Source organism: Cyclobacteriaceae bacterium, from assembly GCA_030584025.1.
Lineage (GTDB): Bacteria > Bacteroidota > Bacteroidia > Cytophagales > Cyclobacteriaceae > UBA2336.
This window is the reverse complement of the sequence record CP129487.1, coordinates 3,430,343-3,488,013: the sequence shown is the minus strand read 5'-3', so window position 1 is coordinate 3,488,013 and position 57,671 is coordinate 3,430,343. Positions and strand designations below refer to the sequence as shown.

58 protein-coding genes and 1 pseudogene (1 of these 59 cut by a window edge) are annotated in these 57,671 nt (G+C 43.7%); 24 read left to right on the top strand and 35 right to left on the bottom strand.

The window, feature by feature from the left end; translation table 11 throughout:
• Window positions 1–226, top strand: the 3' end of a protein-coding gene (locus QY309_15715; GenBank protein ID WKZ59299.1) for a hypothetical protein. 482 nt of this gene lie to the left of the window's left edge; the window shows 226 of its 708 coding nt (coding positions 483–708); the start codon falls outside the window, past its left edge; it ends in the stop codon at window positions 224–226.
• A gap of 141 nt (window positions 227–367) precedes the next feature.
• Here the strand turns inward: QY309_15715 and QY309_15710 are convergent, their stop codons facing one another.
• From QY309_15710 to QY309_15700, 3 genes are all read right to left on the bottom strand, one after another.
• Window positions 368–1,840 carry an aminopeptidase P family protein gene (locus QY309_15710; protein ID WKZ59298.1) on the bottom strand — a complete coding sequence of 491 codons (1,473 nt, stop codon included), beginning with the start codon at window positions 1,838–1,840 and terminating at the stop codon, window positions 368–370.
• 69 nt (window positions 1,841–1,909) lie between these two features.
• A complete protein-coding gene (locus QY309_15705; GenBank protein ID WKZ59297.1) occupies window positions 1,910–2,425 on the bottom strand; it encodes a GNAT family N-acetyltransferase in 516 nt (171 codons plus the stop codon).
• Between the two features lie 287 nt (window positions 2,426–2,712).
• A complete protein-coding gene (locus QY309_15700; protein WKZ59296.1) occupies window positions 2,713–3,123 on the bottom strand; it encodes a TerB family tellurite resistance protein in 411 nt (136 codons plus the stop codon).
• Window positions 3,124–4,032: 909 nt separating this feature from the next.
• Here QY309_15700 and QY309_15695 point away from each other — a divergent pair.
• From QY309_15695 to QY309_15645, 11 genes and pseudogenes are all read left to right on the top strand, one after another.
• Window positions 4,033–5,181 (top strand): acyltransferase family protein, encoded by a 1,149-nt coding sequence (locus QY309_15695; protein WKZ59295.1) that lies wholly within the window; start codon window positions 4,033–4,035, stop codon window positions 5,179–5,181.
• A 183-nt stretch (window positions 5,182–5,364) separates the two neighbouring features.
• Window positions 5,365–6,615, top strand: a complete 1,251-nt coding sequence (locus QY309_15690; protein ID WKZ59294.1) for a parallel beta-helix domain-containing protein — start codon at window positions 5,365–5,367, stop codon at window positions 6,613–6,615.
• Window positions 6,612–7,679: an SO2930 family diheme c-type cytochrome gene (locus QY309_15685; GenBank protein WKZ59293.1), complete on the top strand. Its 1,068-nt coding sequence runs from the start codon at window positions 6,612–6,614 to the stop codon at window positions 7,677–7,679. The genes QY309_15690 and QY309_15685 overlap by 4 nt, the downstream gene beginning before the upstream one ends.
• Window positions 7,680–7,775: 96 nt before the next feature.
• Window positions 7,776–9,230 (top strand): TlpA disulfide reductase family protein, encoded by a 1,455-nt coding sequence (locus QY309_15680; GenBank protein WKZ59292.1) that lies wholly within the window; start codon window positions 7,776–7,778, stop codon window positions 9,228–9,230.
• Between the two features lie 44 nt (window positions 9,231–9,274).
• Window positions 9,275–9,868 carry a hypothetical protein gene (locus QY309_15675; GenBank protein ID WKZ59291.1) on the top strand — a complete coding sequence of 198 codons (594 nt, stop codon included), beginning with the start codon at window positions 9,275–9,277 and terminating at the stop codon, window positions 9,866–9,868.
• An 89-nt stretch (window positions 9,869–9,957) separates the two neighbouring features.
• Window positions 9,958–10,377, top strand: a pseudogene (locus QY309_15670) (SRPBCC family protein).
• A gap of 505 nt (window positions 10,378–10,882) precedes the next feature.
• A complete protein-coding gene (locus QY309_15665; GenBank protein ID WKZ59290.1) occupies window positions 10,883–11,323 on the top strand; it encodes a VOC family protein in 441 nt (146 codons plus the stop codon).
• The gene (locus QY309_15660; protein ID WKZ59289.1) at window positions 11,307–11,876 is read left to right on the top strand and encodes a DUF1801 domain-containing protein; all 570 of its coding nucleotides are present in this window, start codon (window positions 11,307–11,309) and stop codon (window positions 11,874–11,876) included. The genes QY309_15665 and QY309_15660 overlap by 17 nt, the downstream gene beginning before the upstream one ends.
• A gap of 21 nt (window positions 11,877–11,897) precedes the next feature.
• Window positions 11,898–12,761 carry a VOC family protein gene (locus QY309_15655; protein WKZ59288.1) on the top strand — a complete coding sequence of 288 codons (864 nt, stop codon included), beginning with the start codon at window positions 11,898–11,900 and terminating at the stop codon, window positions 12,759–12,761.
• 48 nt (window positions 12,762–12,809) lie between these two features.
• Window positions 12,810–14,237 (top strand): MATE family efflux transporter, encoded by a 1,428-nt coding sequence (locus QY309_15650; protein ID WKZ59287.1) that lies wholly within the window; start codon window positions 12,810–12,812, stop codon window positions 14,235–14,237.
• Window positions 14,238–14,261: 24 nt separating this feature from the next.
• Window positions 14,262–16,712: an ABC transporter permease gene (locus QY309_15645; protein WKZ59286.1), complete on the top strand. Its 2,451-nt coding sequence runs from the start codon at window positions 14,262–14,264 to the stop codon at window positions 16,710–16,712.
• Here the strand turns inward: QY309_15645 and QY309_15640 are convergent.
• The gene (locus QY309_15640; protein WKZ59285.1) at window positions 16,709–17,662 is read right to left on the bottom strand and encodes an AraC family transcriptional regulator; all 954 of its coding nucleotides are present in this window, start codon (window positions 17,660–17,662) and stop codon (window positions 16,709–16,711) included. The genes QY309_15645 and QY309_15640 overlap by 4 nt on opposite strands.
• A gap of 91 nt (window positions 17,663–17,753) precedes the next feature.
• Here QY309_15640 and QY309_15635 point away from each other — a divergent pair, with 91 nt between their 5' ends.
• On the top strand, window positions 17,754–18,629 hold the full coding sequence (locus QY309_15635) for a c-type cytochrome (GenBank protein ID WKZ59284.1): 876 nt from the start codon (window positions 17,754–17,756) through the stop codon (window positions 18,627–18,629).
• Window positions 18,630–18,640: 11 nt separating this feature from the next.
• A complete protein-coding gene (locus QY309_15630) occupies window positions 18,641–19,330 on the top strand; it encodes a hypothetical protein (GenBank protein WKZ59283.1) in 690 nt (229 codons plus the stop codon).
• Between the two features lies 1 nt (window position 19,331).
• On the opposite strand, the gene QY309_15625 is transcribed toward QY309_15630, so the two are convergent.
• The 9 genes from QY309_15625 to QY309_15585 all read right to left on the bottom strand — a co-directional run bounded on the left by QY309_15625 (window position 19,332) and on the right by QY309_15585 (window position 25,886).
• Window positions 19,332–19,538 (bottom strand): hypothetical protein, encoded by a 207-nt coding sequence (locus QY309_15625; protein WKZ59282.1) that lies wholly within the window; start codon window positions 19,536–19,538, stop codon window positions 19,332–19,334.
• On the bottom strand, window positions 19,538–20,116 hold the full coding sequence (locus QY309_15620) for a Uma2 family endonuclease (protein WKZ59281.1): 579 nt from the start codon (window positions 20,114–20,116) through the stop codon (window positions 19,538–19,540). Before QY309_15620 ends, QY309_15625 begins: the two co-directional genes overlap by 1 nt.
• A 23-nt stretch (window positions 20,117–20,139) precedes the next feature.
• A complete protein-coding gene (locus QY309_15615; protein WKZ59280.1) occupies window positions 20,140–20,514 on the bottom strand; it encodes a co-chaperone GroES family protein in 375 nt (124 codons plus the stop codon).
• 261 nt (window positions 20,515–20,775) lie between these two features.
• Entirely contained in the window at window positions 20,776–21,036 is a 261-nt protein-coding gene (locus QY309_15610) for a hypothetical protein (GenBank protein ID WKZ59279.1), read from the bottom strand.
• 114 nt (window positions 21,037–21,150) lie between these two features.
• A complete protein-coding gene (locus QY309_15605; GenBank protein WKZ59278.1) occupies window positions 21,151–22,242 on the bottom strand; it encodes a TlpA disulfide reductase family protein in 1,092 nt (363 codons plus the stop codon).
• 32 nt (window positions 22,243–22,274) lie between these two features.
• Window positions 22,275–22,658: a hypothetical protein gene (locus QY309_15600; GenBank protein WKZ59277.1), complete on the bottom strand. Its 384-nt coding sequence runs from the start codon at window positions 22,656–22,658 to the stop codon at window positions 22,275–22,277.
• 77 nt (window positions 22,659–22,735) lie between these two features.
• A complete protein-coding gene (locus QY309_15595) occupies window positions 22,736–24,925 on the bottom strand; it encodes a two-component regulator propeller domain-containing protein (protein ID WKZ59276.1) in 2,190 nt (729 codons plus the stop codon).
• Window positions 24,918–25,523: a thymidine kinase gene (locus QY309_15590; protein WKZ59275.1), complete on the bottom strand. Its 606-nt coding sequence runs from the start codon at window positions 25,521–25,523 to the stop codon at window positions 24,918–24,920. Before QY309_15590 ends, QY309_15595 begins: the two co-directional genes overlap by 8 nt.
• A gap of 42 nt (window positions 25,524–25,565) precedes the next feature.
• On the bottom strand, window positions 25,566–25,886 hold the full coding sequence (locus QY309_15585; GenBank protein ID WKZ59274.1) for a 2Fe-2S iron-sulfur cluster-binding protein: 321 nt from the start codon (window positions 25,884–25,886) through the stop codon (window positions 25,566–25,568).
• 74 nt (window positions 25,887–25,960) lie between these two features.
• Between QY309_15585 and QY309_15580 the strand changes: the two genes are divergently transcribed.
• A complete protein-coding gene (locus tag QY309_15580) occupies window positions 25,961–26,923 on the top strand; it encodes a hypothetical protein (protein WKZ59273.1) in 963 nt (320 codons plus the stop codon).
• A 2-nt stretch (window positions 26,924–26,925) separates the two neighbouring features.
• On the opposite strand, the gene rodA is transcribed toward QY309_15580, so the two are convergent.
• From rodA to dusB, 8 genes are all read right to left on the bottom strand, one after another.
• Entirely contained in the window at window positions 26,926–28,200 is a 1,275-nt protein-coding gene (gene rodA, locus QY309_15575; protein WKZ59272.1) for a rod shape-determining protein RodA, read from the bottom strand.
• 1 nt (window position 28,201) lies between these two features.
• Window positions 28,202–30,070: a penicillin-binding protein 2 gene (gene mrdA / locus QY309_15570; protein WKZ59271.1), complete on the bottom strand. Its 1,869-nt coding sequence runs from the start codon at window positions 30,068–30,070 to the stop codon at window positions 28,202–28,204.
• On the bottom strand, window positions 30,067–30,579 hold the full coding sequence (locus tag QY309_15565; protein WKZ59270.1) for a Rod shape-determining protein MreD: 513 nt from the start codon (window positions 30,577–30,579) through the stop codon (window positions 30,067–30,069). Before QY309_15565 ends, mrdA begins: the two co-directional genes overlap by 4 nt.
• Entirely contained in the window at window positions 30,576–31,415 is an 840-nt protein-coding gene (mreC, locus tag QY309_15560; protein WKZ59269.1) for a rod shape-determining protein MreC, read from the bottom strand. Before mreC ends, QY309_15565 begins: the two co-directional genes overlap by 4 nt.
• Window positions 31,416–31,419: 4 nt before the next feature.
• Window positions 31,420–32,445 (bottom strand): rod shape-determining protein, encoded by a 1,026-nt coding sequence (locus QY309_15555; GenBank protein WKZ59268.1) that lies wholly within the window; start codon window positions 32,443–32,445, stop codon window positions 31,420–31,422.
• A gap of 103 nt (window positions 32,446–32,548) precedes the next feature.
• Window positions 32,549–34,072 carry a bifunctional phosphoribosylaminoimidazolecarboxamide formyltransferase/IMP cyclohydrolase gene (purH, locus tag QY309_15550; GenBank protein ID WKZ59267.1) on the bottom strand — a complete coding sequence of 508 codons (1,524 nt, stop codon included), beginning with the start codon at window positions 34,070–34,072 and terminating at the stop codon, window positions 32,549–32,551.
• A 69-nt stretch (window positions 34,073–34,141) separates the two neighbouring features.
• Entirely contained in the window at window positions 34,142–35,026 is an 885-nt protein-coding gene (locus tag QY309_15545) for a DMT family transporter (protein WKZ59266.1), read from the bottom strand.
• 66 nt (window positions 35,027–35,092) lie between these two features.
• Window positions 35,093–36,088, bottom strand: coding sequence for a tRNA dihydrouridine synthase DusB (dusB, locus tag QY309_15540; GenBank protein ID WKZ59265.1), 996 nt, complete (start codon window positions 36,086–36,088; stop codon window positions 35,093–35,095).
• A 90-nt stretch (window positions 36,089–36,178) separates the two neighbouring features.
• Here dusB and QY309_15535 point away from each other — a divergent pair, with 90 nt between their 5' ends.
• The 5 genes from QY309_15535 (at window position 36,179) to QY309_15515 (ending at window position 41,392) form a co-directional block, all read left to right on the top strand.
• Window positions 36,179–37,108 (top strand): type II CAAX endopeptidase family protein, encoded by a 930-nt coding sequence (locus tag QY309_15535; protein ID WKZ59264.1) that lies wholly within the window; start codon window positions 36,179–36,181, stop codon window positions 37,106–37,108.
• Window positions 37,101–37,931, top strand: coding sequence for a phosphatidate cytidylyltransferase (locus tag QY309_15530; protein WKZ59263.1), 831 nt, complete (start codon window positions 37,101–37,103; stop codon window positions 37,929–37,931). The genes QY309_15535 and QY309_15530 overlap by 8 nt, the downstream gene beginning before the upstream one ends.
• A 150-nt stretch (window positions 37,932–38,081) precedes the next feature.
• Window positions 38,082–39,356, top strand: a complete 1,275-nt coding sequence (locus QY309_15525; protein WKZ59262.1) for a Glu/Leu/Phe/Val dehydrogenase — start codon at window positions 38,082–38,084, stop codon at window positions 39,354–39,356.
• Between the two features lie 111 nt (window positions 39,357–39,467).
• A complete protein-coding gene (locus QY309_15520) occupies window positions 39,468–40,124 on the top strand; it encodes a phosphatidylserine decarboxylase family protein (protein ID WKZ59261.1) in 657 nt (218 codons plus the stop codon).
• 125 nt (window positions 40,125–40,249) lie between these two features.
• The gene (locus tag QY309_15515; protein ID WKZ59260.1) at window positions 40,250–41,392 is read left to right on the top strand and encodes an acyl-CoA desaturase; all 1,143 of its coding nucleotides are present in this window, start codon (window positions 40,250–40,252) and stop codon (window positions 41,390–41,392) included.
• Here the strand turns inward: QY309_15515 and QY309_15510 are convergent.
• The 7 genes from QY309_15510 to ribD all read right to left on the bottom strand — a co-directional run bounded on the left by QY309_15510 (window position 41,359) and on the right by ribD (window position 46,675).
• On the bottom strand, window positions 41,359–42,039 hold the full coding sequence (locus tag QY309_15510) for a hypothetical protein (protein WKZ59259.1): 681 nt from the start codon (window positions 42,037–42,039) through the stop codon (window positions 41,359–41,361). The genes QY309_15515 and QY309_15510 overlap by 34 nt on opposite strands.
• A gap of 17 nt (window positions 42,040–42,056) precedes the next feature.
• Window positions 42,057–43,196, bottom strand: a complete 1,140-nt coding sequence (locus QY309_15505; GenBank protein ID WKZ59258.1) for a histidinol-phosphate transaminase — start codon at window positions 43,194–43,196, stop codon at window positions 42,057–42,059.
• A 13-nt stretch (window positions 43,197–43,209) separates the two neighbouring features.
• The gene (locus QY309_15500) at window positions 43,210–44,250 is read right to left on the bottom strand and encodes a hypothetical protein (protein WKZ59257.1); all 1,041 of its coding nucleotides are present in this window, start codon (window positions 44,248–44,250) and stop codon (window positions 43,210–43,212) included.
• Between the two features lie 107 nt (window positions 44,251–44,357).
• Window positions 44,358–44,861, bottom strand: a complete 504-nt coding sequence (locus QY309_15495) for a GAF domain-containing protein (GenBank protein ID WKZ59256.1) — start codon at window positions 44,859–44,861, stop codon at window positions 44,358–44,360.
• A gap of 184 nt (window positions 44,862–45,045) precedes the next feature.
• The gene (locus QY309_15490) at window positions 45,046–45,264 is read right to left on the bottom strand and encodes a type II toxin-antitoxin system HicB family antitoxin (protein WKZ59255.1); all 219 of its coding nucleotides are present in this window, start codon (window positions 45,262–45,264) and stop codon (window positions 45,046–45,048) included.
• Window positions 45,265–45,275: 11 nt separating this feature from the next.
• Window positions 45,276–45,635 carry a cupin domain-containing protein gene (locus QY309_15485; GenBank protein WKZ61711.1) on the bottom strand — a complete coding sequence of 120 codons (360 nt, stop codon included), beginning with the start codon at window positions 45,633–45,635 and terminating at the stop codon, window positions 45,276–45,278.
• A complete protein-coding gene (ribD, locus tag QY309_15480) occupies window positions 45,635–46,675 on the bottom strand; it encodes a bifunctional diaminohydroxyphosphoribosylaminopyrimidine deaminase/5-amino-6-(5-phosphoribosylamino)uracil reductase RibD (protein ID WKZ59254.1) in 1,041 nt (346 codons plus the stop codon). The genes QY309_15485 and ribD overlap by 1 nt, the downstream gene beginning before the upstream one ends.
• Before the next feature lie 65 nt (window positions 46,676–46,740).
• Between ribD and prmC the strand changes: the two genes are divergently transcribed.
• Both prmC and QY309_15470 read left to right on the top strand, forming a co-directional pair.
• A complete protein-coding gene (gene prmC / locus QY309_15475) occupies window positions 46,741–47,601 on the top strand; it encodes a peptide chain release factor N(5)-glutamine methyltransferase (GenBank protein WKZ59253.1) in 861 nt (286 codons plus the stop codon).
• On the top strand, window positions 47,598–48,275 hold the full coding sequence (locus QY309_15470; protein ID WKZ59252.1) for an alpha/beta hydrolase: 678 nt from the start codon (window positions 47,598–47,600) through the stop codon (window positions 48,273–48,275). Before prmC ends, QY309_15470 begins: the two co-directional genes overlap by 4 nt.
• Window positions 48,276–48,329: 54 nt before the next feature.
• On the opposite strand, the gene QY309_15465 is transcribed toward QY309_15470, so the two are convergent.
• Entirely contained in the window at window positions 48,330–48,902 is a 573-nt protein-coding gene (locus tag QY309_15465; protein WKZ59251.1) for a hypothetical protein, read from the bottom strand.
• Between the two features lie 219 nt (window positions 48,903–49,121).
• Here QY309_15465 and QY309_15460 point away from each other — a divergent pair, with 219 nt between their 5' ends.
• Complete coding sequence (locus QY309_15460; GenBank protein ID WKZ59250.1) at window positions 49,122–51,482, top strand: ABC transporter permease; 2,361 nt, start codon at window positions 49,122–49,124, stop codon at window positions 51,480–51,482.
• Window position 51,483: 1 nt separating this feature from the next.
• Here QY309_15460 and QY309_15455 read toward each other — a convergent pair whose 3' ends face one another.
• The 3 genes from QY309_15455 to QY309_15445 are packed head-to-tail and all read right to left on the bottom strand — an operon-like array spanning window position 51,484 to window position 52,809.
• The gene (locus tag QY309_15455) at window positions 51,484–51,834 is read right to left on the bottom strand and encodes a DUF3307 domain-containing protein (protein WKZ59249.1); all 351 of its coding nucleotides are present in this window, start codon (window positions 51,832–51,834) and stop codon (window positions 51,484–51,486) included.
• A 40-nt stretch (window positions 51,835–51,874) separates the two neighbouring features.
• Window positions 51,875–52,111 carry an Ada metal-binding domain-containing protein gene (locus tag QY309_15450; GenBank protein ID WKZ59248.1) on the bottom strand — a complete coding sequence of 79 codons (237 nt, stop codon included), beginning with the start codon at window positions 52,109–52,111 and terminating at the stop codon, window positions 51,875–51,877.
• A complete protein-coding gene (locus QY309_15445; GenBank protein ID WKZ59247.1) occupies window positions 52,111–52,809 on the bottom strand; it encodes a 2OG-Fe(II) oxygenase in 699 nt (232 codons plus the stop codon). The genes QY309_15450 and QY309_15445 overlap by 1 nt, the downstream gene beginning before the upstream one ends.
• 22 nt (window positions 52,810–52,831) lie before the next feature.
• Here QY309_15445 and QY309_15440 point away from each other — a divergent pair, with 22 nt between their 5' ends.
• Window positions 52,832–53,800 (top strand): DNA-3-methyladenine glycosylase, encoded by a 969-nt coding sequence (locus QY309_15440; protein ID WKZ59246.1) that lies wholly within the window; start codon window positions 52,832–52,834, stop codon window positions 53,798–53,800.
• A gap of 7 nt (window positions 53,801–53,807) precedes the next feature.
• Here the strand turns inward: QY309_15440 and QY309_15435 are convergent, their stop codons facing one another.
• Genes QY309_15435 through rocD form a run of 3 tightly spaced genes read right to left on the bottom strand, consistent with a single transcriptional unit; the run spans window position 53,808 to window position 57,528 of the window.
• Window positions 53,808–54,446 carry a DUF2306 domain-containing protein gene (locus QY309_15435; GenBank protein ID WKZ59245.1) on the bottom strand — a complete coding sequence of 213 codons (639 nt, stop codon included), beginning with the start codon at window positions 54,444–54,446 and terminating at the stop codon, window positions 53,808–53,810.
• Window positions 54,430–56,250 carry a YARHG domain-containing protein gene (locus QY309_15430; GenBank protein ID WKZ59244.1) on the bottom strand — a complete coding sequence of 607 codons (1,821 nt, stop codon included), beginning with the start codon at window positions 56,248–56,250 and terminating at the stop codon, window positions 54,430–54,432. The genes QY309_15435 and QY309_15430 overlap by 17 nt, the downstream gene beginning before the upstream one ends.
• 30 nt (window positions 56,251–56,280) lie before the next feature.
• Complete coding sequence (gene rocD / locus QY309_15425; protein ID WKZ59243.1) at window positions 56,281–57,528, bottom strand: ornithine--oxo-acid transaminase; 1,248 nt, start codon at window positions 57,526–57,528, stop codon at window positions 56,281–56,283.
• Window positions 57,529–57,671: the final 143 nt, after the last annotated feature.

The window sequence follows — 57,671 nt, the reverse complement described above, 5'->3', positions numbered from 1 at the left end:
AAACAGAAGAGTGATGATCGTATGGAATCTGTTAAGCCTCGCGTTGCTGATTAACATTGTAACCATCGCCATCCTGTCAATGCCTTCGCCTTTTCGTGTATTTTTTAATGAGCCGGGCAATACCATTGTCACTACATTCCCGTTCATCTTTCTCCCTACGTTTTTAGTGCCGCTGGCGTATGGGTTGCATTTCTTTTCGTTGCGAAAGCTGTTAATGAAGGAATAAATTCCTTGCGTGCTTTGCGAACCTCTTGGCGATCTTTGCGTGAAAAAATTCAAAAAGAGTCAGATAAAAACTTTATACTGTGGTGTAAAAAAAGAGGCTTTCGCAAGCCTCTTAATTAGTTTGATATATAAGTTGAATAAATTACTTCTTCGGCTTATTCAGTTTATCCAGTTCCGGTAATTTAAAATTATCCAACGGACTCGGTTGTTTCATCATTGCTTCAATGTCGGCTGTAGTACGCGGTGCAAATGTGGATAAGTGCTCGCATCCTTCTTTTGTAGTGAGGTAATCATCTTCAATGCGCACGGCTATGCCCCACCACTTCGGATCTTTGGTGGTGTTTTCCTGAATGTAAATGCCGGGCTCAATGGTAAACGTCATGTTCTCCTCCAAGTCACGTAGGCCGCGGTCGTGTACATCCAACCCGATGTGGTGGCAGCAACCATGCGGGTAATACCTGCGTGCTTCCTGATCGGTAGTGATAATACCCAACTCCTTCAAACCTTTCGTGATCACCTGCATGGTGACATCGCTTAACGAACTGAAGCTTACGCCTGGTTTACAAATTTTCATAGCTGCTTCCTGAGCTTCCAGCACTAAATCATAAATCTGTTTTTGTTCTGGCGAAAATTTTCCACCCACCGGAATGGTACGGGTAATGTCGGCTGTATAGCCGTGGTATTCGGCACCCAGATCCATCAGAATCAATTCTTTCGGGTCAAGTGCTGGTTTGTAGTTATCAATGTAGTGCAGAATGCAGCCGTTATGTCCACCGCCTACAATCGAGGGATAGCCCACATCTTCGGCCTGGTATTTTTTAAACACGTATTCGTGTATGCCCTGAATTTCGCGTTCACTCATGCCGGGTTTCATCGCCTTCATTACTTCAGCCTGGCCCACACATGAAATGGTAACAGCCTTGCGGATCATGTCAATTTCTTCCGGAGTTTTTACACCGCGTAGTTCGGCCATGATGCGATAAAGCCCACGGGTATTTAAATTGTTCTGCGGTTGTTCACGTTGTACACTGAGTGCATCCTTGCGGGGGTAATTTACTTTTACTTTGAACTGCTCAATCAGGTCGTATAAATCCGAGGAATCGCGTGGCTCGTTGCGCACATCGTTTTGAAAATCAAAAAACAAGATCTGATAAAATGATGCGAAGTTTACGTTGTACTTTTTGAACTCCGTATTATTAAAGGCCTGTTGAATGCCCAATTGATCTTTCGTGCCCAGGTTACCGAGTCTGCGGCCTGTCCACATTTCCATGATTGGATTTTTAGGCTGCACAAAAATGATTTCATCATACGCATCGCCATTGGCGGCTTTCTGCATGTCTTTGAACACGAGCAATACGGCATGCGGTTCGCGGTAGCCGGTTAAATAGTAGAAGTCCGTATCCTGATGATACACATAGTCGACATCGTTACTGCGATTGCGCACAGCATTGGCAAAGAATACGGCCACCGAGTTGGCGGGTAATTTTTCGCGCAGTTTTTGCCTGCGTTCTTTGTGCCACTCTTTACTTAAGAAATCAGAAGGCATGTTTGGGTTTTGGGCAAACGCCATCCCATTCAATACCATTAAAGCGATTAAAACGATACGGTTCATCATAGTCAAAAATTTTGAAGACTCAATAACGGAAAAGTTTCAGTATGGAAAAAGTGAAGTGGGTTGAGCGGTTCAGGCAATGGTTTTCTCCATGATCATAAACTCCAATGGTTTTTTCGGAAACCCGAAGCGGGGATCAGTGAACGCAAAGGGCTTACGTCTGCCTGAATCGTGGTAGCCGTGGCGCACATACCAGTCAATTAACTCTTTTCGGTCGGTGAGCACATTCATAAAAATGGCATGGCAATTCTGTTTCGCTGCTTCTTCTTCCGATGCCTTCAATAATGCCTTGCCTATGCCTTTACCTTGAATGGTTGGGTTAACGGTGAGCATGCCGAGGTAGAGTTTATCATTTTCTTTGCGCAACTCTACACAACCAATAATCTTTCCGTCCTCCACATATTTCAAAATCATGCTTCCGGGTGTATCAATTACGGCCTTTAATAATTCAGCATCTGTGCGTGAGCCGTCAATCAAATCGGCTTCGGTAGTCCAGCCTTGCCGGCCCGTATCGCCCCGGTAGGCAGCGTTGACCAATACACTCAGTTCAGGTGCGTCTTCGGGGAGGGCAGGGAGGATAGTAGGCATAGTTGATGTTGATCACGTTAAATTTAGAGAAAGTTAGTCTTTCAATTTAATGCGATCACACATCTGCAGTAGCGTTATGCAGAGAAAATGTTTTGAAAACGACTAACCGGATTTATGAAAAGTGGCCACCAAGGCTCCAAGACACAACGTTTTTTAGCCAGCTGATTAGAAAGCTATTATTTCTTGGTGATTTAGTGTCTTAGTGGCAGAATTGCGTAACCCATCCCGGTTTCAGCGAACTCCGCGGTTAAAAATCTTCACCTATCAGATTTAAAATTGTTCTTCAATTAAGCTGCGCAGCTGACGGTCATTAAATAGGGTCGGCACGCGGCACTCAGTTTCTTCTGCTCGCTAAGAACCTCTTCTAAGGGTAAACTCAGTTCTTTGTGGTAGATTTTATAAATCAATTGCCATTCAACTTTTTCCATAAATCCATCTGCATTGGCGATCACGCACATCCACGCAATGCAACGAATTTGCTCTGCACGACTCATGCTTTTGAGTGCTTTAATCGCCTCGTTTAAAATTGTGGCTCTGTTTTCAGTCTTCAATACAAGCAAGGTCTCTGCAAACGTACGCGCTTCAATGCCCTCAACCGAACACATGGCATCACCAATGGCTTCTTCTTTGGGTTTGACGGTTCCGTCAACCGAGGCTAGCAAAAAATACAGTTTCGATAGAGTGGTCTTGTTTTTCATAATCCTGATGTAAGGTATTTCCCATTATATCAAAATTGTACCAAGTCCAAAATGGGCCAAAAACGCAATAATTAAGGCATGAAGGCTGCAATGGCATCCCAATATGGGATAAGTAGTTTTCAAATTGTGCGAAAGGGAATGTAAGGAATGAGAGGGATGGGTGATATTTAGAACGATCCCTAAAGGGGTCTTGTCCAAATTCAAGACTGCCATAAACTCCAAGGCTCATAGACTTGGGTCCAAAGTAAATAAAGGCCAACGTTAATTAGTCCTGTCAGTATTAGCTTTATTGTAAGGTTACGGTTTTCAGTCTTTGAATAGCTTATTTTCCAAATAGCTAATGTCACCATAAACGATGCTAAAACAGGAAACATTAAACCTTGTTTGTCTCTAACTTCTCCATAATAGAATGTCGAACCATAGTAAAGTTCATACCATTGAAGAAAGCCAGTTGCGAGGGCACTAAATATGTAAACTACTAGTATTTTCTTATTCTGTTTGAATTTGTCGAATGCTAATAGCAGAAAACAGGTGATGAAAATGGTCCGAGTGATAAGTGATGCGATAGAAATTTTTATTATTCCCGCATTGTTGTCAAACTCCTTGAATGGATTGTCTTGGATATAATTGGGATTCTGCAAGTGATAAAAATAAAGACACAGTCCAACGACACTTAACAAGGTCAGGAATGCCAAGACGGCCTCAAAAATATTTGTTTTAAATTTTGTCAATGGTGTGGCGTCTTTTCGAGTTGGCTATAACTCACGAATATAATCAACTTCAACTTTCCCACTGGTGCTACAGTTTGAGCTAATTCCCGTTCGACTTTATAAACTCGTCCTTCCAGCTTATAAAAACAGTCGTATTTTGGGGTAACGTGCCTGTTTCTTTGAGGCAAAAAGGAAAACTATGGAAACAACACTTACTCAATCTACCCGAAGGCACGACCTCGACTGGCTCCGGATTATCGCCATTTTAATATTGCTTTTCTTTCACACCGGCATGTGGTTTAACCCGTGGGACTGGCACGTGAAGAACAACGAACTCAGCGGCAGCTTCCGCTACTGGATGATCTGGCTGCATTTCTGGCGCATGCCACTGTTGCTCTTTATCTCCGGTGCCGGAACGTACATGGCGTTGGGTAAACGCACCATAAAACAATATGCGGGTGAACGGTTCAAGCGATTATTTATTCCCCTGGTGTTCGGAATGTTTGTGGTTGTGCCGCCTCAGATTTATTACGAGCACATCGCGGAATACAACGGCTACCTCGATTTCTATAAAACGGTTTTCAATTTTGTTCCCTACCCGGAAGGAAGTTTTAGCTGGCACCACCTGTGGTTTATTCTTTACCTGTTGTTGTATTCGTTACTGCTCATTCCGTTTTTTAAATTTATCCGTTCGGATCGTTCGGCCAATTTTAAAAGTAACGTTAGCCGCTGGTTGTCGAGCCCGGCAGGTATGTTGCTGATACCTTCTGTCATTATCATTTTCACCCAAGCTGTTTTGCGTCCGTACTTTCCGGATGAGACACACGACCTCACCGACCTGGGCTTTTTTGTTTTCTACATGTGCTTCTTCTTTTTTGGGGTGTTGTTCTATTCCGATAGAAATCTTTGGCTGTCCATCGGGCAAAACCGGAAGCATTTATTGGTAGCCGCCCTGTTTGTGTTGATTCCCTTTTACCTGTTGTATTTTCACTTTCGTGGGATTGTTACATTTCCCTGGCCGGAAGACACCATCGAGACACTATTTGATATTACCGGCATGTTCATGAGTTGGTTTACGGTGCTTACCGTTATCGCATACGGACAACATTATTTGAATAAACCACATCCGTGGATCAGCAAGCTCAATGAAGGGTTGTATCCATTTTACATTCTGCACCAAACGGTAATCATTGCCATTGGGTATTACATCTGTCAACTCGATTGGAGTATTGCAGCCAAGTTTTGGTCGATTGCCATGCTTACGCTGATCAGCTGTGTAGGATTTTATTTGCTGCTGATCAGACCGTTTAATGCAATGCGTTTTTTGTTTGGGATGAAACCCAAGTAGCGTTTATTACCCTTTATTTAACCGCAGAGATACGCAGAGTTTACGCAGAGGTACACAGAGAGAAATGTTTTGTGAAAGACTAACAACTGATCACCAACTCCGCGGCTCTCTGCGAGTGCTCAGCGTACTCTGCGGTTAAAAGGAACTGCAGTTTAAAAAGAATTCTCTATCTTCATACTCGCTATGAAAAAACTTCAGTTTGGTTTGTTTGTAATGGTTCTCTTCTCGGCTTGTACCGAGCCTCCCAAAGAACCTGTTGTGTGGAAATCCATCGAAAAGGATTTGCAGGCGCAATTTATAATGGCCCAGGATGGCGATGTGATTGAGCTTCCTGAAGGCAACTTCATGTTTACCCGCACGCTGAGTATGGATGGAAAATCGAACATTACCATTCGGGGTAAGGGCATGGATAAAACCATTCTATCCTGGAAAAACCAAACCGAAGGCGCGCAGGGCATGCAAATCAGCAATGGGAAAAATATTGTATTGGAAGATTTTTCGGTGGAGGATGCCAAAGGCGATAACCTGAAAGTGAATGATACAAATGGCATTACGTTGCGCAGAATCCGTTCGGTATGGGCCGAGGGACCAAAAACCGAAAACGGTGCCTATGCCCTTTACCCGGTGCTCTGTAAAAACGTATTGATGGAAGAATGCATTGCTATGGGCTCATCCGATGCCGGCATTTATGTGGGGCAGTCGGATTCGGTTATCATACGAAACAACAAAGCCTATTGGAATGTAGCGGGCATTGAAAGTGAAAACTCAAAATGGGTAGAGATTTATGGGAACGAAGCATACGACAACACCGGTGGCATTCTTGTTTTTGATTTACCCGGTCTCACCACGTATGGCCATTCCACGAAAGTGTACAAGAACACCATTCGCAGCAACAACCATAAAAATTTTGCACAGAAGGGAAACATTGTGGCCAGCATACCACCGGGTTCAGGCATGATGGTGTTGGCTACACACGACCTGGAGATTTACGACAATGACTTTAAAGACAACACAACAGTGGGTGTTGCTATTGTGAGTTATGAGTTGGTAGCCGCATTGAATGAAGGCGAGCAGGAACAGGAAAGCTCAATAGGTGGTGTGCAAACAGTAAACAACAACTACAAAGCCGACTCTTTATATAATGCGTTTCCATATAATATTCATATTCGCGATAACCGGTTCTCCAACAAACATTGGTTCCCAACCTTTCAGAACGATATCGGTAAACTGTTGGCCATGAAGTCGATGTTTAACCCACCTGATATTGTGTATGATGGAATACCTGACCCGGAGCGCAGCGAACGCGGCATCTGTATAAAGGAAAATGAAAAAATTATCTTCATTAACCTGGATGCGGCCAATGAGTTTAAGGGCTTGTCGAAAGATGTGAAGACCTTTGCATGTGATGATGAGAAAACGCTTTCGTTGAAGTGAAAATAATTTATGCTATAGTGTTGTGTATGCTGGTGCTTTCGTGCACCCAGCAGAAACCTGAAGTAATTGTGGTGGAAGAAGAATCGTTGAGTGGAACAACGCTTGCTTCGCTGGGCGAGGAAAAACTTTCGGCTTACGGATTTTTTAAAGGAGAGTTGAAAAATCTTGAGCCCGCAGAAGGTGTGATTCATTATGAACTGAACTCACCTTTGTTCAGTGATTATGCATACAAGAAGCGCTTTATCAAATTCCCGACAGGCACCTTTGCCAACTACAGTGCTGATGATGTGCTGGATTTTCCGGAGGGCACGGTGCTGATCAAAAACTTTTATTACCCGGCTGATTTCAGAAAACCGGATGAAAACATTCGCATTCTTGAAACCCGATTGCTGATGCTCGAAAAGGGCACATGGATAGCGTTGCCCTACATCTGGAACGATGAACAAACCGAAGCATACCTGGATGTAAGCGGAAAAAATATTGATGTACGCTGGACACACGATGATGGAACCGTAAAACAAGTAAACTATTCTGTTCCGAACATGAACCAGTGCAAAGGGTGCCACTTGCGGGGCGATAGGGTAATGCCCATTGGGCCAACAGCCCGTCAATTGAATGGATCGATAAGGGGAGAACAGAAAAATCAACTGGAGCATCTTGCTGCCTTGGGTTTGCTTCATAACCTTCCACCCATTAACACCGTGGCGCGTTTGGTGGATTACGATAATGCAACGGAACAACTTGATTTACGTGCCCGTGCCTGGCTTGAAGTAAACTGTGCACATTGCCACAGGCATGACGGCCCGGCAAAAACAAGTGGCCTGCATTTACTAGCTGATGTGAAAAACCCGTTTGAATTGGGTGTGGGCAAACCGCCCGTTGCAGCCGGTCGCGGTTCGGGTGGACTGAACTACGACATTGTTCCGGGCAAACCGGAGCAGTCCATTTTATATTACCGCATCAAATCCGATGACCCGGGCGTGATGATGCCCGAGCTAGGAAAGAAGTTGGTGCACGAAGAAGGAGTGAAGTTGATTGAGCAGTGGATTAGGGAGATGAGGTGAAACTTAGTTTGGATCACTTGTCAATAGTTTTAAAAGTTTCATGGCGGTTCTGAGAACTAAATTTTCGAGGAGAGCATCCTAATATTAAAATTTTTTATGATTCATCTTTACTTATTAAGGCCGTTCCAATTTATTATCTTGATTTTAGTTGTTTTTGGATGTGTAACTAAGGACCACAATGAGAATAAAGTCAGAATACAAATCAATAGTAAGACCCAGTTAAATGCTGAAGTCAAATTGAGTAGTTACACTTTGATAGATCAAAATATGTTGACTGAGTCTAAAACTGATTCAAGCGGCTTTTGTCTGGTTGAGTTGACAATTCAGGAACCTACATTTGCCTTAATTCAAATTGGAAAAAAATATGGTGAAGTGTTTCTCTCACCTGGATATAACATTACTGTAAATGAAACAGATCATAATTATAAGGTGCCGCTAACCTTCTCTGGCAAAGGTGCCGATGTAAATAATTACGTTTCATGGATAAACTCTAACGTGGAGAGTATTAAATGGGCAAACGGAAGAGGGTTGTTTGATTTAACCAAAGAGGAATTTGAGGTTCGATTTGATTCGTTAAAGAGAACAATATCTGATTTTCATTTGGCTTACATTGATTCCATCAATCTGACGGATACAATGATTTCAGTTTTGGACATGAAGAATAAGGTTAAGTTCGTTGCAGTTCAACAAGAGTATCAGCTTTACCAATTGATTCAATTATCGAATGAAGTGCGTGCGGAACATGATTTTAAAGACCAAAGTGTTAATTTGATTTTTGATTCACTCCTTTTAACTGATAGGTATTCCGATTTTTACATAATGTTAAATTTTTATTGGCGAGCAAGAATTGAGTCGACTGTTGCGAAATATTCCCAAACTAGCCAGGAGCATACAATTCCTTTGATAACGAATTCTTTGATTACAGAGGAAGAGTATCCGGAAAGTATTAGGGAGTTTCTAATGGCACTTAATCTTCAACACTGGCTTTCAATATTTGGTCTTTCGCAAGAAACCGATTCGGTTTATAAGATATTTAAAATGCGCTATTCAAAATCAAGATTTCTACCAACTCTTCAAAATGTGTACGATGAATGGCTTGCTGTGCAACCCGGTCAGCCTGCTCCGGACTTTATTGCTTACACAAGTGATGGGAATAAAGTTGCCAAAGAAGACTTCAAAGGTAAATTAGTATACATGGACGTATGGGCAACGTGGTGTAATCCTTGTATTGCTGAAATACCAGCATCAAAAAAATTACAAGCTCATTTTATAAATGAAAATCGAGTTTTATTTGTGAATGTGTCTGTCGATAATGATGAATCCGCGTGGTTGAATTTTCTTGCAAAAGAAAAGGACTGGCCGGGTTTACATGTGCGACTTGAACCAAGAGAGATTGAATCGTTTTATAGGAAATTTAAGTTATATGGAATTCCGGGTTATGTTTTAATTGATGAGAATAACAATATAATCAATATAAGGGCTCCTCGACCCTCTGAAATAAAGATCAAGGATGAAATTGAGGGTCAACTTAGGAGATTTAGTTCTAACTAATCATTGAACTACATTCAACGAATTCCGTTAACATTCCATGTGAAGTGAACCAGTTTTCCAAAGTTTACACCTCTCCCAAATGGATCAAAGCAACCTTCTTCGGTTGGTTTCTGGGCATCATCCTGATTCTCGTATTGTCATCTTTATTCGATGCAATAGGCATTGAAGGCTTTCAGTTTTTTCTGGGCATTGGTATTGGCGCAGGGGTTGGGTTTATGCAGGGCAGATTACTGCGAACTACAACATTTGTTAACAAGCCTTGGCTATGGGCGTCCATTATCGGAATGGGGTTGCCATTCATGATTTCCGATCTGCTTATCCTTTATGGAGATCTTTCCCTGGGCTCTTACTACATCCCGGTTTGCATTGCATCAGGCAGTGTTTTGGTTAGCATGCTACAATTTTTTTATCTGAAGAAGGTTTCACCAAAAGCCGTGCTTTGGATTTTAGGTTGCTGCCTCGGTTGGATGTTGGCTGGCATCACTGTGTTTGCTGTTGATTATACGAATCATATCGCTGATCACGTGATGGTTCAATTCTTTTTGAACCTGTTTTTGATTCTGGGTGGTGGCGTTGTGCTGGGGCTGGTTACCAGTCCGTTTCTACGGGTGATTTTGCGAAAGGATAATTTGTCGTAATCGACCCTTCATTTGTCGTTTTTGTACATCCTTGAAATGATTTGAGTAGTGTAGGTTTGTATTACCAATTCGAACATAACCCCAAAGCCATGACAGCAACAGAAAAAACCACCATCACCATAAGCGCAACCATTAATGCTCCGGTTGAAAAAGTATGGGCGCTGTGGACAGATCCTCAGCACATTGTGAAATGGAACAATGCATCAGACGACTGGCACACGCCACGGGCAACAAACGATTTACGTGAAGGCGGAAAATTTGTATCGCGCATGGAAGCACGTGATGGCAGTATGGGTTTTGATTTTGAAGGCGTTTACAGTTTAGTAAAGAAACACGAACAAATTGCATATGCCATGAGCGATGGCCGCAAGGTGAACATTGTGTTTGAACGCAAAGAAAAAACAACCGAGATAACAGAAACCTTTGAAGCCGAACAGATGAACCCCATTGAAATGCAACGCGAAGGCTGGCAGGCTATTCTCAATAATTTCAAGAAGCATGTTGAGGAATCGCCCAACATGGAAAAGATGAAGTTTGAAATCACCATTCATGCACCGGTTGAAAAAGTATACAGCACAACCATTCATGAAAAAAGTTATGCGGACTGGACGGCAGAGTTTAATCCCACTTCACACTTTGAAGGATCGTGGGAGAAGGGTTCGAAAATTCTTTTTCTCGGTACTGATCAGGAAGGAAAAGTAGGCGGCATGGTAGCCCGCATCAAGGAAAACATCCCGAACAAATTCATCTCTATTGAACATTATGGTGTGGTGGGTAATGGTAAAGAAGTTACCAGCGGACCGGAGATTGAAAGTTGGGCCGGAGCACACGAGAATTACAGCTATGCGCATAACGGAAATAATACCGTTATGACCGTAGAGGTAGATACGAATTATGAATACATGGATTACTTCAATGAAGCATGGCCAAGAGCATTGAATAAACTCAAATCAATCTGTGAAGCTTAAGTCAATTAGGAAATACGAATTTTCAACCTTTAAACTTTGAATCACAATGGCAACTGTAGGCACCTATCTCAACTTTGCAAACAACACAGAGGAAGCATTCAATTACTACAAATCCATTTTCGGTGGAGAATTTGTTGGCCAGATAAATCGGTTTAGCGACACCCCTCCGATGGAAGGCATGCCACCCATTGCCGAGCAGGACAAGAAGTTGGTGATGCATGTTGAACTTCAGATTCTGGGCGGCTTTCGCCTGATGGGTTCCGATGCGCCTGCGTCATTGGGGTTTAGCATTAACAAGGGCAACAACGTACACATAAGCCTGCATCCCGATACACGCAAGGAAACCGAGCGTTTGTTCAAAGCACTTTCGGAAGGCGGACAAGTAACCATGGAATTGGCAGACATGTTTTGGGGCTCGTACTATGGAAGCTGTACCGACAAGTTTGGTGTGCAATGGATGTTGAATTGCGATGAGAAAGCAAGCTGATCCGGTAGCGCAATACATCAAGGGATTTCCTGAAGAAATCCAGGAGAAGCTGAAACAGCTTCGCGCCATCATTCGCAGCGCAGCGCCAAAAGCGGAAGAATACATCGGCTATGGATTGCCAGGATACAAAGCATTCGGAAAACCACTCGTGTATTTTGCCGGGTTCAAGAATCACATTGGTTTGTATGCATTGCCTTCAGGACATAGCCAATTCAAGGAGAAGCTTTCCAAATACAAAGGCGGAAAAGGATCAGTCCAGTTTCCAAACGATGAACCACTTCCGGTTGCGCTGATCAAGCAAATGGTGGTGTTCAGGTGGAAAGAAAACAAGGAACTTGTGGAGGAAAAAGCACAAAAAACTAAGAATGATTTTATGCATCAACTCAGTGCTCCCGCAAGAAGAGCGCTGGAAAACATGGGCATAAAAAGCCTGAAAGATTTATCGCGATATACCGAAAAGGAAATTTTAAAACTCCATGGCATGGGGCCATCCTCCATACCGAAACTAAAAGCTGCCTTGAAGAAAAGCGGCTTGCAATTCAAAGAGAAGTAAACGAATCAGTATCCATTCGATATGAAAAACCCGATCTATCCTTGTCTTTGGTTTGACGGACAAGCCAAAGAAGCAGCAACACTTTATGCGTCTGTTTTTCCGGGAACAAAAATCACAGCCGATACACCCATGGTGGTAAGTATTGAGTCGGCTGGCCAGAAGTTTATGTTTCTTAACGGTGGTCCACAGTTTAAACCCAATCCATCCATTTCTTTTTATGTGGTATGCGAAACTAAAAAAGAAGTGGATGTTGCCTGGAAAAAATTGTCAGCGGGAGGAAATGTACTGATGCCGTTAGACAAGTACGATTGGAGCGAACACTATGGCTGGGTTCAGGATAAATTCGGTGTGAACTGGCAATTGTCGTTTGGAAAACTTGCCAGTACCGGTCAAAAATTTTCGCCTACGTTAATGTTTACAGGCGCTCAACACGGCAATGCAGAAAAGGCCATCAACTTTTACGCCTCTGTTTTTTCTCCTTCATCGGTAGTGGGTATTTTACGATACGCAGAAAAGGATGGTGACGTGCCCGGCACAATAAAGCATGCCCAGTTTACGCTTAACGGTTATGTAATGATGGCGATGGACAGTTCCTTGATGCATCAGTTCGGCTTTACGGAAGGTGTATCGTTTGTGGTGGATTGTGAAACACAGGAAGAAATTGACTATTACTGGAACAAACTCACGGAAGGCGGTGAAGAGAGCATGTGCGGTTGGCTGAAAGATCAGTTTGGTGTTTCGTGGCAAATTGTTCCGGCTATCTTACCCGATCTGATGCGTGATCCGGTAAAAGGTCAGCGCGTGGTGCAGGCTTTTTTGAAAATGAAGAAGTTTGATATTGAGGCGTTGAAAAAAGCTTACGAAGGAGATTCTGCTCAGAAGTAAGTAATTCTAAAATTCTTTTTTGATCTTGTACGGCCAAAGCCACTAAACGTGAACGAAAATCCCGCTAACCTGCAAGAAACAGTTGCACCACGTCCTTCCATTTGGCAAGAACTAGGCAACGCCATTCGTGGCACTGAAGCTGATTACACGCAAATAGGCCTTAGGCGAGCCATCTTCTTGTTGGCTGTTCCTATGATTCTGGAGTTGGTGATGGAATCAACGTTTGCCGTGGTAGACATTTATTTTGTCGGCAAACTTGGTCCATCTGCAGTAGCAACCGTTGGCCTTACGGAAACATATCTCTTCCTCCTGTATTCCATCGGCATGGGATTGGCCACAGCTGTTACGGCAATCATTGCGCGAAGGGTAGGTGAAAAAAATATGGATGATGCTGGCCTGTCTGCCATTCAATCTGTTTTTCTGGCGTTACTGGCATCTGTTCCCTTTGCTATAGCCGGAATTTTTTATTCGAAAGAATTATTGCAGTTAATGGGTGCTGATGCGTGGGCCATCAGCGAAGGTTACCGGTACACGCAATGGATGTTGGGCAGCAATGCGGTAATCATGTTGTTGTTTGTGATCAATGCCATTTATCGCGGTGCAGGTGATGCCGCCATTGCCATGCGCATTCTCATTATCTCTAACACCATTAACATTGTACTTGATCCCTTGCTGATTTTTGGTTGGGGATTTATTCCAGCCTTTGGTATTGAAGGTGCTGCCATCGCTACAACCGTTGGCCGGGGCGTTGGCGTACTCATTCAGTTGTGGATATTATTCAATGGTGGAAAGCACATTCGCGCCAGCCTCACACAATTTTACTGGGATGGAAAAACCATACTGCACATTTTCAAAACATCATTGGGTGGCATTGGCCAAATGATTGTAGCCATGACCTCCTGGATTTTTCTCATGCGCATTTTGTCGGATGTAGGTAGCGAGGCAGTAGCGGGAGCGACTATTGCCATTCGCATCATGATGTTCACCATGATGCCGGCTTGGGGATTATCCAATGCTGCAGCCACGTTGGTGGGACAAAACCTGGGTGCTGGTAATCCCGATCGCGCAGAATCCAGCGTGTGGAAAATCGGATCGTACAATATGATTTTCCTGATCGGTGTATCGGTGATTTATTTTGTGTTCAATGAAGAGTTGATGAAAATTTTTACTGATGATGTCACTGTTATCGCGATGGGTGCAGAATGGATACAAATTCTCTCATACTCATTTTTTGTGTACGGTTGGTGGATGGTAGCCACACAGGCATTCAATGGATCGGGCGATACGCAAACCCCTACCAAAATCAACCTTGTATTCTTCTGGATGATTCAGATTCCGTTGTGCTGGTATCTCGCTATTAAATTAGATTGGCAACAATCGGGTGTGTTTTGGGGCGTGTTTATTTCTGAAACATCGGTGGGTTTGTTTACGTTGTGGCTATTTACACGTGGTGGTTGGAAGAAGACGAAAGTCTGAAATCCGATAACATAAAAATCAGTCATGCTAAAAAATTATTTCAAAATCATCGTCAGAAGTTTTTCGAAAAACCGGGGATTCAATTTTCTTAACCTGAGTGGATTGGCTATTGGCTTTACGGCCTGTATGCTAATTGTAATCTACGTGATTTATGAAACAAGCTTTGACAATTTTCATACGCAGGCCGAACGGATTTATCGCCTGACGGTTCATTATACTTCCGATACTGGCTATGATACGCACTTTGCCCGCGTGGATGCGGATTGGACTAAATCAATTCCGGATGAAATTCCTGAAGTAGAGAAATTGGTTCGCTTTCAAAATCATGAACCAAAATTTGTGCGGATTGGTAACGAAAAGTTTACACCGCAACATGCCTATTCAACCGATCCGTATGTATTTGATGTTTTTGATTTCAACTTGTTGAAAGGCGATCCCAAAACCGCTCTTGCTCAACCTTACTCCGTGGTCTTAACACAATCCATGGCCAAAAAATATTTCGGAGATGAGGATGCGTTTGGTCGCGACTTGATCATTACACGTTACTGGGACACGGATGAAGAAGTATACAAGATAACCGGTATTATGGAAGACCTGCCGGGTCACACGCATCTTCCCGTTGATATGCTGTTTTCTTTTCGAAATGAGGAGGATCGGGGATGGTGGGCATATACATACTTGCTGCTGAAGGAAAATACGACTGTTGCTGGATTGAAAGAAAAAATTGAAGACCTGATGGTGAAGAACCAAGGCGAACAAAGCAGGGCTGGAACCGAATATGTGTTATGGCCGCTGAAGGATATTCACCTGCACTCCAACCTGGCACGTGAAGTATTACCCAATGGAGATAACGCAAACGTGAAAATTTTTACTGGCGTGGGCATTTTTATTTTATTGCTGGCCATGATCAATTTCATAAACCTGAACAGTGTGATTGCGATTGGCCGGGCAAAAGAAATCGGTATTCGTAAGGTAATGGGCTCCGGACTTCGTCAAGTGGTTTTCTATTCGCTTACAGAATCTACTGTGCTTTGTGCCATCGCTGCGATATTGGCTACTGGACTTACTTATTTGGTTTACCCGTATTTTAATCAGGCACTGAATGTTTCGAATTTGTTGAGCTGGGAGATTATGTTGATTGGGTTGGGAAGTGTGGTGTTGACAACTGGAATCCTTTCAGGCTTTTATCCTGCTTTTGTGCTTTCTGCAGTGAAGCCGGTAAACGTAATGAAGAGCACTAAGGCGGTAACGATGAAAGGAAATTCTTTCGGTATATCCTTTAGGAAGGCTTTAGTCACAGCACAGTTTGGCATCTGCATGCTGTTGGTGGGAAGTGCAATCATTGGTCGGCAACAGTTTCTTTACCTGAAAGAAAAAAACCTGGGAATGAAAAAGGAACAGGTTTTAGCGCTGACTGCAGTACCCGATACCGTAAAAGATAAATTCAAAACATTTAAGGATGAACTTAGTGGTAAACCGGGTATTGAAGGTGTTACGGCTTGCCTTGAAGTTCCTTCACGTGAAATCCGCGATGGTGGAAACGTGTGGTACGAGGGCATGACCGGAACTGTGATTGAAGCGCCAATCATGGATATCCAGGTAATTGACCATGACTTTATTAATGTGATGGGATTGGAGTTGTTGGCAGGCGAGCCGCTGTCAAAAACCTTAACCTATGATCCGTTGCCTGAGTTTACAGGTACCGAATCCATTCAGCAGTATCTCATCAGCAAAAAGCGCGAATACATTATTAATGAAACCGCTATGCATAAATTGGGTTGGACCGATCCACATGAAGTTATTGGAAAGCAAATTAGCTGGACACAAGGAACGTATAGCCTGGACAAAGGCCCTGTTGTTGGTGTGGTAAAAGATTTTCATCAGGAAACATTGAAGAACGCGGTTGATCCGGTTGTTATGGTATTTGAACCTTTGTGGTTGCGCACATTTTTAGTGAAGCTTTCCGCAGACCAGATCAGTGAGCATGTAGCCGAAGTTGAGAAAACATGGAATACATTATTTCCGCAGTATCCTTTTGAATATGTGTTTTTAGATGAACTCTTCGACAAACTGTATAAGCAAGAGCGAAACCAGCTTAATGTATTGTTTACGTTCAGCGGCCTGACCATCATTATAGCATTTTTAGGATTATTTGGTTTGGTGGCCTATTCATTAAAAACCCGCACCAAGGAAATTGCTGTGCGCAGGGTATTTGGAGCAAGTCAGGTTCGTCTCATAAAATTGTTTGGTAAGGAGTACGTGGTGGTAATGCTGATGGCAACTTTAATTGCTGTTCCTGTGAGTTATGTGTTTATCTCTTCCTGGTTGCAGGATTATGCCTATCGGGTTGATGTTTCATGGGGATATTATGGTGTAACCCTTTTGCTGATCGTAGCGCTTATAGGAGTTACGATTATGTATCATACCCTTAGAACTACTTCCGTAAACCCCACCATAAGTTTGCGTGAAGATTAATGACGCACCTGCATCGGACTGATACCAAAGCGTTTTTTGAAGGCAGTAGAAAAATGGTTGGGATATTTGTAACCTACTGTTGATCCCACTTCTTCAACGCAATACTGGCCGGTTTGTAATAACTGCAGTCCGTGTTCCAATCTTTTGTTAAGCAGGTATTCGAATACAGTGGTGTTGAAATTTTCTTTGAATCCTTTTTTGAGTGAGAACTCATTGATGCCAAAATGCCGGGCAATATTTTTCAAGGAATGATCTTGCAGGAATGTTTGATCCAGATATTGCCGGATACTTTGAAACAATTCGATTGTGATTGGGTTTGCTTTTCCTTGAAGTACATTCACCGTGCTGTTCAGTTGAAGTGCAATAAGCTCATGCACTTTCGCTTCAATCAGCAATTTTTTCAATGAACCACTAATTGGGCTGTCAAAAATAGAATGAATCACGCGCATCATGGGCAGCGACAACTGGAATTCACCGGTGTAAAAAACCTGGCTGTCCAATAGCTTCTGTTTCATTTCAGCCGACCATCTTTCTGAATCACAGAGTAGCGAAGTGTAATAATCACGCTTAACCTCAACATGAACGTTAACAAAGGTGCGCTGCATGCTCAGGTGATACTCTTGACCGGGCAGGTACACCTGGTGAAACGTTTTCGGGTTCAGGTGTGCGCTTAGTTTCAGATGCTGAAAGTGTGCGCCCATTTCTCCATCCACCGACATGCAGTGATGAACATTGTCGCGGAGCGAATGGTCAGTAAAATGAACGTTAACCTTCCGGTTGAAATCGGCTTTGTGTTCAAATACCCGAATATGCCCCAGGTCAATGCTTCGTTCGCGCCAAAAGCCAAAGTCGGGATGAAGGCGCTCGGCAACCTGAAAACAATCGGTTTCCTCCTGACGGATGGTATGGCTCAAAAATTCATCAACCGGAATAACCGGAGCGGTTTTCATAAACTCCCTTTAGCGTATAAGATGCTCCGTTTAACGTAGGCCTTTGTTTTTGGTTTCTACGTTTTTAGCCCTTAAACGAACATTTTAACGTATGTTAATTAGAATTTTAAAGGGTACGGGTATTGCCCTCCTCTCCATTGGTATATTGATAGTCGGGGTATATGGCTACATGTATTACCAGGTTCAAACCCGCATCAATCAGAAATATGTTGTGCAGGCACCGGTGTTGAATATCCGGTACGACAGCGCCCAACTAGCCTGTGGCGAACGACTGGCGATTGTAAAAGGCTGCCGCGATTGTCATGGTGACGATATGGGCGGGAAGGTTTTTGTAGATGATCCCGGCTTGGGTTTACTCATCGGTAAAAACCTGACCAAAGGCAAGGGCGGCTTGCCCAACGATTACAGCACGGAAGATTGGGTGTTGGCGTTGAAGCACGGCATCCGCAGAGACGGAAAAACGTTGCTGTTCATGCCCTCGTATGAGTTTACGCACTTAAGTGAAGAAGACATGAGCGCGATCATTGCGTATGCGCAAAGCCTGCAACCGGTTGACCGCAAACTGCCCGACCACAACCTGAAGCCACTCAGTTATATTCTGGCATCGCTGGATAAACTGCCGTTGATTGTGGCTGAGAAAATTGATCACTCAACCGAACTGATCAAGCAGGTTAAGTCAGAAGTGTCTGTTGATTTCGGCAAATACCTTTCTACTTCATGTACAGGTTGCCACAGACCCAACATGAAAGGTGGCGATCCGATTGCTCCGGGGTTTCCGGTAGTGCCCGATGTAACAACATCCGGTAATGTGGGCAAATGGACAGAAGATCAGTTTATCACCGTGTTGCGCTCCGGCAAAACTCCGGAAGGAAAAGAGATTGATCCGAAAAATATGCCATGGCCCATGACGGCCGCCTACACCGACACAGAATTAAAGGCCCTGTACGCCTATTTGAAAAGCATTTAAATTAATTAGTCATGAATACAACCAATCGTTACAACAGTTTTAACCAGGTACACAAAGGCTTACGGGCATTTTTATACGATACCGCATTGACATTACAGCAAACCGATCTGGCCGATGCAAAAGCCGGAGAAGCTGCCATGCAACAGGTAGAGGATGTGCTGGTGTTGTTTGAAAGTCATGCGCATAATGAAGATGAATTTTTCAATCACCCGCTGGAAGAAACGAACCCAGAAGTAGCTAAAATGTTTGAAAAGGAACACGAAGAAGATCACCGGCTTGGGCAGGTACTTACCGACCTGATTGCGCAATGGCGCGAAGAGCCAGACGATCATGCGCGCGCCATTACCGGAAGAAATTTATTCTATGCGTTCAACGAATTTATTGCATTCAACCTGTACCACATGAACAAGGAAGAGATTGAGTTGAATGCCGTGTTGTGGAAACAATATTCCGATGCTACCATAAAAGCTACCGAGCAGGCTTTGGTCCAAGCTGTGCCTCCTCAGAAAATGATGAAGTATGCCAAATGGATGGTGCGTGGTATCAACAACACCGAGTTGATAAAATGGCTGCAGGAAGTTCGCGCGTTTGCACCAGCCGAGTTGTTAACGGCTTTGCTCGCGCTAATTGAGCAGGAGTTGTCTACTGAGCGCTTTGACCGGGTAATGCGCGGACTAGACAAACCAACCGTTGTGTTGTAACTTATTCCAGCTCGCGAATTTCAAAATCTTTTCCCTGGCCAAATTTGATCAGGTCTTTCAGCAGGTAGCGTTCCAAGGTGTGAATGTTCTTCACCTTGAAGTCGCCATTGCCTAAAATGTGCTCTACTACAAACTCATTAACTTCACCGTAGTTGATGAGTTTGTATTTTTTGCCTACGCGTAAAACATCCAATGATAGACCGGCCATTACCTGAGCCGTGAAAGATCAAGCTCAAAACCGGGGAGGAGTTCAGTGCCGGAAATGTTGGATGCGAATCCTGAAATTTCCTGAACGGTGTTACCAGAGTAGATGTAAGTCTTTTCTTCTATCGGATCAATTAACCACGCCAGCGTGCAGCCATTACTCACCCATTTTTCCATTTTCAACTTCAGTTGTTGAAGCGAATCCGATTTGGATCGAAGCTCAATAACAAAGTCAGGGCAAACCGGTGCGAATTTTTCTTTTTCTGTTAAGCTTAACGCATCCCATTTTTCCTTTTTTACCCACGATACATCGGGTGATCGCATGGATTTATCTGGTAATCTGAAGCCTGTTGCAGAGTCGAAGCCATACCCAAGGTCCGGATGAGTTTCAACCCACTGACTAAAAATTCCTGTAAGTTTAAAGTTTAAATTTCCTGTTATTCCCCCAGCTGGTGACATAATTATAAGTTGACCATTTTCATCACGTTCAATACGGAGTTCTTTGTTGGCTGCGCAGAAGGCAAACAACTCATCATCTGTCATCGGGTATTGCTCCGGTATTTTCAGGATCAAGTCTTCCATGTACTAAAATTAACAAAACGCTTCTACAAATCCTCCTCCCGTTCCAGCATCAGTATGGATGATTGCGGAACAATAAAATATTTTTCACTCTCGTACATCACTTCAATGGCGCCCTTCTGCACAAAAATGGCCAGGTCGCCTTCCTGTGCCTGAAGCGGCAAATACTTCACCTGCTCATCGCGGCCTTTCCACATATCGTCTTCATCGGCTGGTAAGGGCAACGGATAACCCGGCCCCACTTTAATCACATAACCACTTTGGATTTTTTCTTTTTCCTGAACACCCGGTGGCAGGTAAAGTCCGCTGTCGGTTTTATCGGTTTGTTTGCCGGGCTTGATCAGTACCCGGTCGCCCACTACAATGAGTTTTTTCAGTTTATTGTCGGCTGTAAGTTTCATGGAGCAAAAGTAATAGCTAGGCCAACAATAGTCGATAGTCCATGGTCGATAGTCAGGTAGAAATTCTACAGGCTATCGACTATGGACTGAGAACCATCGGTACGTATTACTTCCTTCCCAGCATCCAGCCAATCACCCCACCGGTTATGGCCATCATAATCCCGGATACAAACGGATCAATTAACGAAATGGTAAGGTTGGAGATATTCATGGTGCCATACATGCCCAGGTTAAAAGCAAAACCGAGAATGAGCCCGATGATCAGGCCTGCAGAAAAACCACCGCCAAACGTGGTGATGTTAGCCCACTTGCCGAAGACGTACACGAGGAAATACGCCTGAATACATTACCCACAATAAGTGCCCACCACACCATGTCGGTTTCAGCGCGCATCACATTGGTGGCCGAGCCAGCGTTTTCAGCATAAAAACCCATGAGCAGGAAACCATAGAACAGCCAGCCCAGCAGAAAGAACACAACGAACCCGACCAGGGTTGCGAGAATACGTTTTTTAGCGTCCATACAATTAAAAGGTTTAGGTTTAAGGAGAGGGAAGTTAAGGAATTTTTGAGAATCAAGTTTTGCGAAGAATGCGAACAACTGAGTGCTGAAAAGTCTTTAGCGAATACCTGCTTACTAAAAACCGTTAATCTTTAGTATCACTTCTTCAAATGACCCCTTAGCTATTATTCTCCCCTTTCCATCGATTAAATAGTGCATGGGAATACCGTGAATATAATAGTCCTGTGCTATTTTATTATTTGTTCCCATTAAATCGCATGTATTTATCATATTGGATAGTCCATCTTTTTCAACAGCTTTGTTCCACTGATCTTCATTGGTGTCGAGGGACACATTAATTATCACGATATTTCTATTACTCTCATGTAATGCTTTAATATTTTTATTCTCTTCTCTACATGGCCCGCAGGTTGATGACCAAAAGTGAAGAAGAACGGTCTTATTTTGGAACTGGGATAATTTAATCAGATTCCCATTCATATCTTTTGATTCAAAAGATGGGGCAACTTCGCCAATCTTAACACTTAACTCTTTATTTATGTGATTCCCGATTTTTGATCCCTCTATTGAGTATTTAACTAAGCCGTCCAATTGAAGAAATAATTCTCGTGTCTTATTGAGGTCTATAAGGTTACTCTTTATTAAATACTCAAAGATTACAACTGCAATTGCAATTTTATCGTGGTCATTCTTTATAAATTTTTCTGTATTTAGAATGAATTCATCGTAAAGATTTTTTCGTTTGCTGAACAGCATTTCATCATCACCTGATTCATCAGTAAGCTTGTTTATGGAATCACCAAACACCTGCCACTCATTTTCAAAATTAAAAAGTTTACTATTGAGGTTTGGGTCAAAAATAAACTCTGGCTTGTTGGGATGAATGTCTCTCCAGGAGTTACCTACCACGGTGGGTTTCAATTCCTTTAGAGACATTGAGGTTAAGTCTTCGGAAAGGATCATTCGCATAGGAAAACCCCAATCATTATAGCCTCTAAATTTTATGTAGAACAAAACCGGCTCGGGTAATTCAGAGCTGTATTCAAATGAATGATTTATTATATCTAATGAGTCAATCCGGTTTGTATCTGTATTCCATAAATAGACTTTTCCTTGCTTTAAATTATCTATTCGGCATTTTAATACAGTTTGTGCAGCAGCATCAAGAAAGGAATATAAGGCTAATGCGGCTAGTAATAATCTCATACTTTGTGGTTTTGAACTTTGAAATTATCTTCCTACCGCTTCCTCATCGCCTTAAACGGAGACACCATGCCCATTGCCGAGAGGCCGCCTTCCATCTGGTCTTCATTCATGGCGGCCTGAAATTGAACGGGTGTACCGGAGTAGTTGAGTTCACCGGTGGCTTTCAGGGCGCTTTCATCCCAGTTGAAGGAATCAAACGGTAAGTCGTTGCCGTTGGCATTTAACGATGCGGTGTAACCTTCGCCATTTTTTGTTACTGTCATGATGCCGGAGAAATTACCTTCAGGCGTATCGGAAATAGCGTATTCCCATTGGCCTTCGGGCGTGGGCGCTTTTTTAGCAGATGATGTTTTTTGAGTGGTGGAACAGGCAGTCCATACAGCGGTTACCAGAATAAACAGGAAAATTTTCTTCATAGAAATCAAGTATTAAGAGTTTCTCTAAGATACACGATATTTTTAGGAATGCCCGCTAACTAAGTGAAACCTTAAGTTTAATTCACCACAGCAATCTTTCCAACAACGCTATCCAGTCCATCCTGCGAAATGGCGATAATCAGGTACATGCCCGTTGCTGCGCGCCTGCCGTTGTAATCGCGTACGTGCCAGATGGCTGTGCCACCATTTGCCGAAGTTTCCCAGATCAGCTTGCCCGCAATGTCTGTGATTTTAACACGTGCATCGGTGGCCAGGCCAGAAATACTAACCTGACCAGTAAACGTGGATAATACCGGATTTGGAAAAATTTTCACATTAGAAAATGTACCCGAGCTTTCTGTGGCATCCGATCGATAGGAAATGATACCTCGGGGTGTTGCGAAGAAAACTTCTCCTGTAACCGGATGAATTTCAATATCAAGAATTTCATCTGACGGCAATGGGCTATTGGTTGTTGTAAAGTTATGAATGGGCGTTTCGCCAAAGGCATCGAACAACCACAAACCATTTCGTGTACCCAGCCATTTGCGATTACCTCCATCAACGGCCATTGCTGTTGTTGTCTCATCACGCAGCAAAATTCTTCCGTTCACAACAGGTTTTACACTGTTCACATTTCCAGACAAAACCTGGCTGGGATTCAAATACGCCACCCCGGCAGCCGTGCCCACCCAAACAAAACCATTTCGATCAAGCGCAAGGGAATAAACCTGTCGCGAGGGAAGTGAACCGGAGCCTGTTGCTTCCGTCAGGTAAGCATGTTCATTGCTTTCACGATCAAACACAAGCAAACCTCCGCCTTGCGCGGGGTTCAGGATCATCCAAACCTGATTTAATCCATCGACCAACAGATCCGTTGGATATTGCGCAGCTGAAAAAGGAAAGGAGAATGATTCCCATGCATTATTATTTTTCAGCAAATGAAGCGAAAGTGCAGCGCCATAGTTGGTTACCCAAATACCATCTTTTGATACAGTTGTAGCCGCTATCCTGTTGGTGGAAAGCGGACTGTTTCCATTTGTGTAAAGAACAGCGTTGCTATTCTCAACGACCTGTAGTCCGCTACCAAAACTTGAAACAATCGTTTTTGTTGATGTGAAATCAACATCGGTAACATCGGTTGCAAGCCATGTGCTTTCTGAACGCCACAATCCAGATGAAAAGGCGTTTACAAATTCATTATTTCCAGCTGATGAGAAGGTCGGGGTATAACCGCCAGACACCGCAAAAATATCGTGACCAGAATTTTTCGAAAGGCGAAATCCACCCGAGAAAGTTGGGCCATTTGGAATATATGATTCAAATGAACCGGTGCGATCAGATACCAGGCCGTTTCTCAGATCACCGATCCAGGCATTTCCTGAAGCATCTTCGGTTGCGAAAACAGGTTGCTCAATTTTTGAATCTGTCACCTGCACCCGTTCATCTGATACATTCAGTTTCCACAGGTTGTCTGATTCAGTAATCCATAATTGATTTCCCGCGTTAAGTGAATGAAAATCCGATCCGACAAAATCCTGCAGCAGCCAAACTCCATCTTCATAAACAAATAATCCTTGCCCATCAATCGCTGCATAAATGCGATTGTTAAATGAAGCAATGGATTCAACTGAATTGGTGAACGCGCCTGTATCAAACCGTTTCCAGTTGGCAAAATCGAGCAGGTTATCTGTAAGTGAACCCACCATAACGCCTTGTTGCGTAGCCAGAAAAATACTGTCGTTTAAAAACGTGCATTGATTGATTGACCACAACTGACCGGCAGGACCCAAATCGCGCCAGGTTTCTTTTACCTCAAGTTGATTCAGGTCAAAAACCACCACACCATAATCGGTGGCCAAATAGGCGAGTGCGTCTTGCACAACCACTTGATTGATTTTTTTCGATCCGGTAATGGTAGGTGAATTCTTTAAGGTTGTGAACGAAATAATTTCATTGGGCTTAATAATGTCAAGCAATCCATCTGCATAACTCACCAGCAGTTGACTCCTTGGTGCATCGAAAGCGAGTGCGGTGATGTCTGCACTTCCTAACCCATCCAGTCGGGTAATGGTTGACAAACTATTATCGGCATTAACCACTGCAATACCGGTTGTCGATGCGCCATATACCTGATTGTTCCCAATAGCAATTGTATGAATAGACTGATACGAATTGTGCGTGCGCCATGTACCTAATGCAATTTCTTGCGCATAGCCATTAACAATTGCAGCAGTCGTAACAATAAATGAAATAAACTTATTCATCACCTTGCTTACGCTTCTTCATGCCATCCATAAAACTTCTGCGGCTTCGGGCTTCATACTCTGCTTTTTCGCCCAACATTACCCGATCCTGATTTTCTGCCAGTCGGAATGAAAATGAAGCCAGTTCACCGGTTCGTGCGCAGATGGCGTGCACTTTGGTCACAAATTCAGCCACCGCCAGTAAATTGGGCATGGGGCCGAAGGGTTTCCCTTCAAAGTCCATATCCAAACCAGCCACGATTACACGTTTGCCGCTGTTGGCTAATGTATTGCACACCTCCACAATACCCTCATCAAAAAACTGGGCTTCATCAATACCCACCACATCGCAATCTCCGGAAAGGAGCAGAATATCGGCCGCAAAGTTTACAGGTGTTGAACGAATGGCGTTCTCATTGTGCGAAACAATATTTTTTTCATGATAACGCGTATCCGTAACCGGCTTAAAAATCTCGACTTTCTGTTTGGCTATCAGGGCACGGTTTAGCCTGCGGATGAGTTCTTCCGTTTTGCCGGAAAACATGCAGCCGCATATTACTTCTATCCAGCCGGTACGGCCATGTGGTTCTTTTCTACCTAAGTGAGGCTCAATAAACATAGGCGCAAGTTAACAGTCAACAACCGTTTGTCCATAGTTAAGTTAGTCCGTGTAGGTCAGGTGCGGAAGTTTGCTTTCAGCTGGAACCTGAATCGTTATATCGCCTGTAACAATAGCCTGGCAGGCCAGTCGTTGCCCGGAACGCAACAATCCTTGATGCTGATACCGGATTTCTGCAGCCGTTAATGGCTCGAGGCTATTCTCCCCTTCCAAAATAATAGCCTTACATGTGGTACACCTTCCCTTGCCTCCGCAGGCATGCATCCAGTCGATACCGGCTTCTTGTACGGCCTTCAGAATTGTTTTCGAAAAACCGCTCACTTCCACCGTTTTTCCCAGATTCCGTATCACAATTCTTGTCATCTTGCGTTCAGGTATTGGGCACAACCCTTTATTTTTACAACTGGCAAGTATACGTTAAATCAGTAACAACCACTATGGACGAAAAGATAAGCCTCGAAGCGATTGCCTTATACAGTGATGCCTATGCAGAAAAAATGCTGAAGAAGTTTTTTGCTGATAAAGATAGAATCAGCGGCCAGGAAATTCTTGTGTTTGCAGATGTGCAACAGGTCAATCTCTTTATTATTCGTGATCTGTTCAAAGCCTGGCGGGAAGAAATTAAAAAACTGAAAAGCCCCTTTTTTAACTACGAAAGTGCTGATGTAAAAGAAGCGCTTGATACGTTCATGAATGTGCTGTCGAAAAACATTTCGGTTGACAGGGCTCACTTTGCACCGCTTTTAAAAAAATCGGTAAGCCAAACATTGTTGGTCATCTTCAATCCGTACGATTATTTCTCCATGATCATTTCGGGCGCAAACAATAAAATGCAGGTTGAATCTTTTCGGGAAGAATTGAAGTACCTGCGCATTAACAAAGCTCCGCTTGAAAAATTATTACAACATTTTGATGATAAAAAAATAAAAGAATTATCGGGTAACGAGGCCTTCGCCATGCTCGATCACATTCTGGAAGAAGTAAACTTTACACCGGAAGATGTGGACGGATACATCAGTCGGTTTAGTGGTGTTGAGCCACTTGATCCGGAAAAATTTTACATAAAAAAGCCTGAGCCAGTTCAACCTATTAAGCAAGAAAAAACCGAGAAGAACACCATTCATGATTCCTTGGTGAGTCAACCCAAGCCCACGCTGGCTGATAATTTCAGAAAAATTGACCGGATTAAAGACCGACTCACCATCAACCAGAAGTTTATGTTCACCAAGGTGTTGTTCCATGGCGATTTTGAACTTTTCAGCAAGGCCATTGACGACCTTGACCGATTGGATGACATGCCGGCCGCATTAAAATACCTCGAACGCCTTTACGATGAGTGGGATCGCGAAAGCGAAGAATTCCATGAATTTATGGAGATGGTGGAAAAAAGATTCAGTTGATCTTACAACCGACCCAACATCTGGCTGCGGTGCGCATCCAGCTTAAGCAGAATAAACAGCAGTATAGTAAAGCTCCACAAGGCTGAACCTCCATAGCTGAAGAATGGAAGGGGAATACCAATTACCGGAAATAACCCGATCGTCATGCCGATGTTCACGGCAAAGTGAAAGAAGAAAATACTGGCTACGCCATAGCCATACACGCGTGCAAAGCGATTCTTTTGGCGTTCGGCCAGGAAAACAATGCGCAACAACAACGTAACAAACAAACCAACTACCACCAGACTGCCCAACCATCCGTGCTCTTCGCCAATGGTGCAGAAAATAAAGTCGGTGCTTTGCTCGGGCACAAAATCGAACTTGGTTTGCGTACCTTTTAAAAATCCCTTTCCTGAAAATCCACCGCTACCAATTGCAATTTTCGATTGTGTAACGTTCCAGTTTATGCCCATCGGATCGAAGTTGGGATCAACAAGCGCCTCCAATCTTTTTTTGTGACGAACCGGTAGTACATTGTTAATTACATAATCGAAGCTTTCAATTGTTCCGATGATAATCAAAGCGCCCACACCGATTGTTAAAATCCGTTTGACAGTCCGCTTTCCAAAAAAGACAATGACAAGCGCCAACACCACGATGCCTCCATGTAAATACCATTGATTATCTACGATCAACGTAAGGATGGCGATAACCGCCATCGCTATGCCAATGATCAATAAAAAAGGAGACATGCCTTCGCGGAAAAAGACCAGCAGAAAAGCTGTGAACACCAATGCCGTTCCAAAATCCTTTTGCAACAAAATGAGCGCCATGGGCATCAGGATGATGCCAAACAAAATCAGTTGATTCCGTGGGCGGTCCATCTTAAAGCCAACCGATCCGATAATTTTTGCCACCACCAATGCCGTAGCAAACTTCGCAAACTCAGAGGGCTGAACACCAAACGATCCGATCCCAAGCCAGGCCTTGTTACCGCCAACTTCCTTTCCGATAATCGGTACAAGTATCAACAAGAAAATAACCGCACCATAAATGAGCCAGCCTGCTGCTTCATAGAAGCGCATATCCACAATGAGAATCGCGAGAATAATAATGGCTGATGCCGCAATGAACATCAACTGCCTGCCCGAATTAAGGCTGAAATCGAAAATGCTTTGGTTTGCTGTTTCATCATACACCGCGGCAAAAATGTTAAACCAACCCAACAACACCATCACGATGTAGATCAACACCGTAACCCAATCCATTTTGTTCGATATGGCATCATCTCTTCTCATCCTACTCTTCCATATCTACCGGTACAACTTGCTGAACAGCGGGTGTTGGGGTAGCCCGAACGACAGGATCAAGAAAATCACCTTTCAGCACATAAGCCTCCAGATGCTTGCGCTTGATTTCACCGTTGAGGTATTGTTCAATCATCAGGCTGGCGATGGATGCCGCAGAGCGACCACCCCAGCCTGCATTTTCAACATAAACAGCAATGGCAATTTTCGGATTGTCTTTTGGCGCAAACGCCATGAACACGGAGTGATCGTAGCCATGCGGATTTTGTGCCGTACCGGTTTTTCCGCAAAGTTCGATACCTGGAATGATGGCGCGTTGTGCAGTTCCGTAAATCGCATCGCTCATCGCATCCTGAACAAAAGAAAAATAGGCTGAATCAATTCCGGTTTCGTTGCGAACGCGGTATTGTTCATTAATCTCTTTATCCTCAATTGTTTTAACCAGATGCGGTGTATAGTAATATCCTTTATTCGCCATGATGGCTGCCATGTTTGCCATTTGCAATGGCGTAACCAGCATTTCTCCCTGGCCAATACTCAGCGAATAAATGGTTGAATACTTCCACCTTCCTTCACCATAAATGCGGTTGTACAAATTGCTGGTAGGCATTTGCCCGCCTTTCTCACTTGGTAAATCAACACCTAGCGGTGTTCCTAACCCAAATCGTTTTACATATTCGCGCCAGTTGTCCAAACCGATGCGCGAATCGGTAAATGTATTCGGTGATTTATTCTGATTGATGATTCTGCGAAAGGCCTGATGGAAATAAGGATTGCAGGAATATTGAATCGCCCCATGCAGATCCGTTGGGTTTGGATGGCTGTGGCAATTTACCAGGGAACGATCGCACGGAAACCGGGTATCATAAGAAAGCACACCTTCCTGTAACCCAATAAGCGACTGAACAATTTTAAAAATGGAACCCGGTGGATACATCGCCATTAACGGGCGCGTAAACAAGGGCTTGGTTGTGTCGCTGCTGATCAACATGAAGTTGGAGCTGAATGTACGGCCCGTCAGCATGGAAGGATCATACGATGGGCCGGAAACCATAGAAAGAATTTCACCCGTGGCCGGCTCCAACGCCACCAAGCTTCCTACCTTACCTTTCATTAAGTACTCTCCGTACTGCTGAAGATCTAGGTCAATGGTAGTCATTAAGTTTTTACCCGGAACAGAAAGGGTATCGTAATCGCCATCTTTGAACGATCCCTTCTCCATGCCTTTCACATTCCGTAGCTTATACCGCACACCGCGTTGGCCGCGAAGCACTTCTTCATACTGTGCTTCAATGCCACTCTGTCCTATGTAATCACCCTGACGATAAAGTTTTGTTGTGTCGCGATCCAGTTGGTTTTTGCTGATTTCACTTACATAGCCCAACACATTGGCCAAGGCATCGCTTGTGTAGGCACGCGTTGTACGGGGCTGAATGTAAAAGCCCGGAAATTCATCGAGGTGCTCCTGAATTTTAGCAAAGTCGTAGTTGGAAAGTTGCTTGATGAAAACCGTTGGCCGGTACGGCACGTACTCTTTCAGTTTTTTTAATTCAGAAAATCGCTGCTTTAACTCTTCTTGTGTTATGTCAAATACTTCACAGAATCGTGCTGAATCAAAATTGACCAATTCATTGGTGACAATGAGTAAATCGTATTCAGGAGAATTGTAAACAAGAAGTTTATTATTCCGATCAAAAATCAATCCCCGCGAAGGGTATTCAATTTCTTTCATGATCGAATTGCTATCCGCCATTTGTGCGTAGCGATCATCCAGCAATTGGATAAAGAATAACTTGACCAGAAAGATGATTCCGGTTAAAACGAAAACGACCTGAAATATTTCTTTCCTTCCTTCATTCATGATCTTCTTCCGGGAAAGACGTATTCAACCAGTACGATGGCCAGCAGGGTAAATCCTGTACTGGCCAATACCTTCATGAGCGTATGCCAAAAATAATCAAACCCTCCGGCTTCCGTATAAAACAGAACGATATGATGCAGAAAAATAAGCGGAATGGAGTAGGTCATAAACCACTGCACCCCATTGTTGGCCAGGCTGGGCAACACATTGGCATCGTAACCGCCTTGGGGCGTAAGCACTGCAAGCCAATAATTGCGTGCGTACATGATCAGCACGCTGGCCAGGGCATGTAACCCAAGGCTGTCGTAAAACACATCAACCGAAAAGCCAAGGGCAAAACCTACGAACATCAGGATGAGTGGGTTGGTTTCAACCGGCAACAGCAATAAAAAACCAATGTACAGGAAGCAAAATGCCACATGAAACATCACGGCATTTTTCAGAATGAGCACCTGGAAGAACAGGTACACAAAAAAGACGAACACATTTAAAACAATCGAACGGTTCATTTTTTCATTTCTGGTATGTGTTGCTCAAGCGAATCCAACTCATGCAACAGGTTGCTTCTGATTACGGTTACAAATGAAAGTCTTTGAAAATCCTGGGCCAGGTTCACCTTCAGATCGAAAAACGGGGCCTCTTTACTTAATTCAACTTCAGATACTACTCCGATCAATATTCCTTCTGGAAACACTCCGCTATACCCCGATGTGATTACCGTATCGCCTACGACTGGCTCAACATGGCGCGGAATAAAATTCAGGGCTACTGCCTGCGGATCAATGCCATCCCATTGCACGGTGCCGAAATGACCGGTACGCTTCAATACGGCCGACACCCGTAAATCAGTATTCAACAAAGAGGTGATAACACTGAAATGATTGGAGGTTAGCTTTACTTTTCCGATGGCACCTGCCGGACTGATTACAGCCATGCCCGGCACTATTCCCTCTGCTTTTCCTTTATTTATAGTAATGAAGTTGGTGTATCGATCGATAGAGTTGTTAATCACTTTTGCGCTAACAAAATCAAAACGATTGACAACCTGTGAATCAACTTTATGCTGACCGGGTAAGGCTACGATGTACTGACTTTGTTGCTCAAGTTGCTTGCGTAGGTGAGTATTTTCTTCTGATAGCACGGTGTTTACTTCCCGGAGAGAGAAATAATCGCGGGTGTTTTGAGAGAAGCTATTGATAGCTCCCACAAAACTGTTTGCTGAATTAAAGAATTGCGCACCCTGGTACTGATTGTTTTGAATGATCTGCCAGGCGCAGAACAATTCCAACAAAAGAAAAGTAAAGAAGGCGCGGAATTGATAAATAAAAAGAAATATCCGCTCCATGCAATCACGTCATCAACACGCTTCGGAAACTATGCAGATTTTTCAAGGCTGCACCAGTTCCGCGCACAACCGCACGCAGTGGATCTTCAGCCACATGAATAGGGAGTTTCGTTTTAAGCGCCAGGCGCTTGTCCAATCCGCGCAACAACGCACCTCCACCGGTCAGGTAAATGCCACGTTCGTAAATATCAGCTGAAAGTTCCGGAGGTGAAGTTTCCAGTGCCTTTAACACAGCCTCCTCTAATTTGGAAACGGACTTATCCAATGCAAATGCAACTTCCGAGTAGGAGATCTTAATCGTTTTAGGAATACCGGTCATTAAATCGCGACCACGGATTTCATAATCATCCGGTCCGTCATCCAATTCAGTTAGCGCAGAGCCTACTTCAATTTTTACACGTTCAGCCGAACGCTCACCAATCAACAGGTTGTGTTGGCGCCTCATGTAATCCAAAATGTCGCGGTTGAATGTATCACCCGCTACGCGAATGGACTGATCACACACAATACCTGAAAGGGCGATAACAGCAATGTCGGTTGTACCACCACCGATGTCTACAATCATGTTACCGATCGGCTGTTCAATATCTATACCTGTACCGATGGCTGCGGCAATCGGTTCGTAAATCATGTACACTTCTTTGGCGCCCGCATGTTCGGCACTGTCGCGCACGGCACGCTTCTCCACTTCCGTAATACCCGAAGGAATGCAAATTACCATGCGGTATGAGGGTGGAAACAGACGCTTGCCTGTATCAATCATTTTAATCAACCCGCGGATCATCAACTCGGCTGCCTGGAAGTCGGCAATCACACCTTCTTTCAACGGGCGAATTGTCTTGATGTGGTCGTGGGTTTTCTCGTGCATCTGCATGGCCTCTCGTCCGATGGCCAGCACCTTGCTGGTTGATTTATCCAAGGCAATGATGGAAGGCTCATCCACAACGATTTTATCCTTGTAAATGATAAGGGTGTTAGCTGTGCCAAGATCTATAGCTATATCGCTGGTGAAAAAATCAAAAAAGCCCATGCGTCAGGTAAAGGGTTTACAGATTAAAGGGTTGAATTTACCAAAATATTTAATGGGTGACTTATAACCGTAATATTTTAGGCACTTTTTACGGATTTGCCGATCAGTGTTTGAAGTGCCGCGTACCTGTAAACACCATGGCCATGCCGTGTGCATCGCAGTAGTCGATAGAGTCCTGGTCGCGCACCGATCCACCCGGCTGAATAACAGCCATAATGCCCTCCTTGTCGGCAATCTCCACGCAATCGGGAAAGGGGAAGAAGGCATCCGAAGCCATCACCGCTCCCTTCAGACTCAGGTTAAATGCTTTGGCCTTTTCAATTGCCTGACGTAAGGCGTCCACCCGGGAAGTTTGCCCCACACCACTGGCCAACAGTTGTCCTTCAACGGCCAACACAATGGTATTCGATTTGGTGTGCTTGGCAATTTTACTGGCAAAGAGCAGTGCGTCTACCTGATCGGCCGAAGGCGCAACCTTTGTCACCACTTTCAGATCGGCTTTACTATCCGTTTTCTTATCGGCATCCTGTTCGATTACTCCGTTAAGTAAACTCTTGAACTGCACCTGCTCACTCAATGGTTTGCGTTGTACCAGCAGCATGCGATTCTTCTTTGATTTCAATAATTCCAACGCATCATCATTGTAGGCCGGGGCGATCAGTATCTCAAAGAAAAGTTTGTTCAATTCTTCGGCTGCTGCCAGATCAACCGGTTTGTTGGTGGCCAACACCCCACCAAAGGCTGAAACCGTATCGGCTGCAAATGCCTTCAGGTAGGCTTCCTTAACTGATGAACCAGTGGCCACCCCACACGCATTGGTGTGCTTGATGATCACAAAAGCCGTTTCATCAAATTCCTGCACCAGGTTAATGGCTGCATCAACATCCACCAGGTTGTTGTACGAAAGCTCCTTACCATGAAGTTGGGTTAACAGGTCTTCGAGGTTGCCATAAAATTTTCCTTGCTGATGCGGGTTCTCTCCATAACGCAACGTTCTACCCTGCTGAATACTTTTCTTGAAAGAGGGTATTTCTTGATCCTGATTGAAGTAGGCAAAGATGGCCGAATCGTAATGAGAGGTAACATCAAAGGCCAGGGACGCAAATGCTTTGCGATCGGCCAGATCGGAAGAACAATTTTTTGCTTCCAGCAACTGCTGAAGTTTTGCATACTGGTTGCGTGAAGAAACAATCAGCACATCATTAAAATTTTTAGCGGCTCCGCGGATAAGCGAAATTCCGCCAATGTCAATTTTTTCGATGATGGCCTCAGGCGTTCCGCCCGCAGCAACCGTTTCTTCAAACGGATATAAGTCTACAATAACCAAATCAATCGATTCGATCTGGTGTTCTTTGGCCTCTCTTAAATCGCTTGCTTCATCTCTCCTGTAAAGAATGCCACCAAAAATAGCCGGGTGCAAAGTTTTTACCCGCCCTCCAAAAATGGAAGGGTACCCTGTCAACGACTCAACCGGCACTACTTTATAGCCGAGCTTTTCAATGTATTGCTGTGTTCCGCCAGTAGAAACAAATTCAACACCGGCTTTGCCCAGCAAATGAACGATGGGGTCGAGGTTCTCTTTATTATAAACAGAGATGAGGGCACGGGAAATTTTGCGGGCAGACATGGATGCAACTTTTAACGAAAGCGCAAAAGTATGACTAATGCCTTACCGTTCAAGGCAAAGCGTTAAAAATTACCCCTTCTTGCGATTGGCCAAGTAAACGCCACCCAAAATAGCAGCCATACCAATGTAATGCCCCAGGTATAAACGCTCGCCATCCAGCACACCCCACATCACAGCCACGATAGGCATCACATAGGTTACGGAACTGGCAAAAAGTGGTGTGCTGATTTTTACCAACCGATTAAACAGAAAGGTGGCAATGGCCGTGCTCATCATACCCAATAACACGATGTAGCCAAAGGCTGGCCATGCGCCTTCGTGTGTTGAAAACTTTGCCGTAAAGTCGGTGAAGAAAAATAAATACAGCATGGCCAGCGGCCCAATCAGCAAAAGCGAAACACTGGTTATGGCCAACGATCCCACATCGGCAATTTTAAATTTTATGAAATTCAGGTTTGAGCCGTAGAGAACACACGCCACCACAATCAGCAAGGCATACAGGTTTACACCTTCTACTTTTCCGCCTGAGCGCGAAAGCATCAACATAAAGGTACCGGCAAAGCCCAGTATAATTCCCACTACAGCCAATACGCGAAAGCGTTGTTGAAACAATACAGCGCCAATAATCATGGTGAAGATGGGTGTAAGGGTGTTAAGTATTCCGGCTATGGAACTATCCATGCGGGTTTGTGCCACTGAAAAAAGAAAGGCAGGTATAAAAATACCCATCAACCCGGAAAGTAAAAGTTTAGGAAAATGAGTTGGCTTTAACTCCCGAAGTTTGAGCAACGCAGCCGGCAACAGAAAAAGTGCAGCGGCAGAAACCCGTAAAGCGCCAACTTCATCCGGGTCAAATACTTTCAAGCCTTGCTTAATCAGGATGAAAGAGGTACCCCAAATGAGGGAACAAACAATCAGTAAGAAAATGGCATTGCCTTTTGTAGACTCAGACATACGGAATTACAGGCTGCAAAGATTGACATTCAGTCAGCCATTTCAAATCTGATTCTTGCTATTCTTTTACGATGAAATCAACTCGCCCGAATATGCCTCACTAATCTCATCCAGAATGGCAAAGAGTTCCGGTATATCCGAAGTTTCCACTAACCGCATGCGGAAGGGTTTGAAATCAGGAAGTCCTTTGAAGTAGTTGGTGTAGTGCCTGCGCATTTCAAACACACCGGTACGATCACCTTTCCATTTGATCGAAAACTCCAGATGCTTCTTCGTAACGTTTACACGTTCGGCTACATCAGGCGGCAGCGGACGTTCACCGTGTTGGATGTAATGTTTGATCTCGTTAAATATCCATGGATAACCAATAGCGGCACGACCGATCATTACACCATCAACACCATAACGGTTTTTGTATTCCAATGCTTTTTGTGGCGAATCAATATCACCATTACCGAAAATGGGAATGGTCAGTCGCGGGTTTTCTTTCAACCTGCCAATGAGTGTCCAGTCGGCTGAACCTTTGTACATCTGCACGCGCGTACGGCCGTGTACAGTTAACGCTTGTATGCCAATATCCTGAAGACGCTCGGCAACTTCTAAAATGTTTTTGGTATTGTCATCCCACCCTAACCGGGTTTTCACGGTAACCGGAAGATGGGTGGCTTTCACAACCGCTTCCGTCATCTTCACCATTTTCGGAATATCCTGAAGCAACGCAGCACCTGCCCCACGGCACGCTACATTTTTAACCGGGCAACCATAGTTAATGTCAATTAAATCGGGTTGAGCAGCGGTTGCGATCTCTGTCGATTGACGCATGTGCTCAATGTCACTTCCAAAAAGTTGAATGCCTATTGGTCGCTCATATTCAAAAATGTCGAGCTTTTGTTTGCTCTTGGCCGCATCGCGTATCAATCCTTCGGAGGAAACAAACTCGGTGTACATCAGGTCAGCGCCATTGGCTTTGCACACGGCACGAAAAGGCGGATCGCTCACATCCTCCATGGGTGCGAGCAGCAACGGAAAATCCCCCAGTTCTATTTTGCCTATTTTGACCATTATTACGCCTTTTCAGCCGATTTAAGACCGCAAAGATAACACGTATTTCAATGGATTTGCAGATTTTTGCCGCCTGGTACTTTCCGCATCATGAGTTCTGAAGACATTCAAGTTTCCGATCGTCATCCCGTTGTTTCCCTGCTGTTTATAATCATTCTGGTAGGTGTTGGTTTTTTGCTGGTGGGTCCAGGCATTGGGTTGGCCGTTGCCGCCTTGTTTTATGAAGGCGACTTGCTTTCCATGATGGCTAACCCGGATTATTCCGCGTTTCTTCCGCTCATGATCACCCAGACTTTTGCTGCATTCATTGGCTTGATCTTGTTCCCATTATTATATGTTCAGTTTTCGGAGCGAAAACCGGTAAGCAAACTCTTTAACTTCAACGAAAAATGGTTGTTGCTTATTCCTGTACTGATGATGATCGGCATTGGATTTCAAGTGGCGCTTTCTCCGGTAATTGAATGGAACATGCACCTGCAGTTTCCGGAGTTCATGGAAAACTTTGCCGACTGGGCGCGCGAACGCGAAGATGCTTTGATGGAACTTACGAAGGTGCTCACCAACTTTCAATCGCAACGCGATTTGATTATTGGTTTTATTGTGATTGCCATCCTTCCGGGAATTGGTGAAGAACTAGTATTTCGTGGGTTGATTCAAAATGAATTGAAGCGCGGAACAGGAAATCCGCACCTCGCCATTTGGGTTGCCGCCATTTTATTCAGCGCTATTCACATGCAGTTTTTTGGTTTTGTTCCACGTGTGTTGTTGGGTGCCTTGTTTGGCTACTTGTATCATTGGTCGGGTAACTTGATTATTCCCATGTTTGCTCACTTCTTCCACAATGGTTTTACGCTTATCATGTTGCATTTGTATAATCAGGGAATATCTGAACTCGACATGGAAAGCGAAGAGGCTGCACCCTGGCCCTGGGTAATGGTTGGGATTGTTTCCACATTTGCACTTTTGGTTTATTTCCGAAAGCTTTACAACACCAAACCTTCAACTTTTACGCGTGAGTAAAATTTTATCCCGTTATAACAACCTCACCCAGCGACTGATTACAGCTGTATTTGGTGCTGCAGCCATTATTGCCGGTGTTGCCTATGGTGAGTGGACGTACTTTGCTGTTTTCCTGTTCATCTGCTTTTTCTCGTTACTTGAGTTTTATAAGCTGGCCGGTCTTGACGGATTAATTCCGCTAAAAACATTGGGAACATTAAGCGGTGTGGTGATTTACGCACTTTCCTTTTTTGTAGAACGGGGAAACATTTCATCTCGGTACTACCTGTTGCTTTTTCCTCTGATCTCGTTGGCGTACATGATCAAGCTCTACAAAAAAACGGAACTGAAGCCTTTCACCAACATCGCGTATACCTTTTTGGGTATCTTTTACATTGCTGTTCCTTTTGCACTGTTGAACCATGCCGCATTTGATGACGGCTACTATAATTATGAGATCATTCTGGGTTCTTTTTTGATTTTATGGGCCAGTGATACCGGTGCATACTTTGCCGGAACATTGTTTGGAAAACATAAACTGTTTGAACGCATTTCGCCCAAAAAATCGTGGGAAGGATTTTGGGGGGGTGCGGCATTGGCTATGGCTATGACCTACGGTTTAAGCCTGTATTTCCAAAGCCTGAGTGTTGTTAACTGGATGATTGTTGCCTTGCTGATTATTATCGGAGGCACATTCGGTGATCTGGTAGAATCCCTGCTTAAAAGAAGCATGGCCATCAAGGATTCGGGGGATAGTTTACCCGGGCATGGCGGCTTTTTAGACCGATTTGATGGGTTGTTTATTTCAGCACCTTTTATTGTTGCTTATCTGGAGCTTTTCTGATCCTGACAATTCCCTTTTCGTGTAAAACCAGCGAAGGGCGAATGGAAATTCCTATATCTTTGCAACCGATTTAGCTGTCCGTTTTAAGTGATTTAAATCAGATTGCTGTCACTCAAAAAACGCTACTTTTACCGCTACTTTTTAACATTTATGGCATACATAGAACCTGCACCTTTAAAAGACAAGGAAAATCCATTTGAAGCAATGATGTCGAGGTTTCACGAAGCCTCCCAGATTCTTGGATTGGAAGATGAAATCTATAACGTATTAAAATCACCTGCACGCCAGGTAATCGTCTCGCTCCCCGTAACCATGGATGATGGAACCATCCGTGTGTTTGAAGGGTACCGCGTAGTACACTCCAATATTCTCGGTCCGTCAAAAGGCGGTATCCGATACGATCCACATGTAAACCTGGATGAAGTAAAGGCACTTGCCGCATGGATGACCTGGAAGTGTGCCGTGGTGGATATTCCGTATGGTGGTGCCAAGGGTGGCATTACCTGTAACCCACGCCAGATGTCGGCCGGAGAGATTGAACGATTAACCCGTTCCTATACCAGCGCGATGATCGATATCTTCGGTCCGGATCGTGATATTCCGGCACCGGATATGGGAACCGGCCCAAGAGAAATGGCCTGGTTAATGGATGAATATTCCAAAACACAAGGCATGACTGTTAATGCAGTAGTAACCGGTAAGCCTTTGGTGCTTGGTGGTTCACTTGGCAGAACTGAAGCAACCGGTCGTGGTGTAATGGTTTCTACCTTGACCGCGATGGAGAAAATGAAAATCAATCCGTACAAGGCCACCTGTGCTGTGCAAGGATTTGGTAACGTAGGGTCATGGGCCGCGCGTCTGTTAGCCGAACGCGGTTTGATCGTGCAAGCCGTTAGCGACATTTCAGGAGCATACTATAACGAAAAAGGAATTGATATTGAGGCTGCCGTAGCCTATCGCGATAAGAACAAAGGTTCTCTCGAAGGATTTGATGGCGCTGAAAAAATCAGTGGTGAAGATCTGTTGATTCTTCCGGTAGATGTATTAGTGCCAGCGGCCACTGAAGATGTAATCAAGGCGAGCAATGCACCCAATATTAAAGCCAAATTAATTGTGGAAGGTGCAAACGGACCAACATCATCCAAAGCCGATAGCATCATCAATGAAAAAGGAATCATTGTAGTGCCCGATATTTTGGCTAATGCCGGTGGTGTTACGGTATCGTATTTTGAGTGGGTACAAAACCGTTTAGGTTATAAGTGGGAAGCTGAGCGTGTTAACCGCAGATCAGACAGAATTATGAAAGATGCGTTTAACAACGTGTACAAAACCGCCAACGATTATAAAGTGCCCATGCGTACAGCCGCGTATATGGTGGCCATCGACAAAGTTGCGAAAACATACAAGTATCGCGGAGGATACTAATTCACAAACTATTTCCAAACCTGAGGCAGCAAGTGAACCTTGCTGCTTTTTTTATTCGTTCAGGTAAATGCCTTACCTTTGCCATTTAGATTCACACAATTCAATTTAAAGATGACCATTCACAAAGAAGGCCGCACGTTGCTGTTTGTATTATTAATCATTTTGGTGGCGATTATATGGGCATTCGATTACTTCTTTCCAGAACAACAACTTATCCGCAACATCGTGATTGGTGTAGGTGTGGTTTTCTACCTGATCGTACTTCAATTTTTCAGAAACCCAATTTTTACCGTTCAGAAAAATCCCAAACAGGTTATTGCTCCGGCTGATGGGAAAGTAGTTGTGATTGAAGAGGCCGAAGAAACCGAATACCTGAAAGGCAAACGCAAACAGGTTTCCATTTTCATGTCGCCCATCAACGTACACGTTAATCGCATGCCCGTTGGCGGCACCATCAGCTACTACCGCTATCATGAAGGTAAATATTTAGTTGCGTGGCACCCGAAATCAAGTACAGAAAATGAGCGCACTACGGTGGTAGCTAAAATGGATAACGGTGTAGAAATTCTATTTCGCCAGATTGCCGGTGCATTGGCGCGAAGAATCAAATGTTACGTTTCGGAAGGTCAAAAACTGGAACAAGGCGCTGAGTTCGGGTTCATCAAATTCGGGTCGCGAGTAGACATTTTTCTGCCCCTTGATGCAAAAATCACCGTAAACCTGGGCGATAAAACCACCGGTGGCAAGACCGTTATTGCCGAATTTTAACTTCAAAATATATCCGTTTATACGGCCTATTGGCCGTTTCCTTACAATTCACCCATCGTAAAAGGGCATTTTCCTGCCTTATTCGTATCTTTAAAGATTATTCAACACAATTTTTATCACATTTTATGAGCAGAGCCTCCTCCATTAAATTTCCTAGAGTTAAACAAGATTTCTTCGTCACCCTTAATCAACGCGTTAACGATTACTTTAAAAACAACAACATCAGCCGTCAGGCTAACGCACACATGATCATCAAATCAATTTTCATGTTTGCCCTTTATTTTACGCCATATGCCCTTATCATTTCAGGTGTGGTCACCAACGGTTGGGGCGTTATCGCCCTGGTAGTTGCCATGGGACTTGGTGTTGCCGGTATTGGCCTTTCTGTTATGCACGATGCCAATCACGGTGCGTACTCCAACAAAGCCTGGGTAAATAATCTTATCGGATATTCTTTAAATCTTATTGGTGCTAACGCATTCAACTGGAAAGTACAGCACAATGTATTGCACCATACCTATACGAACGTTCACGATGCCGATGAAGACATTAGTCCGCGTGGCATTTTGCGCATGCACCCAAGCTCTGAATGGAAACCTTTCCATCGTTTTCAACACTTATACGCATGGTTTTTCTATGGCCTCATGACCATCGTATGGATTTTGGTGAAAGATTTTGTCAGAATCATTCGCTATCAAAAAGATGGACTGGTAAAAAAGCAAAAAACAAACGCATTAACGGAGTGGACTATTTTGTTAGTCTCCAAAGCAGTTTTCGTAGGATACATTTTTGTTATACCGGTGTTACTGACTCCATATGCCTGGTGGCAGATTTTGCTCGGTATAATGGGCATGCATTACATTGCTGGTTTCATACTGGCCATTATCTTTCAACCGGCACACGTTATTGACGGAACAGAATACCCGGAACCCAATCAGGAGGGTGTGCTTGAAAATACGTGGGCCATTCACCAATTGCACACAACCACCAACTTTGCGCATAGCAACCGAATTCTTTCCTGGTATGTAGGTGGATTAAATTATCAGGTAGAACATCATTTATTCCCCAATATTTGTCACGTGCACTACCGCAAGATTTCCAAAATCGTGCGCGAAACTGCTCATGAATTTGGTCTGCCTTATAAATCAGAGCCAACGTTTATCAGTGCATTGGCCGGGCATACGCGTTTGTTGAAGGAGTTGGGAAAGCGACCTGCAATGGCTGTCTCCCAACATCAATCAAATGAATTGAGTATGCTAACGAACTGATCGTACTCCGCCAGTTCGCGCTCCACAATTTTCAAGGATTTTTCAACTTCATCCAGGTAAAGCCTGAGTTGAGATCGTATTGAAATGTTATCTGCCTTTTTGGAGAGTTCATGGATGGCCTTGAGCTCTTCAACTATACTGGAATAATTATATACTGTTGATAACGCAATTACCCGTTCATATCCTAAAAAATTAAGGGCACCGGTTGCTTTAGCCGATTCCCAGGCGGATGTATGTTGAGGAATCATAGACAATGAGGACACGCCAATATAGGTTGGTTTTCCTGCCCGATCCGTTTGGTTAATATCCGTTTCAATGTGGATATAATTGGAGTAATGTTGATTAAGCGAATCTGCTTCACGCGCCTCACCAATAAAGAGAAGTTGATCGTTGAGTTTGGCGGTTAGGTTATCCAATACCCGAATGCGATCGAGGTTTTCATTTACATTGGCATGAAGAATATTCTGATTAAACTCTATTTCTGTCAGCATCCTGGAAAAGGCAATATCGGCCAGTTCTTGCTGATTATGCCGCTCGCGCCACTCGTCTAACTCAAATGCAATCAAGATTCCAAAGAGGGCGCTGAAAAAACCAATTAAATGATTAGGCCAGTCGATGTTATATTTTGCAAGTGAGAGTTTCTTCATCGACTGGCTTTGGTTAGTTACGCAATTACCTGATCAAACGCTTTTGTAAATCCTTTCATTTCCTCCAGTGTGCCGATGCTTACCCGGCACCATTCCTTACCCGCATAATCCCACACGCGAATTTGATACCCCTTCTTCTCGGTTTCTTCAAGAATGGTTTTTCCATCTATCGGAGCAGGAAAAAATACCACGTTGGCTACTGATTTTCCATACGACCATTTTTTGCTGTCGAGGTAATTGAACAAGTGCTGACGGGCCTCTGCATTTTTCTTGCGTGTCATGGCCACAAAATCCTTATCCTCTAAGCTGGCCGCGGCTGCAGCTAAACCCGCCTGGTTATAATTGCCCCACATTTGCTTCGAGGCAATTTTCTTCAGCGTATCGGGTTGACCAATTAAATAACCAATGCGTAAACCTGCGAGGCCATAAATTTTTGAAAATGTTCTGCATACAATTGCATTATGTCCCTCCTTCACCAACTGCACCATGGATTTACTTTCGTATTGATCCAGAAATTCGATATAGGCTTCATCCACAAACACGGTAGCCCGCTTACTCGTTTCTATGCAAAACGATTTTAGTTTTTCAGTGTCCAAAACAGTACCGGTAGGATTGTTTGGATTCACAACAAAAATAATTTTAGTATCACCCTTAACCGCAGATGCCATAGCCTCCAGATCATGCACCATGTTATCATCCAGGTTTACCTGATCCCAACGGGCATTAAATTTCTGTGCATAATCCATCAACAGGCGGAAAGTTGGGAATGCTGACAGTACGGAACCGCCTTCCAGGCCAACAGAGATGCCGGTAAGGCAAAGCAACTCAGATGAGCCACCACCCAACAACACGTTTTCCGGTGCTACACCTTCACGCGCAGCAATTACTTTGCGTAGATCTTGAGCCACACCATGCGCATAGCGGTTTCCTTCACTTATGCTGGCAATAATGGCTTTGCGTGCTTTATCAGAAGGACCATACGGATTTTCATTTGACCCCAACCGAACAAGTTGATTCAAGTTTTTTGGTTCAATACCATACAACCACTCCGCCCGACTCACCGGTGCGGCCATTAACTCATTGGCTAAGGTTAAACTCAGGGGTAAACCTGCACCCGCTGCCAGCGCTGATTTCAACCATTGTCTGCGTGTTGTCATAATCTTTTATTTTTTACCACCTTGGTTTTTGATAATACGTTACATACGGTTCGCCATCCAACACAATCATGGGATCACCATTTTTAGGATGGTTGCGTTTCTCCAACGCATATGATCCAGAACCTTGCCCCATCTGCGAGTTGTAATAAATGCGAACGCCATCATACGTCCAGGTACCTTGATCACTGCTTTGTGAATTCGTTCCCCCATAGTATGCGTTTGTGTTCACACTTGATGATCGCTCAGCCGCATACTGGTATGTTCCATCTGCGTTTAGCGTAATGCATCGCTCTGAAGTTGATCCACCCGAGTTGGTAGAGGTCACGTTCGTCCAGCACCATTTACCAACAAGTTCCTGCGCCACGCGGCCTTTGCCAGGGGTTCCTGTTCCGGGTGACATCGGTGTTCCTGTATTCGTTGTACCCGAACCTCCTCGGGAATACGTGTAGCTCAACCCGCCACCCGAAATGGTTAGTTGATTTCCATTTAATGAATAAGCCAACGGAACCTGACCCTGTTGCGTTTGCAGCACAATATTATTACCGGATATTTGATACGCCATGGTTTGACCCATGTATAAACATTGGCCATTATTTTTAAACTCAATGGTTTCGCCATTGCCACTCCATGTGCCCACAATACTGCCACCTGAAGTTGCATTCATAGAATTACCTTGTTGTACCGCAGGAAGGTTTGAAGACTGTGTAGGTTGTGCTGGTGTGTTGACCGCACCTACACCCTGCCGCGAAAAAATAATATTACCATCAATATCACCACCCGAAAGGGTAAGCGAATTTCCTTGCTGTGCATAGGTATACTTCGTTGTTGCTCCGTCCATAGTCAGCGAAAGCGTGCTTCCGGAAAGTACATACTTCATGGGCGCACCATCAAATTCGCCAGAGCCATCTTTGTTTAACATCAGCGTCATCTGATAACCAAATTGATTGTTGGTCCAGACTCCATGAATGCCTGATTGTTGTTGAACTTTGGAACCGATTTGTGCACCCACTAAAAAGGAAAGCGTTACAAAAACGCCTGTAATGAATTTAGCCATACCAGCCTGATTGAGAAGGCTTACGAATGTAGCAAATGTACCTCCGATTAAAAAGAGGATTTTACAGAACCGGAAAAGTTCCCCTTCCTTATGGGGGAAATCAACTGTTAAATGAAACGCTCAATAATCCGCATCACTTGCTCCAGGTATTTTTCATCCACTTCGTCAAAGTCGTTCAGGCTATCGCTGTCGACATCCAATACCAGAAAAACCTCGTTGTTTTTAAATGCGGGCAATACAATTTCAGATTTTGATGCCGAGCTACACGCAATGTGGCCGGGGAATTCATCCACATTAGGAACGATGATCGTGCGCCTTTCCTTCCAGGAAGTTCCGCACACACCTTTACCCAATCCAATTCGGGTACAGGCAATTGGTCCTTGAAAGGGCCCGAGCACGAGTTCCTGCCTGCCGGTAGGCATGGAATTATCTTTAACCAGGTAAAAACCCACCCAGAAATAATTCATGGTTTGCTTTAGGGCTGCAGCAATGTTCGATAAGTTAGCCACAACATCCGGTTCGCCAGAAACAAGTGCCTCGATTTGTGGAACCAGCGTTTCGTAACGCTGCTGCTTATCAGTTGATGTGGATATGATGAGTTCTTCAGCCATTAATTTGTAAAGGGAATTTCCAGTTGTTTACAGATTTTTCTACACAATAAATCAGAAAGTTCGGGATGACGCCCTACTGCAGTTTGCTTTTTATTTATTGGATTTTGATAGATTGAATGATTGCTTCCTTCCCGCAACAAAACGCATCCCTGCGCATGCAAATGCCTCAGGAATTCTTTTCGCTTCATCCAACCAATTCAACAGAGTCCTTAATTACATTTCTACCACGGTACTCTACTTCTATCAGTTCACGATTTGTATCAAATATTTCAAGCAGGGCGTCCAACACATTGGCTTTACATTCTTCGATTGTCTTCCCCTGAGAAATGGCTGCAGGCACTTCTTCCAATTGGCCTACGTACCATCCATCTTCCGACTTTTCTATTACTATTGTAAATTTCATAACTCAAGTTACTAAATCTTATCCAAAACTCTCTTTGTCCTTTCATTCTCCACATTCCCCGTGTTCAACGTTGAGGCCGGTTCAAACAGCATTACTTCCACCTCTTCATCAGCCACTGGCCTGTGCTCTATACCGCGGGGAACAATAATAAATTCACCTTCACCAATTTCAACGGTCCTATCCCGAAACTCAATCTTTAATTTTCCTTTGATGATCAAAAACAGTTCATCTTCATGCTCGTGATGATGCCAGAAAAACTCGCCCTTTAATTTGGTAACCTTTACTTGCTGTCCATTCAGTTCACCAATGATCCTTGGATTCCAATGATCTGTAAACTGAGCAAATTTTTCTTTTAGATTAATCTTTTCCATCATAATGGGTGGTATGTAAACAAGGTATCTGTCGAAACGGTTTCCGTTGAAGAAAGTTTTCCTTTCAGTTCAGGTGCTTTAATTCCCTTTCCAAAGATGCGTGTAGCTTGGAAAATACGTGCCTCATCCCACAATCCACTTGATATGAAAAATTGTAAGGTTTGCGCACCACCTTCTACGATTACGGATTGAATGCCGCGTTTGTGCAAATCCTGTAAAAGTTGTGGCAGGAAATCCGTTTCATCAATACGCGCCAGAATCAAGTTGTCGTGCTCTTCGTGCTTCAATACATTATACACAATTGTCTTCTGACTGCGGTCAAACACGTTCAGCTTTTCACTCAATTTTAAAAACCGATCAATCACAATACGAACCGGATTTCTTCCCGTCCACTCCCGAACATTCAATTGCGGGTTATCGTGAAACACCGTTTTAGTCCCCAACAATATGGCATCCTCTTCACTGCGCCACTTATGCACCAGTTGTCGTGAAAATTCGTTGCTGATCCATTTCGAATCGTAATTGGCTTGCGCGATAAATCCATCCGCAGTCTGCGCCCATTTTAAAATAATGTATGGGCGCTTTTTCTCTACATCGGTAAAGAAACGTTTGTTTAACTCACGCCCTTGCTTATCCAGTATTCCGGTAATCACTTCAATGCCGGCCTCACGTAGTTTTTTTATTCCCTCACCAGAAACGTTTGGATGTGTGTCGAGATTCGCGATTACTACTTTTTTTACCTGATGACGAATCAACAGATCAACACACGGTGGGGTTTTACCAAAATGTGAGCACGGTTCAAGATTGACATACACGGTGCTCTCTTTCAGTAATTCCTGATTTTCAACAGCAGCTACCGCATTTACTTCCGCATGTGCTTCACCAAATTTTTTATGCCAGCCCTCTCCAATTATTCTATCATTATGCACAATAACACATCCCACCAACGGATTCGGGCTCACAGTTCCACGGCCCAATGCAGCCAATTCCAGACAACGCTGCATAAAAAGCTCATCAATGTGGTGATCGTGTTTCTTCATTGTTAATTTTACAGGTGGATGTAAACTTACAACAGTTTTCGCGAAGAAAGATTTTCAAAAGGCCTATGAACGCAAAAAAGCTGCATGCAGAATTTGTAGAAAAAATCAAGCTGGAGGAATCTGCAGAAGAAATTCAGCAGCTCGGCTTCATGGTTATGGAACATGAGTTGGGGTTATCCACCACTGAAATATTAATGGAAAAAGAGGTAGAGATACCAACGGATGTACAAAACAAGTTGGTTACCATTGCGCAACGACTAAACGACCATGAGCCGATTCAATATGTTTTGGGTGATGAGGAGTTTCTTGGAAGACGATTTCTGGTTAGTCCGGCTGTGTTGATTCCGCGCCCCGAAACCGAAGAACTGGTAAAACAGGTTCCGTTTCCTCCTGCCACCGGTGAAGAAACCACCGTTCGCATACTCGACATTGGAACGGGAAGCGGTTGCATTGCCATCTCATTAAAGTCATTGATGCCCCATGCCGAAGTGTATGCCACCGATGTAAGTAATGAAGCGTTAACAATCGCTCAAAAAAATATTGAGCGACTTGAGCCTCAGGTCAAGTTACTTAAACATGACATCCTGCACGAAGACATTCCCGTACATGATCTTGATGTTATTGTAAGCAACCCGCCCTACGTGACGCAGCAAGAAAAGGAATCCATGCAGCAACATGTATTGGATCACGAACCCCATGTGGCACTTTTTGTTCCCGACAATGATCCATTGGTTTTTTATAAAGCCATTGCAGCGCGTGGAAAAAAAGTGCTAAAACCGGGAGGCAAAGTCGTGGTGGAAATCAACGCCCTATACGGCAACGAAACTGTTTCCGTATTTGAATCCGAAAATTACACCGATGTTGCCCTCATTAAAGACATGCATGGTAAAAATCGTTTTGTACTCGCAACCTGGAATCCTGCATGAATCCTGTTCTTCTGCTTCACGGAGCCCTTGGCTCGTCATCTCAACTTGAACCGTTAAAGCAAAACCTGGAGGCTCAGGGAAGAGCTGTTCTCATGCTCAACTTTTCAGGGCATAGTGGCACACCCTTTCGGGGATCATTTGGCATTGAAACTTTTGCTGATGATGTGTTGGCATTTCTTGACAATCAAACCCTTAATCAGGTTGATCTATTCGGATACAGCATGGGCGGGTATGTGGCGGTTTGGCTTGCTTTAAAACATCCGGAACGTGTTGGTAAAATTACTACACTCGGCACCAAATTCGATTGGTCACCTGAATCGGCTGAACAGGAAGTCCGAAAACTAAACGCTGAAAAAATTCTGGAAAAAGTGCCTGCCTTCGCGCGCATACTGGAACACCGCCACTCCCCTAACGACTGGAAAGAATTATTGAACAAAACCCGCGGCATGATGCTGGGCCTGGGAAACCAACCATTGCTTACCGAAGAAAACCTGAAAACCATTCAGCATAAAATTATAATCTGCCTTGGCGATCAGGACGATATGGCCGATCGAAAATATTCGGAACAAGTAGCGGATTGGTTACCGAACGGAACGTTCGAGCTTTTGGAAAATACACCTCATCCCATTGAAAAAGTTGAATTGAATAAACTTGTCGAGTTAATAAAAGCTTAGTGCCTTGGAGTCTTCGTGGTCTCTTTTCTTAAAGCAGAAAAACATTTAACCAGGCTACAGAAGCACCTCTCCAACCCAAAATGGAAAATCGGCTTCGGCCTTTACCACACCATCTTTTATGGCAAGACCTTGTGCATCTAAGCCACCAATTGGTTTTACATTCTCCGGAAATTCAAATTGCGTTCCCCGACTTACCCACTTTTCAAATTTTCCGTTGCGGGTAAAAATCCACCGCTTGCCTTCAAAAAAAGTTACTACATCCAGGCGGTCAGCAAAAGCTTCAACCAAGTCAGGCGCAGCACCCACCACATTTACCGCTTTATACTTTCCTGCCGTTAAAAACATCATGCCGGTATTTATTGGGTGATCTGGTGTATGATGACTTAAAATCTTCACAGGTGCCTGATCATTTAGCAACTTCACATATCCACTCACCTGCTCCGGTGCACTGATCACCATATCTAATTTTATTCCCCAGCTCAGCACGGTTTCGAGTGCGGACTCCAGTACAATAACAGTTGGGCTCCACTCCAGCAATTGTTCAATCCATATAAATGGAAGATTTTCAGCATCTGCAATAAGCAACGCAGGCTCCTGATTTTCCCGAACAATGTGGTGTGACGACATAATTACTGTTAAATTAACCAAACAGGAACATATTCAAACCAAACCAGATGAATTGGCTTGTTTCCCAAATTTTGATGAAACTTGATGCCTGATTTATGGCCTTTCAGACAAAAATTTAAAAGAATATTCGCCCGACTGTAACCCTGCGCAACCATTTCAGTAAAAGCAGGTGACGATTGCAACATTTTGCATAAATAACAGTCTTTCGAAAAAATTATTATGATTCGTAATTACCTGCTCGTTGCGCTGCGCAACTTCACTCGCCAACAATTCTACTCCTTTATTAATGTGATTGGACTGGCCACCGGACTGGCCTGCGCCCTGTTTATTTACCTATGGGTACACGATGAGGTAAACATGAATTCATTTCATGAGCGTATTGACCGCTTGTACCAGGTGGTGTTAAACATCAAGCGCCCCGATCAGGTAATTACCTGGGACAACACACCGGGGCCGCTGGCCGAAGAAATCAGAACGAATTTTGAAGAAGTAACCCACATCACACAGGTTTATAATGAAGGCGAGCACCTCTTTCAGGTTGACGAAAAGGGGTTTATGGAGAATGGATACTACAGTAACTCTGAATTCTTTAAAGTCTTTACTTTTCCCATCGTTCACGGAGATGCAGAAAATCCGATTCGCGATAAGCGCTCCGTAGCCATTTCTGAAACCCTGGCTCAAAAACTTTTTGGTAACGATGATCCGATTGGCAAAACCGTAACCGTTCGTAAACAGTATGAACAAAAGGTAACAGCTGTATTTGCCAATCCACCCAAAAGCTCAACCCTTCAGTTTGATTTTATTCTCCCGTTCGATATTCACCGTGATGAACGAGGCGAAAACTTCAGTTGGAACAATGCCGACTACTGGCTATACCTCACCTTAGCTGAACAGAGCGACATCAATGCCTTCCGTGAAAAAGTAAATGTTCAACTCGACAAGGTTACCGCATCAGAAGAGGGAACAGACTACATGGATCTGTATGTGCAGCCTTTTTCGGAACGTTACCTGCGCTCCAATTTTGAAAATGGAGTACCTGCTGGCGGACGCATGGAGTATGTAAAAATATTTTCTATCGTGGCCGTTTTTATACTGATCATCGCCTGTATCAATTTTATGAACATGGCTACAGCCAAAGCAGCAACCCGCGCACGCGAAGTAGGAGTTCGAAAAGTGGTTGGGGCACAGCGAAGAAGTCTGATTTTTCAATTCATGATGGAAGCGATGCTGTTCAGTGCAGTTTCCATGTTGGTGGCATTTGGTGTGGTGTATACGCTGCTGCCCTTGTTCAACTTACTGGTTTCCAAAAATATTGTACTTGATTTCGGTGATGGCATGATTTGGTTAACCGCCCTGGGCATTGTATTGATCACGGGCATTATTGCCGGCAGTTACCCTGCACTTGTGCTTTCGTCTTATCGTCCTGCTTCCGTGTTGAAAGGCAATCTTTCCACCACCTTTAGTGGCATGAACCTGCGCAGGGCATTGGTCATTTTTCAATTTACACTTACCGTAGTACTCATAGCCAGTGCCATTGTCGTGCATAACCAGATGCAATTTATTCAACAGAAAAACCTGGGATACAACCGCGAATCGGTGGTCATGTTTGCGGTGCGTGGCGCCACCAACCGCGATTTTGAAGTATTCAGAAATGAAGTACTCAAGAGTACCACCGTTACCAATATGGGTAAAGCCAACGGTTCTTTCATCCAGATTCAAAATCAAACCTCATCGGTAAACTGGTCGGGCAAGCCGGAAGGAGAAAATCCATATTTCCGTGCCGTGGTTGTCGACTTTGATGTATTGCAAACGCTTAACTTCTCTCTGCAGTCAGGAAGACTTTTCTCACGCGAATTTAATGACACAAGCAATTTCGTACTCACCCAACGTGCCGTTGAACAAATGGGATTAACTGAACCTGTTGGTCAGCGTATTTCCCTGTGGGGAACAGAAGGAACCGTTGTTGGCGTTGTGGATGATTTTCACAGCCGCTCTATGCATGAAGCCATTGACCCGATTGTATTTATGTGCAATCCGCAATGGGGCGGATTGGTTTATGCACGCGTTGAACCCGCACAGGCTCAGGCAGCCATCGAACACATTCAGGCTACGTACAAAAAATTCAGTCCGGAATACCCGTTCGAATACACCTTTATGGATGAAAGCTTCGGCAAACTTTACAAAACCGAACAGGTTACCGGTACGTTGGCCCTCGGCTTCACCGCCATGGCAATTGTCATATCTGCTTTAGGCCTGCTTGGGTTAGCTGCTTACACAGCCGAACGAAGAAAAAAGGAAATCAGCATTCGAAAAACATTGGGCGCTTCCGTAAGTGGACTTGTTACCTTGATCACCCGCGACTTTGTAGTGCTCAGTCTGATTGCTGCTGTGGTTGGTTGTCCGATTGCCTGGTGGCTAATGAAGGGCTTTCTGAATAACTATGCTTACCGTACTGTGCTTGGTTGGGAAGTATTTATATTCACCGCAATTGGTGTGATGGTGCTTTCCCTTTTGATCGTTATCTATCAAGTAGCCAAAGCAGCTATGGCCAACCCGGTAAATTCGTTACGGAACGAGTAACCTAAAGGCTGAAATATTCCCACGCCATAATCAAGGTGGCGGAATGGATAAACTGATCCAGCCCAATGATGAGAAAGAAAACCCTGCGGTTATTGTGGTAAGCTGTTGTGAGTTTGCTGGTAAAAAAATCGGTAACCCAATGCAGTGTTCCATTTACTCCGGCAAATAGTAAGGCAGTTTGCCCATCCAGCAGCAGTAATGAAAAGCCAAGCAATACAATCGTGTAGGTGAGTACATGAACGCTGAGCCATTTTATGCTTTTGCTTTTGTTGAGTGCCATCGTTTCGGTTTGAAACAGAAAGTCGGCAACCCAATGTGCGAACAAAATAGTAATGAGTGGATGTAGCTCCATAATTGCAAGACTTCAAGCTAATGCATATTGAGCAAAAAATCTACACTGACTTGAAACTTGAATTTTTTCGTCCGCAATTCTTACAAGGCCTATACCCAAGCAACCTCGCCTCCTCCTCATGCTGAAAAAATACCCGATTCTCGCGCTTCATGCGTTTGCCTGAATAACACCGCAGTGTCCCATAAATTTTTAAACGCAGATTCCCAGCCAGCACTACTTCCCTGTTGCGCAACAAATGCCTCAGTTCTTCCTTAGTTACGTGTTTATGATACCACATCAGGCGGCATCGTGAAAAATCAATCCCAACGCAAATCGTTGCCCGTGCTTGACCTCGCTCACACCGTGCCTCATGCGCGACTTGTAAAATCCACGTTTACCGGCCACCGGTCTGAAGTTGGTGGTAAAAATTACCGCATCGCCCTGATTAGGCCGGATAACTTCTACTCTGGATTGCGCACGTGGCAGTTGTTCGGTAAGCACCAAATCACCTCCCTCGTGTTCAACACCTTGCTGCGTTAACACAAAAACAACCTGAAAGGGAAAGTAAACTTCGCCATACAAATCCTGATGCAAGGTATTATACCCACCAGGTTGATACCGTAGTATAAGTGGTGTCGGGCGGAGTTGATTTTTTGCTTTGCATAATTCGAGTAATTTCTGATGCTGCTCCGGATATTGAATTTCAACGCGCAACTTTTGCATCCACCCATTGGCTAATGTTGATAAGGGTTGATAAAAACTTTCTCGTAAAACCTGGATGATTGGCGGTAGTGGATAATTAAAATACTTGTACTCCCCTTTACCAAAGCGGTATCGTTCCATGGAAATCACCCTGCGAAAGAGTTGATCATCCTCATAAAAACCTTGCAGGTGTTCGCACTCAGGCTTTGAAAGCACTTCCGGAATAATGGCGTATCCTTTTGCGTTGAGAGATTCAATTATCTCAGTCCAGTTCATGGATTGAATCGATTTCATTTTCAAAATTTTCAATACAAAAGTGAACGCCACCTCTGTACGCTTCAACCTGAAACTTGCGGACTTGCTTGCACCGCTTGCTTTGCCACCTTTGATACTTGTACATTTACGCATGAAGCTTACGCTCACCCTTCCGGAGGAATTCAGCTATGAACATTGCCTGCAGTTTTTAAAACGGTCCCCAAAAGAATTGCTGCATACCCTCGAAGGTAACTCGGTATACAAGGCCATACCAATCGACAATGAAATTGTTTTGTTCTCTGTAAGTGAGAAAAAGAATACGCTGATAATCGATTTTATAAACACCAAGCCCTCAACATCACAGCAGGAAAAAACAAAACAATTTGTAACCGAATGGTTCGACCTTGAAACTGATCTCAAACCATTTTACCAGCTCGCTAAAAAAGACGAATTGCTGAAACCCCTGATCAAAAAATATTTCGGCTACCGCATTGTTGGTCAGCCGGACTTGTTTGAGTCGCTAGTATGGGCAGTGCTCGGACAACAGATTAACCTTGGTTTTGCCTACACCTTGAAGCAGCGGTTTGTTGAAAAATTTGGGGAGGCCGTATGCTGGAACGGAAATACCTACCACCTTTTTCCATCACCCGAAAAAGTAGCAACCCTGACCGATGAAGACCTGCTTCCACTCCAGTTTTCACGACAAAAAAGTAAATACACGACAGGCATCGCGCAGGCATTTGCTGAAGGAAGCATTTCAAAACATCAGCTTAAAGATTTAGCTCTCACGGAAGCAAAAGAAAAACTAATGACCATAAAAGGTGTTGGCAACTGGACAGCCAATTACGCCCTCATGAAAACCTTTCGTTACCCCGATGCTTTTCCATTAGAAGATGCCGGCTTGCACAATGCGCTGAAAAATCAACTTGGTCTTGACAAAAAACCAAGCCTTGATCGCGTTAAAAAGATCTTTAAGAAATACGTAGGTTGGGAGGCGTACGCTACGCTTTATTTGTGGAAAAGTTTGTAAGTAATTTTTATTTCACCCTCATTCTACTTGTTTTATTGCGTAGCCAAATTTCAAGGATTACCAAAGATGGCACCCAGCTTAACCAAACAATCAAAGTATAAACTTCCTCACCTCTATATCCTAGGGTAGCAAAAACAAAAGAAAGAAACCGTAGTAAAATAGCTGCAAATGACAGACAAAAGCTTCTGTACGCAAATTGCTCATGGATATCCCAATCCCTTTTTTTTGCTGCTTGAAACGCCTTTAATGTGACCAGCCACCACAAAATGGCCAATACAGCAAACCCCAGCTTGGCTAAAAAATTACCATTAGCATAAAAACTCATTAACAATCCTGATGGCGCAGATACACCCAATATCAAAATGATACTCACTTTGCCTACCAGTTTATGAATTTGAGGAAGTCTCTTTCTCCTCCTCTCGAAAAGCAGAAACAAACCCATCAATATTATTAGTCCAGAGGTATAAACATGAGCATAAAATGATGGGAGATAGACTGTGCTCTTAACCAGTTCATACTTAGATTTCAGAAGATCAGTTTGCTCTCCAGCAAACAGGGGTGCATTGATATAATAAATAGAAACTAAAACGAGAATGGTGAAAATCAGAAAGGAATATATAACAAATCGATCAACCAGCCGGAACATATAGTACTGAATCTCGCTGTACAATTATTTCCTTATGCCTTTTCAAATACTCTAGAATAAATTGAATGTTGTGCCTGTCAATCTCAGTTAACAGATGATCTACGTTGTCATTTGCAGGGGTATACCATGATTTATCCTCAAAATAGGTTTTCCATTTCTCTGTTTTGAATTTAAATCCATACTCCGCAAAAATTTCGTTTCTCATAATGTCAAGCTGATCTTTTGATAGATTTTTTGTTATAACCATGTTTGGCTTTTGGGAAGACCAGTCGTAATTCTCCCAATCAACAAACTCTGCATCACAAGTTGAAAAATAACTTTCGTCAATTTTTACAAATTTTGTAAAGCCGAATTGCCTGTTTGTTGTAAGTTCCTCTATACTACCATTATCAGTTACGCTAAAGTATTTGTACTCCTTTCTATTTGTTACTTCAAAGAGTGTGTTCGAAATACTCTTATAGGAATATTCGTTGCAAGGGCCCGCATAGTCTAAACTGTTTGAGAGCAATTCCTTCACACTTGAAACTGGGTTGAGTTCATAATCGACAACTTGAAGCTGGTCCTTTCCAAAGTGATATTCTCTTGCATCGGCTCCTGACTCAACAAATGAGCTTATCAATGAATAAAGTCTATCCATGGCAGAATAAACTTTTTCAACTTTAATTGAAGTGAAGTTCATACCCATTGAATAGCTCGATTCATTTTCGATGGCTACATAAGCATTTGCTATTGGTGTTATTCCGAGATCCTTCAAATAAGATGGATAAATAAGCAGACCAGTACTTTCATATTCATCAAACTCAGCATCTACTTCTCTGTATAGAATAAGATCACCTGGGTATCTGAATTCCCATTCGGTTACCAAACCTGATTCTACCGGTGATCGAAATAAATTTTTGTCTTGATGCGATTCATAATCAAAATGCACCACTCCTTTTGTGTCAATCCAGCCATACTGATTTCCCTTTCTTACCTGAGCAAGGACATTGGACTCCTTTTTATATGGATAAATACCGTCAAATTCAACAGGAACGAAAAGACTACCATCAACTGTATACAATCCCTTCTTACCATTTAACTCCACCTCAATCATTCCTAAAAAGCTTCCATGAAAATTGTAAACTTTATCATAATTAACCGGAACAATAACACGGTTTTCTGAAGTTACAACACCTACTCGATAATCACCTTTGTCACGCTGATCATCGTATTTATATGGGTAAGTCCAATTTCCATCAACTACATAGAAAACCACAATCCCATTATCAATTGCAAAGAATGGAACAGTATCATACTGGGCGCTTATTACTTTTGCCATGTCAACTATTCTATTCAAAATTGAATCTCCTCTTATAATATTATCTCCATTCCTTTGATTCGTTACTTCCTGCCAAACACCATACTCCTTAATTCTTTGAACAAATGAAGGCAGCATCGTTTTGATCCGAAACTGATCCTCTTTGAATTCTTCGATTTCAAGTACGAGCTGAGATGTTGATCTGTAATCTCCTATATCGGAACTGATATCGAAAGGCAATTGAACAACTACGACATTTGTTTCATCAGATTTAAGCTCTATGCTTAGATCATCCGTATTAAAGGATAGGGATAATCCCGTAGGTCTATTCCAAATTATTGAGGGTATTTGAAACGTTGGTGAGTACAGTCTTCGTATAGATTTTTCATTAGAAGATTGAATAGCTTCGATCCACTCGAATACAAAAGATTTAACTTTAGCTGAATTATCTTCGTTGGAGCAGGAAAAAGTAAATACTATAAGGGGAAGAATAAAAAGTCTTTTCATATTAAGAGATAATTCAGTCAAGAATAATTTCTACTTTCTATGCTTTGCGTGATCCAACACAACCCGCTCAATAATATCGCAACACTCATGAAGCTGCTCTTCCGTTATCACCAACGGTGGTGCCAGACGAATGATATTTCCATGCGTTGGCTTGGCCAGTAAACCGTGCTTCGAAAACTCAACACAAATATTCCATGCGGTTTCACTTTGCGGAGTGTCGTTGATCACAATCGCGTTGAGCAAACCCTTGCCGCGCACCAGCGTAACCATATCCGATTTTTTAATCAGCGCGGTCATGCGGTCGCGGAAAATTTTTCCAAGCTGATCGGCACGTTCGGCAAGCTTTTCATCTTTAACCACTTGTAAGGCTTCCATGCACACCACAGCAGCCAACGGATTGCCGCCAAACGTAGAACCATGCTCACCCGGTTTGATCACCAGCATAACCTCATCATCGGCCAATACCACTGAAACCGGAAGCACCCCGCCACTTAAGGCTTTACCTAAAATCAATAAATCAGGGCGAACGTCTTCGTGTTCGCTCGCCAGCATTTTTCCTGTGCGCGCAATGCCGGTTTGAATTTCATCCATCATCAACAACACATTGTGCTGCTTGCTCAATTTCTCTGCCGCTTTCAAATAACCTACTGCGGGTACGTAAACTCCGGCTTCACCTTGTATCGGCTCAATCCACAACCCACACACGTTGGGGTTGGCCAATGCCTTCTCAAGCGCAGGCACGTTATCGTAATCAACAATTTCAAAGCCCGGCATAAACGGACCAAAACCTTTGCGGGCCGAAGGATCAGTAGATGCAGAAATGATGGTGGTGGTTCGTCCGTGAAAATTTTTCTTCACGGCTACAATCACCGCTTCATTTTCTGGTATACCCTTATAGGTGTAGCCCCACTTGCGGGCCAGCTTAATGGCCGTTTCGTTGGCCTCGGCACCGCTGTTCATAAACAGCGCTTTCTGGTAGCCGAATGTTTCGCACACATATTTCTCAGCCAGTCCGAGTTTGTCGTTATAAAACGCGCGTGAGGTTAACGTGAGTTCTTTGGCTTGTTCAATCAGCGCATTGATGATGCGCGGGTGGCAATGCCCCTGGTTAACGGCACTGTAAGCCGACAGAAAATCGTAGTAACGCTTGCCTTCCACATCCCACAAAAACACACCTTCACCTTTGCTTAACACCACCGGCAGCGGATGATAGTTGTATGCGCCATACTGATCTTCCAACAAAATAGCTTCCCGGCTGTTTGTAATCGCTTCTACCATAAAAATTTAGAGTTTTTTATGCCACCTCAAAGTAAAGCTTCAATGTCAGCCTGAGCTTGTCGAAGGCTATTGCTTCACAGCATATCAGGTTTCGACAAGCTCAACCTGACAGTCTCTACTTTCAAGGTGACTCCTTGTGTAAA

What these genes read in the sequence shown, in the direction of transcription:
- QY309_15710 (WKZ59298.1), bottom strand. Translation starts at nt 1,840, where the DNA reads ATGATGAACCGTATCGTTTTAATCGCTTTAATGGTATTGAATGGGATG.
- QY309_15705 (WKZ59297.1), bottom strand. Translation starts at nt 2,425, where the DNA reads ATGCCTACTATCCTCCCTGCCCTCCCCGAAGACGCACCTGAACTGAGT.
- QY309_15700 (WKZ59296.1), bottom strand. Translation starts at nt 3,123, where the DNA reads ATGAAAAACAAGACCACTCTATCGAAACTGTATTTTTTGCTAGCCTCG.
- QY309_15695 (WKZ59295.1), top strand. Translation starts at nt 4,033, where the DNA reads ATGGAAACAACACTTACTCAATCTACCCGAAGGCACGACCTCGACTGG.
- QY309_15690 (WKZ59294.1), top strand. Translation starts at nt 5,365, where the DNA reads ATGAAAAAACTTCAGTTTGGTTTGTTTGTAATGGTTCTCTTCTCGGCT.
- QY309_15680 (WKZ59292.1), top strand. Translation starts at nt 7,776, where the DNA reads ATGATTCATCTTTACTTATTAAGGCCGTTCCAATTTATTATCTTGATT.
- QY309_15665 (WKZ59290.1), top strand. Translation starts at nt 10,883, where the DNA reads ATGGCAACTGTAGGCACCTATCTCAACTTTGCAAACAACACAGAGGAA.
- QY309_15660 (WKZ59289.1), top strand. Translation starts at nt 11,307, where the DNA reads ATGAGAAAGCAAGCTGATCCGGTAGCGCAATACATCAAGGGATTTCCT.
- QY309_15655 (WKZ59288.1), top strand. Translation starts at nt 11,898, where the DNA reads ATGAAAAACCCGATCTATCCTTGTCTTTGGTTTGACGGACAAGCCAAA.
- QY309_15645 (WKZ59286.1), top strand. Translation starts at nt 14,262, where the DNA reads ATGCTAAAAAATTATTTCAAAATCATCGTCAGAAGTTTTTCGAAAAAC.
- QY309_15640 (WKZ59285.1), bottom strand. Translation starts at nt 17,662, where the DNA reads ATGAAAACCGCTCCGGTTATTCCGGTTGATGAATTTTTGAGCCATACC.
- QY309_15635 (WKZ59284.1), top strand. Translation starts at nt 17,754, where the DNA reads ATGTTAATTAGAATTTTAAAGGGTACGGGTATTGCCCTCCTCTCCATT.
- QY309_15630 (WKZ59283.1), top strand. Translation starts at nt 18,641, where the DNA reads ATGAATACAACCAATCGTTACAACAGTTTTAACCAGGTACACAAAGGC.
- QY309_15625 (WKZ59282.1), bottom strand. Translation starts at nt 19,538, where the DNA reads ATGGCCGGTCTATCATTGGATGTTTTACGCGTAGGCAAAAAATACAAA.
- QY309_15620 (WKZ59281.1), bottom strand. Translation starts at nt 20,116, where the DNA reads ATGGAAGACTTGATCCTGAAAATACCGGAGCAATACCCGATGACAGAT.
- QY309_15615 (WKZ59280.1), bottom strand. Translation starts at nt 20,514, where the DNA reads ATGAAACTTACAGCCGACAATAAACTGAAAAAACTCATTGTAGTGGGC.
- QY309_15610 (WKZ59279.1), bottom strand. Translation starts at nt 21,036, where the DNA reads ATGGACGCTAAAAAACGTATTCTCGCAACCCTGGTCGGGTTCGTTGTG.
- QY309_15605 (WKZ59278.1), bottom strand. Translation starts at nt 22,242, where the DNA reads ATGAGATTATTACTAGCCGCATTAGCCTTATATTCCTTTCTTGATGCT.
- QY309_15600 (WKZ59277.1), bottom strand. Translation starts at nt 22,658, where the DNA reads ATGAAGAAAATTTTCCTGTTTATTCTGGTAACCGCTGTATGGACTGCC.
- QY309_15595 (WKZ59276.1), bottom strand. Translation starts at nt 24,925, where the DNA reads ATGAATAAGTTTATTTCATTTATTGTTACGACTGCTGCAATTGTTAAT.
- QY309_15590 (WKZ59275.1), bottom strand. Translation starts at nt 25,523, where the DNA reads ATGTTTATTGAGCCTCACTTAGGTAGAAAAGAACCACATGGCCGTACC.
- QY309_15585 (WKZ59274.1), bottom strand. Translation starts at nt 25,886, where the DNA reads ATGACAAGAATTGTGATACGGAATCTGGGAAAAACGGTGGAAGTGAGC.
- QY309_15580 (WKZ59273.1), top strand. Translation starts at nt 25,961, where the DNA reads ATGGACGAAAAGATAAGCCTCGAAGCGATTGCCTTATACAGTGATGCC.
- rodA (WKZ59272.1), bottom strand. Translation starts at nt 28,200, where the DNA reads ATGAGAAGAGATGATGCCATATCGAACAAAATGGATTGGGTTACGGTG.
- mrdA (WKZ59271.1), bottom strand. Translation starts at nt 30,070, where the DNA reads ATGAATGAAGGAAGGAAAGAAATATTTCAGGTCGTTTTCGTTTTAACC.
- QY309_15565 (WKZ59270.1), bottom strand. Translation starts at nt 30,579, where the DNA reads ATGAACCGTTCGATTGTTTTAAATGTGTTCGTCTTTTTTGTGTACCTG.
- mreC (WKZ59269.1), bottom strand. Translation starts at nt 31,415, where the DNA reads ATGGAGCGGATATTTCTTTTTATTTATCAATTCCGCGCCTTCTTTACT.
- QY309_15555 (WKZ59268.1), bottom strand. Translation starts at nt 32,445, where the DNA reads ATGGGCTTTTTTGATTTTTTCACCAGCGATATAGCTATAGATCTTGGC.
- purH (WKZ59267.1), bottom strand. Translation starts at nt 34,072, where the DNA reads ATGTCTGCCCGCAAAATTTCCCGTGCCCTCATCTCTGTTTATAATAAA.
- QY309_15545 (WKZ59266.1), bottom strand. Translation starts at nt 35,026, where the DNA reads ATGTCTGAGTCTACAAAAGGCAATGCCATTTTCTTACTGATTGTTTGT.
- dusB (WKZ59265.1), bottom strand. Translation starts at nt 36,088, where the DNA reads ATGGTCAAAATAGGCAAAATAGAACTGGGGGATTTTCCGTTGCTGCTC.
- QY309_15535 (WKZ59264.1), top strand. Translation starts at nt 36,179, where the DNA reads ATGAGTTCTGAAGACATTCAAGTTTCCGATCGTCATCCCGTTGTTTCC.
- QY309_15525 (WKZ59262.1), top strand. Translation starts at nt 38,082, where the DNA reads ATGGCATACATAGAACCTGCACCTTTAAAAGACAAGGAAAATCCATTT.
- QY309_15520 (WKZ59261.1), top strand. Translation starts at nt 39,468, where the DNA reads ATGACCATTCACAAAGAAGGCCGCACGTTGCTGTTTGTATTATTAATC.
- QY309_15515 (WKZ59260.1), top strand. Translation starts at nt 40,250, where the DNA reads ATGAGCAGAGCCTCCTCCATTAAATTTCCTAGAGTTAAACAAGATTTC.
- QY309_15510 (WKZ59259.1), bottom strand. Translation starts at nt 42,039, where the DNA reads ATGAAGAAACTCTCACTTGCAAAATATAACATCGACTGGCCTAATCAT.
- QY309_15505 (WKZ59258.1), bottom strand. Translation starts at nt 43,196, where the DNA reads ATGACAACACGCAGACAATGGTTGAAATCAGCGCTGGCAGCGGGTGCA.
- QY309_15500 (WKZ59257.1), bottom strand. Translation starts at nt 44,250, where the DNA reads ATGGCTAAATTCATTACAGGCGTTTTTGTAACGCTTTCCTTTTTAGTG.
- QY309_15495 (WKZ59256.1), bottom strand. Translation starts at nt 44,861, where the DNA reads ATGGCTGAAGAACTCATCATATCCACATCAACTGATAAGCAGCAGCGT.
- QY309_15490 (WKZ59255.1), bottom strand. Translation starts at nt 45,264, where the DNA reads ATGAAATTTACAATAGTAATAGAAAAGTCGGAAGATGGATGGTACGTA.
- QY309_15485 (WKZ61711.1), bottom strand. Translation starts at nt 45,635, where the DNA reads ATGGAAAAGATTAATCTAAAAGAAAAATTTGCTCAGTTTACAGATCAT.
- ribD (WKZ59254.1), bottom strand. Translation starts at nt 46,675, where the DNA reads ATGAAGAAACACGATCACCACATTGATGAGCTTTTTATGCAGCGTTGT.
- prmC (WKZ59253.1), top strand. Translation starts at nt 46,741, where the DNA reads ATGAACGCAAAAAAGCTGCATGCAGAATTTGTAGAAAAAATCAAGCTG.
- QY309_15470 (WKZ59252.1), top strand. Translation starts at nt 47,598, where the DNA reads ATGAATCCTGTTCTTCTGCTTCACGGAGCCCTTGGCTCGTCATCTCAA.
- QY309_15465 (WKZ59251.1), bottom strand. Translation starts at nt 48,902, where the DNA reads ATGTCGTCACACCACATTGTTCGGGAAAATCAGGAGCCTGCGTTGCTT.
- QY309_15460 (WKZ59250.1), top strand. Translation starts at nt 49,122, where the DNA reads ATGATTCGTAATTACCTGCTCGTTGCGCTGCGCAACTTCACTCGCCAA.
- QY309_15455 (WKZ59249.1), bottom strand. Translation starts at nt 51,834, where the DNA reads ATGGAGCTACATCCACTCATTACTATTTTGTTCGCACATTGGGTTGCC.
- QY309_15450 (WKZ59248.1), bottom strand. Translation starts at nt 52,111, where the DNA reads ATGTGGTATCATAAACACGTAACTAAGGAAGAACTGAGGCATTTGTTG.
- QY309_15445 (WKZ59247.1), bottom strand. Translation starts at nt 52,809, where the DNA reads ATGAAATCGATTCAATCCATGAACTGGACTGAGATAATTGAATCTCTC.
- QY309_15435 (WKZ59245.1), bottom strand. Translation starts at nt 54,446, where the DNA reads ATGTTCCGGCTGGTTGATCGATTTGTTATATATTCCTTTCTGATTTTC.
- QY309_15430 (WKZ59244.1), bottom strand. Translation starts at nt 56,250, where the DNA reads ATGAAAAGACTTTTTATTCTTCCCCTTATAGTATTTACTTTTTCCTGC.
- rocD (WKZ59243.1), bottom strand. Translation starts at nt 57,528, where the DNA reads ATGGTAGAAGCGATTACAAACAGCCGGGAAGCTATTTTGTTGGAAGAT.